At 71.4% G+C, this 55,099-nt stretch carries 57 protein-coding genes, 1 tRNA gene and 1 pseudogene (1 of these 59 cut by a window edge); 34 read left to right on the top strand and 25 right to left on the bottom strand.

From position 1 onward, the window contains the following. Window positions 1-542, bottom strand: the 5' end (the start) of a protein-coding gene (locus tag ACFQUZ_RS29040; protein ID WP_377447894.1) for an NB-ARC domain-containing protein. Its footprint begins 1,069 nt before the window's first position; the window shows 542 of its 1,611 coding nt (coding positions 1-542); it begins with the start codon at window positions 540-542; its stop codon lies beyond the left edge, outside the window. 11 nt (window positions 543-553) lie between these two features. Continuing rightward, window positions 554-1,015: a hypothetical protein gene (locus ACFQUZ_RS29035; protein WP_377447892.1), complete on the bottom strand. Its 462-nt coding sequence runs from the start codon at window positions 1,013-1,015 to the stop codon at window positions 554-556. Between the two features lie 289 nt (window positions 1,016-1,304). Between ACFQUZ_RS29035 and ACFQUZ_RS29030 the strand changes: the two are divergent. The 3 genes and pseudogenes from ACFQUZ_RS29030 to ACFQUZ_RS29020 form a co-directional block, all read left to right on the top strand. After that, window positions 1,305-1,643: pseudogene (locus tag ACFQUZ_RS29030) on the top strand (transposase); the annotation flags it as partial. A 539-nt stretch (window positions 1,644-2,182) separates the two neighbouring features. Further along, a complete protein-coding gene (locus tag ACFQUZ_RS29025) occupies window positions 2,183-2,854 on the top strand; it encodes an HNH endonuclease (protein WP_377447890.1) in 672 nt (223 codons plus the stop codon). Between the two features lie 639 nt (window positions 2,855-3,493). Next, window positions 3,494-3,569, top strand: a tRNA-Arg gene (locus tag ACFQUZ_RS29020). A 227-nt stretch (window positions 3,570-3,796) separates the two neighbouring features. Here the strand turns inward: ACFQUZ_RS29020 and ACFQUZ_RS29015 are convergent. The 3 genes from ACFQUZ_RS29015 to ACFQUZ_RS29005 are packed head-to-tail and all read right to left on the bottom strand — an operon-like array spanning window position 3,797 to window position 5,397. Next, window positions 3,797-4,288, bottom strand: a complete 492-nt coding sequence (locus ACFQUZ_RS29015; protein ID WP_377447888.1) for a hypothetical protein — start codon at window positions 4,286-4,288, stop codon at window positions 3,797-3,799. 33 nt (window positions 4,289-4,321) lie between these two features. After that, window positions 4,322-4,765, bottom strand: coding sequence for a hypothetical protein (locus tag ACFQUZ_RS29010; RefSeq protein ID WP_377447886.1), 444 nt, complete (start codon window positions 4,763-4,765; stop codon window positions 4,322-4,324). After that, a complete protein-coding gene (locus tag ACFQUZ_RS29005) occupies window positions 4,762-5,397 on the bottom strand; it encodes a dihydrofolate reductase family protein (RefSeq protein ID WP_377447884.1) in 636 nt (211 codons plus the stop codon). The genes ACFQUZ_RS29010 and ACFQUZ_RS29005 overlap by 4 nt, the downstream gene beginning before the upstream one ends. A 242-nt stretch (window positions 5,398-5,639) precedes the next feature. On the opposite strand from ACFQUZ_RS29005, the gene ACFQUZ_RS29000 reads away from it, so the two are divergent. The 13 genes from ACFQUZ_RS29000 to ACFQUZ_RS28940 all read left to right on the top strand — a co-directional run bounded on the left by ACFQUZ_RS29000 (window position 5,640) and on the right by ACFQUZ_RS28940 (window position 19,370). Next, window positions 5,640-6,902, top strand: coding sequence for a sensor histidine kinase (locus tag ACFQUZ_RS29000; RefSeq protein ID WP_377447882.1), 1,263 nt, complete (start codon window positions 5,640-5,642; stop codon window positions 6,900-6,902). Further along, entirely contained in the window at window positions 6,890-7,549 is a 660-nt protein-coding gene (locus ACFQUZ_RS28995) for a response regulator (RefSeq protein WP_377447880.1), read from the top strand. Before ACFQUZ_RS29000 ends, ACFQUZ_RS28995 begins: the two co-directional genes overlap by 13 nt. 171 nt (window positions 7,550-7,720) lie before the next feature. Continuing rightward, entirely contained in the window at window positions 7,721-7,861 is a 141-nt protein-coding gene (locus ACFQUZ_RS28990; RefSeq protein WP_377447878.1) for a hypothetical protein, read from the top strand. Next, window positions 7,858-8,613 (top strand): ABC transporter ATP-binding protein, encoded by a 756-nt coding sequence (locus ACFQUZ_RS28985; protein ID WP_377447876.1) that lies wholly within the window; start codon window positions 7,858-7,860, stop codon window positions 8,611-8,613. The genes ACFQUZ_RS28990 and ACFQUZ_RS28985 overlap by 4 nt, the downstream gene beginning before the upstream one ends. Then, on the top strand, window positions 8,607-11,069 hold the full coding sequence (locus ACFQUZ_RS28980) for an ABC transporter permease (RefSeq protein ID WP_377447874.1): 2,463 nt from the start codon (window positions 8,607-8,609) through the stop codon (window positions 11,067-11,069). The genes ACFQUZ_RS28985 and ACFQUZ_RS28980 overlap by 7 nt, the downstream gene beginning before the upstream one ends. A 129-nt stretch (window positions 11,070-11,198) precedes the next feature. Next, window positions 11,199-12,404 (top strand): class I SAM-dependent methyltransferase, encoded by a 1,206-nt coding sequence (locus ACFQUZ_RS28975; protein WP_377447872.1) that lies wholly within the window; start codon window positions 11,199-11,201, stop codon window positions 12,402-12,404. A gap of 180 nt (window positions 12,405-12,584) precedes the next feature. Then, window positions 12,585-13,844, top strand: a complete 1,260-nt coding sequence (locus ACFQUZ_RS28970) for a methyltransferase domain-containing protein (RefSeq protein ID WP_377447871.1) — start codon at window positions 12,585-12,587, stop codon at window positions 13,842-13,844. Further along, window positions 13,841-14,797 (top strand): glycosyltransferase family 2 protein, encoded by a 957-nt coding sequence (locus tag ACFQUZ_RS28965; RefSeq protein ID WP_377447869.1) that lies wholly within the window; start codon window positions 13,841-13,843, stop codon window positions 14,795-14,797. Before ACFQUZ_RS28970 ends, ACFQUZ_RS28965 begins: the two co-directional genes overlap by 4 nt. 45 nt (window positions 14,798-14,842) lie before the next feature. Next, window positions 14,843-15,697 carry a M23 family metallopeptidase gene (locus ACFQUZ_RS28960; RefSeq protein ID WP_377447867.1) on the top strand — a complete coding sequence of 285 codons (855 nt, stop codon included), beginning with the start codon at window positions 14,843-14,845 and terminating at the stop codon, window positions 15,695-15,697. Between the two features lie 95 nt (window positions 15,698-15,792). Next, window positions 15,793-16,824 carry a sodium:calcium antiporter gene (locus ACFQUZ_RS28955; protein WP_377447865.1) on the top strand — a complete coding sequence of 344 codons (1,032 nt, stop codon included), beginning with the start codon at window positions 15,793-15,795 and terminating at the stop codon, window positions 16,822-16,824. Window positions 16,825-16,978: 154 nt separating this feature from the next. After that, window positions 16,979-17,308 (top strand): ArsR/SmtB family transcription factor, encoded by a 330-nt coding sequence (locus tag ACFQUZ_RS28950; protein WP_377447863.1) that lies wholly within the window; start codon window positions 16,979-16,981, stop codon window positions 17,306-17,308. Continuing rightward, window positions 17,308-17,628 carry a hypothetical protein gene (locus ACFQUZ_RS28945; RefSeq protein WP_377447861.1) on the top strand — a complete coding sequence of 107 codons (321 nt, stop codon included), beginning with the start codon at window positions 17,308-17,310 and terminating at the stop codon, window positions 17,626-17,628. Before ACFQUZ_RS28950 ends, ACFQUZ_RS28945 begins: the two co-directional genes overlap by 1 nt. Before the next feature lie 26 nt (window positions 17,629-17,654). Next, window positions 17,655-19,370, top strand: a complete 1,716-nt coding sequence (locus tag ACFQUZ_RS28940) for a serine hydrolase domain-containing protein (RefSeq protein ID WP_377447859.1) — start codon at window positions 17,655-17,657, stop codon at window positions 19,368-19,370. Here ACFQUZ_RS28940 and ACFQUZ_RS28935 read toward each other — a convergent pair. Continuing rightward, the gene (locus ACFQUZ_RS28935; RefSeq protein WP_377447857.1) at window positions 19,346-20,362 is read right to left on the bottom strand and encodes a phosphotransferase; all 1,017 of its coding nucleotides are present in this window, start codon (window positions 20,360-20,362) and stop codon (window positions 19,346-19,348) included. The genes ACFQUZ_RS28940 and ACFQUZ_RS28935 overlap by 25 nt on opposite strands. A 37-nt stretch (window positions 20,363-20,399) precedes the next feature. Beyond that, a complete protein-coding gene (locus ACFQUZ_RS28930) occupies window positions 20,400-21,101 on the bottom strand; it encodes a TetR/AcrR family transcriptional regulator (RefSeq protein ID WP_377447855.1) in 702 nt (233 codons plus the stop codon). Window positions 21,102-21,177: 76 nt separating this feature from the next. On the opposite strand from ACFQUZ_RS28930, the gene ACFQUZ_RS28925 reads away from it, so the two are divergent. Continuing rightward, window positions 21,178-21,807, top strand: coding sequence for a hypothetical protein (locus ACFQUZ_RS28925; protein WP_377447853.1), 630 nt, complete (start codon window positions 21,178-21,180; stop codon window positions 21,805-21,807). A gap of 12 nt (window positions 21,808-21,819) precedes the next feature. On the opposite strand, the gene ACFQUZ_RS28920 is transcribed toward ACFQUZ_RS28925, so the two are convergent. Beyond that, complete coding sequence (locus ACFQUZ_RS28920) at window positions 21,820-23,106, bottom strand: sensor histidine kinase (protein WP_377447851.1); 1,287 nt, start codon at window positions 23,104-23,106, stop codon at window positions 21,820-21,822. Beyond that, a complete protein-coding gene (locus tag ACFQUZ_RS28915; protein ID WP_377447849.1) occupies window positions 23,103-23,759 on the bottom strand; it encodes a response regulator transcription factor in 657 nt (218 codons plus the stop codon). The genes ACFQUZ_RS28920 and ACFQUZ_RS28915 overlap by 4 nt, the downstream gene beginning before the upstream one ends. Window positions 23,760-23,981: 222 nt before the next feature. Between ACFQUZ_RS28915 and ACFQUZ_RS28910 the strand changes: the two genes are divergently transcribed. The 4 genes from ACFQUZ_RS28910 to ACFQUZ_RS28895 all read left to right on the top strand — a co-directional run bounded on the left by ACFQUZ_RS28910 (window position 23,982) and on the right by ACFQUZ_RS28895 (window position 27,733). Continuing rightward, window positions 23,982-24,554 carry a hypothetical protein gene (locus ACFQUZ_RS28910; RefSeq protein WP_377447847.1) on the top strand — a complete coding sequence of 191 codons (573 nt, stop codon included), beginning with the start codon at window positions 23,982-23,984 and terminating at the stop codon, window positions 24,552-24,554. Window positions 24,555-24,643: 89 nt separating this feature from the next. After that, on the top strand, window positions 24,644-25,699 hold the full coding sequence (locus ACFQUZ_RS28905; RefSeq protein WP_377447906.1) for a peptidoglycan-binding protein: 1,056 nt from the start codon (window positions 24,644-24,646) through the stop codon (window positions 25,697-25,699). 76 nt (window positions 25,700-25,775) lie between these two features. Continuing rightward, window positions 25,776-26,486 carry an ABC transporter ATP-binding protein gene (locus tag ACFQUZ_RS28900; RefSeq protein WP_377447904.1) on the top strand — a complete coding sequence of 237 codons (711 nt, stop codon included), beginning with the start codon at window positions 25,776-25,778 and terminating at the stop codon, window positions 26,484-26,486. Continuing rightward, window positions 26,486-27,733 (top strand): ABC transporter permease, encoded by a 1,248-nt coding sequence (locus ACFQUZ_RS28895; RefSeq protein ID WP_377447846.1) that lies wholly within the window; start codon window positions 26,486-26,488, stop codon window positions 27,731-27,733. The genes ACFQUZ_RS28900 and ACFQUZ_RS28895 overlap by 1 nt, the downstream gene beginning before the upstream one ends. Window positions 27,734-27,874: 141 nt before the next feature. On the opposite strand, the gene ACFQUZ_RS28890 is transcribed toward ACFQUZ_RS28895, so the two are convergent. Both ACFQUZ_RS28890 and ACFQUZ_RS28885 read right to left on the bottom strand, forming a co-directional pair. Continuing rightward, window positions 27,875-28,675: an SAM-dependent methyltransferase gene (locus ACFQUZ_RS28890; RefSeq protein ID WP_377447844.1), complete on the bottom strand. Its 801-nt coding sequence runs from the start codon at window positions 28,673-28,675 to the stop codon at window positions 27,875-27,877. A gap of 114 nt (window positions 28,676-28,789) precedes the next feature. Beyond that, complete coding sequence (locus ACFQUZ_RS28885) at window positions 28,790-29,164, bottom strand: winged helix-turn-helix transcriptional regulator (RefSeq protein WP_377447843.1); 375 nt, start codon at window positions 29,162-29,164, stop codon at window positions 28,790-28,792. A gap of 209 nt (window positions 29,165-29,373) precedes the next feature. Between ACFQUZ_RS28885 and ACFQUZ_RS28880 the strand changes: the two genes are divergently transcribed. After that, on the top strand, window positions 29,374-30,048 hold the full coding sequence (locus ACFQUZ_RS28880; RefSeq protein ID WP_377447841.1) for an NAD(P)-dependent oxidoreductase: 675 nt from the start codon (window positions 29,374-29,376) through the stop codon (window positions 30,046-30,048). A 165-nt stretch (window positions 30,049-30,213) separates the two neighbouring features. Here ACFQUZ_RS28880 and ACFQUZ_RS28875 read toward each other — a convergent pair whose 3' ends face one another. Both ACFQUZ_RS28875 and ACFQUZ_RS28870 read right to left on the bottom strand, forming a co-directional pair. After that, window positions 30,214-31,281, bottom strand: a complete 1,068-nt coding sequence (locus tag ACFQUZ_RS28875) for an SDR family oxidoreductase (RefSeq protein WP_377447839.1) — start codon at window positions 31,279-31,281, stop codon at window positions 30,214-30,216. Beyond that, complete coding sequence (locus ACFQUZ_RS28870) at window positions 31,281-32,705, bottom strand: MFS transporter (protein WP_377447837.1); 1,425 nt, start codon at window positions 32,703-32,705, stop codon at window positions 31,281-31,283. Before ACFQUZ_RS28870 ends, ACFQUZ_RS28875 begins: the two co-directional genes overlap by 1 nt. Before the next feature lie 173 nt (window positions 32,706-32,878). Here ACFQUZ_RS28870 and ACFQUZ_RS28865 point away from each other — a divergent pair, with 173 nt between their 5' ends. After that, window positions 32,879-33,898, top strand: a complete 1,020-nt coding sequence (locus tag ACFQUZ_RS28865; RefSeq protein WP_377447835.1) for a helix-turn-helix transcriptional regulator — start codon at window positions 32,879-32,881, stop codon at window positions 33,896-33,898. Here the strand turns inward: ACFQUZ_RS28865 and ACFQUZ_RS28860 are convergent. After that, window positions 33,822-34,616 (bottom strand): MarR family transcriptional regulator, encoded by a 795-nt coding sequence (locus ACFQUZ_RS28860; protein WP_377447833.1) that lies wholly within the window; start codon window positions 34,614-34,616, stop codon window positions 33,822-33,824. The genes ACFQUZ_RS28865 and ACFQUZ_RS28860 overlap by 77 nt on opposite strands. Before the next feature lie 197 nt (window positions 34,617-34,813). On the opposite strand from ACFQUZ_RS28860, the gene ACFQUZ_RS28855 reads away from it, so the two are divergent. From ACFQUZ_RS28855 to ACFQUZ_RS28825, 7 genes are all read left to right on the top strand, one after another. Next, the gene (locus tag ACFQUZ_RS28855) at window positions 34,814-35,767 is read left to right on the top strand and encodes an ATP-binding cassette domain-containing protein (RefSeq protein WP_377447831.1); all 954 of its coding nucleotides are present in this window, start codon (window positions 34,814-34,816) and stop codon (window positions 35,765-35,767) included. Next, window positions 35,764-37,398: an ABC transporter permease gene (locus ACFQUZ_RS28850; RefSeq protein ID WP_377447829.1), complete on the top strand. Its 1,635-nt coding sequence runs from the start codon at window positions 35,764-35,766 to the stop codon at window positions 37,396-37,398. Before ACFQUZ_RS28855 ends, ACFQUZ_RS28850 begins: the two co-directional genes overlap by 4 nt. A 404-nt stretch (window positions 37,399-37,802) precedes the next feature. Then, entirely contained in the window at window positions 37,803-38,375 is a 573-nt protein-coding gene (locus tag ACFQUZ_RS28845) for an RNA polymerase sigma factor (protein WP_377447827.1), read from the top strand. Then, entirely contained in the window at window positions 38,372-38,962 is a 591-nt protein-coding gene (locus tag ACFQUZ_RS28840; RefSeq protein WP_377447825.1) for a hypothetical protein, read from the top strand. Before ACFQUZ_RS28845 ends, ACFQUZ_RS28840 begins: the two co-directional genes overlap by 4 nt. A 97-nt stretch (window positions 38,963-39,059) precedes the next feature. Continuing rightward, entirely contained in the window at window positions 39,060-39,665 is a 606-nt protein-coding gene (locus ACFQUZ_RS28835) for a cysteine hydrolase family protein (RefSeq protein WP_377447823.1), read from the top strand. An 11-nt stretch (window positions 39,666-39,676) separates the two neighbouring features. Next, entirely contained in the window at window positions 39,677-40,609 is a 933-nt protein-coding gene (locus ACFQUZ_RS28830) for a GlxA family transcriptional regulator (protein WP_377447821.1), read from the top strand. A gap of 12 nt (window positions 40,610-40,621) precedes the next feature. Next, window positions 40,622-40,930: an amino acid permease C-terminal domain-containing protein gene (locus ACFQUZ_RS28825; protein ID WP_377447819.1), complete on the top strand. Its 309-nt coding sequence runs from the start codon at window positions 40,622-40,624 to the stop codon at window positions 40,928-40,930. Between the two features lie 50 nt (window positions 40,931-40,980). Here ACFQUZ_RS28825 and ACFQUZ_RS28820 read toward each other — a convergent pair whose 3' ends face one another. The 5 genes from ACFQUZ_RS28820 to ACFQUZ_RS28800 are packed head-to-tail and all read right to left on the bottom strand — an operon-like array spanning window position 40,981 to window position 46,692. Next, on the bottom strand, window positions 40,981-42,000 hold the full coding sequence (locus ACFQUZ_RS28820; RefSeq protein WP_377447817.1) for a glycoside hydrolase family 43 protein: 1,020 nt from the start codon (window positions 41,998-42,000) through the stop codon (window positions 40,981-40,983). Further along, the gene (locus ACFQUZ_RS28815; protein ID WP_377447815.1) at window positions 41,997-42,824 is read right to left on the bottom strand and encodes a carbohydrate ABC transporter permease; all 828 of its coding nucleotides are present in this window, start codon (window positions 42,822-42,824) and stop codon (window positions 41,997-41,999) included. Before ACFQUZ_RS28815 ends, ACFQUZ_RS28820 begins: the two co-directional genes overlap by 4 nt. A gap of 9 nt (window positions 42,825-42,833) precedes the next feature. Further along, window positions 42,834-43,811 carry a carbohydrate ABC transporter permease gene (locus ACFQUZ_RS28810; RefSeq protein ID WP_377447813.1) on the bottom strand — a complete coding sequence of 326 codons (978 nt, stop codon included), beginning with the start codon at window positions 43,809-43,811 and terminating at the stop codon, window positions 42,834-42,836. A gap of 7 nt (window positions 43,812-43,818) precedes the next feature. Further along, on the bottom strand, window positions 43,819-45,141 hold the full coding sequence (locus tag ACFQUZ_RS28805; RefSeq protein WP_377447811.1) for an ABC transporter substrate-binding protein: 1,323 nt from the start codon (window positions 45,139-45,141) through the stop codon (window positions 43,819-43,821). Window positions 45,142-45,180: 39 nt separating this feature from the next. Continuing rightward, entirely contained in the window at window positions 45,181-46,692 is a 1,512-nt protein-coding gene (locus tag ACFQUZ_RS28800) for an alpha-N-arabinofuranosidase (protein ID WP_377447809.1), read from the bottom strand. A gap of 181 nt (window positions 46,693-46,873) precedes the next feature. Between ACFQUZ_RS28800 and ACFQUZ_RS28795 the strand changes: the two genes are divergently transcribed. Beyond that, complete coding sequence (locus ACFQUZ_RS28795) at window positions 46,874-47,935, top strand: LacI family DNA-binding transcriptional regulator (RefSeq protein WP_377447807.1); 1,062 nt, start codon at window positions 46,874-46,876, stop codon at window positions 47,933-47,935. A gap of 404 nt (window positions 47,936-48,339) precedes the next feature. On the opposite strand, the gene ACFQUZ_RS28790 is transcribed toward ACFQUZ_RS28795, so the two are convergent. From ACFQUZ_RS28790 to ACFQUZ_RS28780, 3 genes are all read right to left on the bottom strand, one after another. Continuing rightward, window positions 48,340-49,059: a methyltransferase domain-containing protein gene (locus ACFQUZ_RS28790; RefSeq protein WP_377447805.1), complete on the bottom strand. Its 720-nt coding sequence runs from the start codon at window positions 49,057-49,059 to the stop codon at window positions 48,340-48,342. Window positions 49,060-49,222: 163 nt separating this feature from the next. Beyond that, window positions 49,223-49,531 carry a hypothetical protein gene (locus ACFQUZ_RS28785; protein WP_377447804.1) on the bottom strand — a complete coding sequence of 103 codons (309 nt, stop codon included), beginning with the start codon at window positions 49,529-49,531 and terminating at the stop codon, window positions 49,223-49,225. A 56-nt stretch (window positions 49,532-49,587) separates the two neighbouring features. Then, a complete protein-coding gene (locus ACFQUZ_RS28780; RefSeq protein ID WP_377447802.1) occupies window positions 49,588-51,225 on the bottom strand; it encodes an ABC-F family ATP-binding cassette domain-containing protein in 1,638 nt (545 codons plus the stop codon). A 63-nt stretch (window positions 51,226-51,288) separates the two neighbouring features. Between ACFQUZ_RS28780 and ACFQUZ_RS28775 the strand changes: the two genes are divergently transcribed. The 3 genes from ACFQUZ_RS28775 (at window position 51,289) to ACFQUZ_RS28765 (ending at window position 52,808) form a co-directional block, all read left to right on the top strand. Further along, window positions 51,289-52,044 carry an ROK family protein gene (locus tag ACFQUZ_RS28775; RefSeq protein WP_377447800.1) on the top strand — a complete coding sequence of 252 codons (756 nt, stop codon included), beginning with the start codon at window positions 51,289-51,291 and terminating at the stop codon, window positions 52,042-52,044. Window positions 52,045-52,194: 150 nt separating this feature from the next. Continuing rightward, window positions 52,195-52,557: a tetratricopeptide repeat protein gene (locus tag ACFQUZ_RS28770; protein ID WP_377447799.1), complete on the top strand. Its 363-nt coding sequence runs from the start codon at window positions 52,195-52,197 to the stop codon at window positions 52,555-52,557. After that, window positions 52,554-52,808: a Smr/MutS family protein gene (locus ACFQUZ_RS28765; protein WP_377447797.1), complete on the top strand. Its 255-nt coding sequence runs from the start codon at window positions 52,554-52,556 to the stop codon at window positions 52,806-52,808. Before ACFQUZ_RS28770 ends, ACFQUZ_RS28765 begins: the two co-directional genes overlap by 4 nt. An 11-nt stretch (window positions 52,809-52,819) precedes the next feature. Here ACFQUZ_RS28765 and ACFQUZ_RS28760 read toward each other — a convergent pair whose 3' ends face one another. The 3 genes from ACFQUZ_RS28760 to ACFQUZ_RS28750 form a co-directional block, all read right to left on the bottom strand. Next, window positions 52,820-53,599, bottom strand: a complete 780-nt coding sequence (locus ACFQUZ_RS28760; RefSeq protein WP_377447795.1) for a phytanoyl-CoA dioxygenase family protein — start codon at window positions 53,597-53,599, stop codon at window positions 52,820-52,822. 70 nt (window positions 53,600-53,669) lie between these two features. Then, window positions 53,670-54,317 carry a GNAT family N-acetyltransferase gene (locus ACFQUZ_RS28755; protein ID WP_377447793.1) on the bottom strand — a complete coding sequence of 216 codons (648 nt, stop codon included), beginning with the start codon at window positions 54,315-54,317 and terminating at the stop codon, window positions 53,670-53,672. Further along, entirely contained in the window at window positions 54,311-55,060 is a 750-nt protein-coding gene (locus tag ACFQUZ_RS28750) for a class I SAM-dependent DNA methyltransferase (protein WP_377447902.1), read from the bottom strand. The genes ACFQUZ_RS28755 and ACFQUZ_RS28750 overlap by 7 nt, the downstream gene beginning before the upstream one ends. Between the last annotated feature and the right edge of the window lie 39 nt (window positions 55,061-55,099).

The following is a 55,099-nucleotide window of genomic DNA, read 5'->3' as shown; positions in this document are numbered from 1 at the left end:
ATCCGGCCATCGCTAGGCAACAGCGGATGGACCTGTTCCTCGCTGTCGACGTTGTCGATGACCAGCAGCAGCCGCCGGTCCTGAGTGGTATAGGTGTCAAGGACGCTGCGCCAAAGCAGGGACCGGCCGCTCAAGTCGGCCGGGATGTGCTCACCCGGGATCCCTAGCGCCGACAACCATCCCGCTAGGGCGTCCTCGGCGGATACCCGGCGGTCAGGGTCGTAGCCGAACATGTCAACGAAAAGCACGCCGCCGGGAAACCATCCATCGGCGAGGACCTCGTGGGCGATGTGCAGCACCAGCTCGGTCTTGCCGACCCCGGCCATCCCGGCCACCGCGGACACCAGCTGGACGCCACCGGGACAGTCGGGCCTCAATGCTTCGCGCAGGGCCTCTGCGGCATGCTCGCGCCCGGTGAACACGGGCGAGGCTGGCGGCAGCCCAGTCAAGGCCGGCCGGATCTCGGCTGGCAACGTGACTGAGATATCCCGCCCCATGATCACCGAGCTGAAAAAGAGCCCCCCGGTGATCTTGTTCGACACTCGACCGAATCTCACTTCGCGGTTCCCGAGTCGTTACCCTTAGCCGAGGACGTGGGCGGCGGCAGAGAGACGTCCTCGATGTCACGGCCCATGATTAACGGTTCGTGGAAGGTGCCGCCTCGCACCTCGTTACGCACCTCCGACGGTCCTTGTTCGGGGCGTGCCGCGGCCCCGGTCGATGCGGGGCGGCCCGAGCCGATGCGCCGCACGTCCCGGCCAAGCAGGGCTGTCCCCTTCACCAATGCGTCCGTGACTGTGTTGTGTACCTGATTCGTCGACCCGGACGAGCCACCGCGTGCCTTGACCGCGCTGTACACAGCCAGGGCTAGCCCGGTGGTACCGATAAACATGCTGATCACGCTGGACCAGCGGTCGGCGTCCTCCAGCCCGGCTCGAGCCAGCGCCACGGCTAGCGCGATTAGCCCGACCAACAGACCCACGATCCACCACGGCTTGCCAATGCGCACAATCACCACTGCATTGTGACCGCTGTACTGCCACTGGGTGAGCCTGCGTCTGCGGTGAGCGATTCGTCGGGTGCCCAAATCAGCAGGCCCGGGCACGTCTGGGTCAGGCGGACGAGGATATCGCCGACGACAAGGTGCAGCGGAGCGGTGATGCACGCGAGCGGTGTTCAGCGTGCCGGTGAAGGCGCCGATGTCGGTGAAGTGACCCCCTGAGGCCGGACACCTCCTGACTTGGCAGCCTGCCGAGGAGGAGGAACCGCATGACACCACCGAGTAAGAACCCCAACAGTTCCGGCGCCAGGCCGTGGCACTGGTGCTGGACTCCGGCTGTCCAAACTGCGACGTAGCCAAGGAACTGGGCGTCAATCACGAGATGCTGCTTAACTGGGTCACCAAGGCCAGGCAGGACCGGGCCGGCACGGCCGGTGGCGCGCCGCAGGCGTTAAGCAAGCCACGGCTCGTCGCGCGGAGCCGCCAACGTCACAGAGCTGTGTCTCTAGCACAGGCGGCCGGGCGGGAGGACCGCTGTGGGATCGCTCGCAAGCACTTAAGCACGGGTGGCAGCCTGTTTCGGCTCCGACCGCCACCGGAGCCCGTCTTTGATCACCTCCCTCGATCGTGCGCTGCAACCTAGAAGTGTCGTACCTCGCGGGTACCGTCTCGTCGTGATTCAGTCTGGAGGGGGCGACCATGACAGGTGATCGACCCACGACGACATTGCGGTCCCTGAACGGGAGCCACATGAACGGCGCGGTCCGCTTCTGTGTCGACTGCAGCGGTGAACTTCCGCCGGTCACAGGTCCCGGCCGACATTCTCCACGATGCGGCGACTGCCAGCTCAAACGAAAACGTCAACAGACTCGTCAAGCTCAGCGCCGCAAGCGCGCACCGGAGCGAGAGGCCCGCATCCAGGCTGAACTTGAGCGCCGATGTGTCGACTGTGACGGCGCATTACCGCAGATCCAGGGGCGAGGGAAGCGGCCCGCCCGCTGTACATCGTGCGCCGAGCTTCACAACCGTCAACGGCGCACCGAGTACTCCCGGCAGTACTACGCCGACAACTATCCCCAGCGTCCGGAAATTCACCGGTGCGGCAGCTGCGCTGCCGAATTCCGTTGGAAGGGGCGCGGCGGTAATCCGCCTCAGCACTGCCCCTCGTGCACAACACGCGGCTTGCGAGAGCGTCAGAACGCCAGAAATCGCGCCGCGACGACTGCGCGCAGACCCGTCGTCTTCACCTGTGTCATCTGCGCGGCGGTTACACCGGTACAGCGGCTTGGCGCGTTCCCCATCTGTTGTCGAAACTGCCGGCCAGAGTATGCGCGCCGTGCCGAGCAGGCCCGCCGGGATGCGAATGCGCTGCCGCCGACGGTATGGCGCACAACGTGTCTCGGCTGCGGCAAGACCATCGAGCAGACGGGCCGGAACGGAAACTTTCGGAAGCGTTGCCCGCCCTGCAGCGAACAAGCGTGGAAGCGGCAGACCCGGCAGTGGCTTAAGGAACGGCCGGAGCTACGCCGGATGAAGAATCGCAACAACAAGCGCAACCGTCGCCTCGCGCGCCGAGACCCGGAGTCCGAGAAGTTCACCGACATCGAGATCTACGAGCGCGACGGCTGGACGTGCGGAATCTGTAAGCGACCAGTTGACCGGACCCTGGTCTTTCCGCACCCGATGTCGGTCAGCCTCGACCACGTGACCCCGCTCGCGCGAGGAGGAAAACACCGACGAGACAACGCACAGTGCGCCCACTGGCTGTGTAACTCGCGCAAGACCTACCGCCTCGAATCGGAGATGGACCGAATACGGCGACGGTCCCCGACGATCGTTCGGTTCATCAGCTGAAGACGGCAATGGGTCGCAGATAGGGTCTACCTACCAGATTGGTTCGAAAGAGGGCCGGCTCGGTCTGGACGGCAGGCATGGGAGGAACAGCGGAGGTATGAGGCCTTCAGGGCTCGGTCGACTCTGTTGAGCACCTCTAGGAACTCGTCAGCGCGTCGTTTGGTGTTTGTAGGTGTGTCAGCATCGCTTCGGGCGCACTCACATCGGCATGAGCGGACACTTGGTGGGGGCCGTCGCCGTAGGCATCTGGGTGGGGCGTCGTTTTCACAGGCCGGACGCACCAACCCCATGAACCAAGCGTGCGCCGACGTACTCGGCGGGCCTCGCCTTCGGCGGGGGTGAGGCTGAGAGCTGACACCGCGTCGGTCACTGCCGTCGGCGCCGGCCGACGGGTCCCGGGCTGAGCGAGCACATCATGATCTTCGATGATGTGGGCGGTGTGTGCTCTCCAGCGGATGCCCACCGGGGTGAACCGGTGCCAACGCGGGTCACCGCGGCCGACCGCCGGTCGCAAACCGGGGTTCGTGTGCTCGGCGTGTGCTCCTGGGCTGCGACAACGGGGGTCCGGGGACGTGGGTGAACGGGGGCCACTCCCTGCCACCCCAGGTGAACGCCCAGGTCGCTACACTGGGCCCTCGCGCCCCCGTAGCTCAGGGGATAGAGCATCGGTTTCCTAAACCGTGTGTCGCAGGTTCGAATCCTGCCGGGGGCACCACCAAGATCAGTAGGAACGCTGTCTGATCAGCGGATACGTCTTCCATGTCGGGACTGTGCGGCAGGATGCCGCGAGGAGTTGCCGTTCCGCGAAAGGCGTTCAACGACACAGGCGGGGCAGTCGCCGAAATGTGGGGTGTTCACGGGAGGATGATCACACCAGTAACGGCGGCGCGGCCAGCGGGTTGTACGCGTGGCGGGCGTGAGGTCAGCACCGTTTCGGCGTGGCTAGGCGAGGAGCCGGAAACGGGGCGCCTCTCGGCTCTCGGCGATCGGCACGGAGCAGTGCTGGCAGCTGACGGGGGACGGCCGCACAAAGTTGGTCTGGTCGGAGAACGTGCCCGACTCCATGGACTCTGGGCAGTAGTAGTCCAGGTGGTGACGAACCCAGGGATAACGGGTAAGCACTGTTGCCGCTGCATCGCGTTTCGCGTCATGGAAGGGTGCCCACCAGAAGTCGACGACCGTTCCGAGACGGATCTCGCCGCCCGCTGTGCCCCGGTCGAATGCGGAGATGCGCGCGGCGGCGTAGTGCTTCCCGTCGCGCCCGCTGCCGGAGCAGACGGCTCGCTCCGCACCCTTCTCAAGCAGCGTGGTGCGGCCGGTGCGTTCGCAGATGAAGCAGTCGATGCTCAGTTCCAGCCTGCCGCTCCAGTGGAGGTTGTGGAACGGCGACTCCGGCACGGTGAGGGTTGCCGTGATTTCTAGGGACTGAAGCACTTCGTGATCCTGGCACACGTTTGATGCCGCGGCTCAGATCAGCGCCAACAGCAGCAGGCCCCCGACGATCAGGTCGACGACGGCACACTGTTCGGCCCACCAGCGCGGGACCACGGCGTTCAGTCGGTGATGGATGATGTCCCAGCCGGTGTGGGCCAACCAGCCGAGGCCGAGCAACACCCGCGCGGCGGTGTCGTCGACGAGCAGCGCCCCCACGGTGGCGGCGCCGAAGACGACCACACCGGCGAGTTCCACGGTGAGCCACCGGCCGGTACGGCGGTACGCGCCGCGGAACACACCCCACACCAGATAGATCAGCGCGGCGACGACCAGCCCTCGACTGAATTCGCCTACCACCCCCGTGGCCAGCAGCACCGCAACCACGGCCAGCCCGAGTGCGATCGGCCAGCGGGCCAGCACCCGTGACCACGCGGACGACGACGATGACGCCCCGGAGTGGACGGTGTCCCGGTTCATGCGGCACCCCGTCCGGAAGCGGCTCCCGGGAGAGTCGACCGCGAGTGGACCCGGTAACGCAGGTGCATGACACCCGGCCCGTCCATGGCGCGCAGCAGCTCCAGTTCGACATGGTCGGCCGGCATGTTGTCGAACAGCCGCCGGCCCTGTCCCAGCAGCACCGGCACCAGGTGCAGTTGCATCTCGTCCAGCAGGCCGGCTCGAAGGCATTCCTGGGCCGTCGCGGCACCATGGAGCAGGATGTCGCGGTCGCCGGCGGCAGCCCTGGCCTGCTCGACGCAGGAGGCGATGCCGTCGGTGACGTAGCGGGCGTGTCCCGGCGCGGGTCGCTCGGGCGCGGTACGGGTCAGCACGAAGATCGGTACGCCGTCGTGGTGGTCGCCGCCCCAGCCGCCCGCGTTGTCGAAGGTCCGTCGGCCGGTGATCACCGCGCCGGTGGCCATCAGTTCGTCGAACACCGTGGAGCCGGCGTCGTCGGTCGGCCGGTAGGAAGCGGGGTCACCGTCGCCAGAGTGCAACCAGCCGTGCAGCCGCTCGCCCCCGAGGCCCAGCCCGTGATCGGGTCCGTCGTCCGGGCCGGTGATGAAGCCGTCCAGCGACATCGACATGTACAGCACGACCTTGCTCGTCATTCGGATCCTTTCCGTACGTCGAAGTGACCGACGTCCTGGGGCAGCGGTCACGACCGGCCGACGACAGCGGACCTCGCCGGACTCGCGTGGGCAGGAAACCGGCCAGCGGCTTCAGAATGGTTTCACCCGGTCGCGGCGCTCGCGAGCCACCGCGTTCGTGGAACGTGTCCGGCTAAGCGCTACCGGTCACGGGCGGCGGTCCACCCGGTCTGAGGTCGGCCCGATGGTGCACAGTCGGAGGCGTGGCGACGACAAGCTTCTCGCGGACGGTGTTGCCGGCCGGCCGGGCGGTGGTGGGCCTGCTCACCGATCTGCTCGCCGGCCTGGTCGCCGTCGCCCTGCTGGCCGGTTGGGCGTTGGCGGTCGTGCTCGTGCCGGTGGGCGTCGGTGTCGCACTGCTGCCGGTGCTGTTCACCGTCACCCGACGGTTCACTGGCTGGGAACGCCGGCGGATCGGTCGCAGCCTCGGGCGGTTGGTGCCGCAGCGCTACCGCGAACCACGGTCGACCACCTGGCTGGGCCGGATCCGGGAGCAGGCCACCGACGTGGCGTCCTGGCGCGACCTCGGCTGGTTGGCCATCGCCGCCAGTTGCGGGCTGACCCTGGGGCTCACCGCCGGGTACCTGCTGCTCGGGGCGCTGAACGCCGTCACGGTACCGCTGTGGTGGTGGATTCTGCCGCCGGGGGAACCCGTGACGCCGTTGCCGGGGGTCGCCGTGACCGACTGGTCGACCGCCGTCCTGGTACCGCTGGTTGGGCTGGCCTACCTCGCGGTGCTGTTGTTCGCTCCCGAGGTCACCGTCCGCTACGCGCGCTGGGGCGAACGGGTGCTCGGCCAGGGCCGGTCGGAACATCTCGCCGAACGGGTCGACTACCTGTCCCGTACCCGGGCCGAGATGCTGGAGGCGCACGGTACGGAGCTGCGTCGGATCGAACGGGACCTGCACGACGGGTTGCAGGCCAAACTGGTCAACGCCAACCTGTATCTCGGGTTGCTGGACGGGACGCTGGCAACTGACCACCCGGGTCGCGCCCACGCCGACGCCGCGCGGGCCCAGATTCGGGTAGCCCTGACCGAGTTGCGGGCCGTGGTCCGCAGCATCTATCCGCCGATCCTGTCCGACCGAGGACTGGTCGGTGCGCTGCGCGCGGTGGCCGACGACTGCCCGGTGCCGTGCGAGGTGGACGTCGGTCCGATCGGCGACCTCCCCGGAGCGATCGAGTCGGCCGCGTACTTCGGGGTCACCGAGGCGCTTACCAACGCGGTCCGACACGCCCGGCCAACCCAAGTGCGGATCACGGTGCGCCGCACGCCCGACCTGCTCACCGTACGAGTGGAAGACGACGGAGTCGGCGGTCTGGCGAAACGTCTCGACGACGGCGTGGCCGGCACGGGCATCGCCGGCCTCCGGGCCAGGCTGCGCGCGTTCGGCGGTACGTTCGATCTCGACAGTCCGGTGGGCGGACCGACCGAGGTACGGATGGAGTTGCCGTGCGGGTGGTGATCGCGGAGGACGAACCGCTCCTCCGGGAGGGACTGACGGTGCTCCTGCGGGGACACGGCTTCGACGTGATCGCCGCCGTCGCCGACGTGGACGCGCTCACTGCTGAGATGAGAACCCGTCGGCCGGACGTGCTGGTGACCGACGTACGGTTGCCGCCCGGCTACCGGGACGAAGGGCTGCGCGCGGCGGTCGAAGCCCGCCGCCGGCACCCCGGCCTGCCGGTCCTGGTGCTGTCCTCCTACGTCGAACGCGAGTACGCCCGTGACCTGCTCTCCGACGACGCCGGTGGAGTCGGCTACCTGCTCAAGGACCGGATCGGCGACGTCGCCGGGTTCGTCCGGTCGCTGCGCCGGGTGGCCGACGGCGGAACGGCGATCGACCCGGAGGTGGTCGCCCAGCTCGTCACCCGGCGACGCGACCCGATCGAGGCACTGACCAACCGGGAATACGAGGTGCTCAGCCTGATGGCCGAGGGGCTGGACAACGTCGAGATCGCCGCCCGGCTGGTCGTTACCGAACGAGCCGTTCTCAAGCACGTCGGCAATGTGTTCACCAAGCTTGGCCTGACCCCCGATGGTTCGGGGCACCGCCGGGTCCGGGCGGTGCTCGCCTACCTGCGCGGCGCCGAGCACCACCGAACGGACTAGAACCGGACTACAACCTCCACCGCCGGCCGGGTGTGGCGGGCTCCGAGGGCGCGGGGTGTCGAGAACTCCACCCCCGATCCACCCCTCGACGTCACTGTGTTCCCGCGACGCCGTTCCTAGCGTTTGTCACGTCCCGTGAGCACGGGACACGAAGACGACGGGAGGTGGCCCGTGGCGGGTCGGCGCGAACGGGATGAACGGAACGCGGATCCCGGGGAATGGACGCCCCGACGGGAGCGGCGGCTGTGGCCGTGGGTCCTGCTGGTGGTGATCGCGGTGGGCGTCGTCGTCAACGTGGCCCTGACGGTATGACCGGGAGCGGTGCGGAAACGGTAGCGGCGCTGCGGCTGGTCGGGGTGTCCCGGCGCTACGGCCGGGGCCGGGGCGAGGTTCGGGCGCTCGACGCGATCGACCTGGACGTCCAGCCCGGCAGCTTCGTGGCCGTGATGGGGCCGTCCGGGTCCGGCAAGAGCACCCTGTTGCAGTGCGCGGCCGGCCTGGACGAGGTGAGCGCGGGGACGGTCCAGGTCGGACGGGTCACCGTCACCGGTCTGGACGAGAGCCAACGGGCTATGTTCCGCCGGGATCGGGTGGGCTTCGTCTTCCAGTCGTACAACCTGATCGACGGGCTCACCGCGTACCAGAACATCGAGGCCCCGGTCCGGCTGGCCGGCCGGCGGGCCGACCCGGCGGCCGTCCGGGCGCTGGCCTCCCGCGTCGGCGTGCTCGACCAGTTGGCGCGCCGGCCCCGCGAGATGTCCGGGGGCCAGCGGCAGCGGGTGGCACTGGCCCGGGCACTCATCACCCGACCCGACGTCATCTTCGGCGACGAGCCCACCGGCGCTCTCGACACCGGGTCCGCCCGGCAGGTGCTGGACCTGATTCGGGATCTGGTCAGGCACGAGCGGCGGACGGTGGTGATGGTGACGCACGACCCGGTGGCCGCGGCACACGCCGATCGGGTGGTGTTCCTGGCCGACGGACGGCTGCGGGGCGACGAGCACCAACCGACTGTGGACGGCGTGCTGCGGACGATGATCCGGTTGGAGGAGGGCCGGTGCTGACGTTCGTCCGGGCCCTGCGCCGGCACGGCGGCAACACCGCGACGCTTGTCACGCTCGTCGCGACGTCGGCCCTGCTCGCCCTGTGCGGTGCCCTGCTCGCCGGCGGTGTCACCGACCGGGTGCCGGCGCAGCGGTACGCCGCGGCCCAGGTCGTCGTCGGCGGCACCGACACGGCGACCGTACGCCGGGAAGGCCGGGCCAGGGATGTCGATCTGCCCGGCCCGCGACCGCTCGTCCCGGAGGACCTGGACGCCGTACGGTCCCGGGTCGGTCCCTCGGCCACGGTGGTGGCGGACATCGCCGTCCCGACAGCGGTCGGCGCGACCGGGCGGTGGCGACCGGTCACCGCACACGGCTGGTCCTCCCACGTCCTCGGCCCGCTCCGGTTGGTCTCCGGTGCCCCGCCGGCGAAGCCGGACGAGGTGGTCATCGACGAGTCGCTCGAGATCCCGTCCGGCGGCCGAATCCAGGTGCTCACCCCCGACGGGCCGCGTGACCTCGCGGTCGTCGGCACCGTCGCGCTGTCGGACCGGGCGGCGCCGCGGGTGCCCGCCGTCTACCTGATCGACGCCGCCGTCGAGCCGTTGGCGCGACGCGGCTCGGCGGTCCACTACGCGGCGATCGGCGTCGTGCTCGGCCCCGATCGGGCGCCCGACGAGGTCGCCGACGAACTGCGCGGCGTGCTTCCCCGCGAGCGCGTCCGGGTGGAAACCGGCGCGGCCCGCAGCCGGGTGGAGTTTCCCGACATCGCCGGGGCCCGCACCGACCTCCAGTCGCTGTCCGGCTCGCTGATTGCCATCGTCGTACTGGTCACGTTGGTCGTCGTCGGGTCCACGGTCGCCCTGGCGCTGGCCAGGCGGCGTGCCGACCTCGCGGTGTTGCGGGCCATCGGGGCGACGCCACGGCAGACGGTTCGGTTGGTGGTGACCGAGACGGCCACCGTCGGCCTGTTCGGTGGCCTGCTCGGGCTCGTCCCGGCGGCCCTCCTCATTCCGCTGGCGGGCGGACTGATGCGGTCGGTCGGGCTGCTGCCGGACGGGTTTCCGCTCACCCTGGGACTCCTCCCGGCGGTGGCGGCGGTCGCACTGACCACGCTGATCGCCGCGGCGACCGGTTGGGGAGCCGGCCGACGGACCGCCGCGATGAGCCCTGTCGTGGCGCTGCGCACCGCCGCCGTGAGCGACGACGCCCGGTCGGGTCGCGGCACCCCGCTGGTCGGAGCCCTGTTGAGCCTGGTCGGCCTGGGCGCGGGCGTGCTGCCGCTGTTCGTCGACGGCATCGTCGGGGTGGCGGTTGCCGGCGGCGGTGGGCTGCTGCTCGCGGCCGGTGCCGCGCTGCTGTGCCGGCCGATCGTCGGGATGCTGGTCCGGCCGGTGGCTTGGCGGTTGATGCGGTCCACGGCACCGCACCGCTGGCTCGCTGGGGCCGGCATGGTCGGCCAGACCACCAGGATGGCCGCCGGTGTCGCTCCGATGGTGCTGATGATTGGGATCTCGTTGGCCCAGGTGCTGCTGCCGGCGTCGCTCGCCGGGGCGGCCGGTCGGCAGGCGGCGGCCGGCCTGCGCGTCGACGATGCGGTCACCGCCGTTCACGGGTTGCCCGCGACCGCGGGGTCCGTGCCGGTCGCCCGTCAGGCGGTGGTCGGCGTGACCACGGTCCTGGACGGACCGGAGACCTTCCCGTACGTGGCCACCGGGTGGCGCGGACCCGCGGCCCCGGTCTTCGACCTCGCGTTGCGGCCCGGGTCGGCCTGGGACCCCAGCCGCGCGTTGGATGCGGACGAGGCGGTGCTCGGCGATCTGGCCGCTGCGACGCTCGGTGTGGGCGTCGGACAACGGGTGGAGTTGGTGCTGGCCGACGGCGCCGTGGTGACGCGCCGGGTCGTCGGCGTCTACGAGCGTGGGCTCGGGCTCGGTGACGTGCTGCTCGACTACGACACCCTCGTCATGCACCGTACGGTGGGTGACTCGGCCGGGGACAGTGCCGACCTGCTGCTCGCGCTCCGCTCGGACCGCACGGCCTGGGGCGAGAGGGTGCCGGCGGCGGATGCGTTCGGCGCCGGCGGGTCGGCGGTCGACGCTGGCATCGCGGCGAGCACCATTCCACTGTTCGGGCTGTTCGCCTTCATCGCCGTCGCGGTGGCGAACAGCCTGCTGCTGTCCGTCACCGGGCGGGCGGACACGTTCGCGGCGCTGCGCCGGATCGGGGCCGACCGGGGCCAGCTGACCAGGTCGCTGACGGTTGAAGCGGTCACCACCGTCGCCGTGGCGGTGCTGCTCGGCACGGCGACGGTGGTCGTGCCGATGGCCACCGTCGCGTACCGGCTCTCGGGAACGCCGTGGCCCTCGGTCCCGGCCTGGTTCTACCTGACCGTCGTCGGGTCGGTGTCCGTCGTCGCGATGGCCGCGGTGTTGTTGCCAGGTCGGTTGGTCGTCCGGCAGGGGCTCGACGGTTGAGCGGCGGCCTCGGACGGTCGCGACGGCCCACCCGTCGTACGGTCGGTGACCGAATCCCGTCACAATCCGTAGCCAGCCGGTGTCACCTCGATACGCTGCGCATCCTGCCTGTTGCCTGCGGAGTGGTCCATGGACAAGCCGACGGGTCCAACCGAACGTCCCTGCGACGCGTGCGGCGCGGCGGCGCTCGTCGCCTTCAGCGAGGTGGGTGACCTGCCGATCGAGACGGGTCGCCACTTCGCCAGCGAGGCGCGGGCGATGGCCTCGCCGGTCGGTCGGGTCGTGCTCGGCCGGTGCCCCCGCTGCGCGTACGTGCGCAACCTGGCCTTCGAGGCGACGCTTGTCGACCCGGCGGCGCCGACGGACATGAACCTCTACCACTCGCCGACGTTCCGGCGGTTCTGCTCCGGGCTCATCGTGGACCTGGTCGACCGGCTGCCCGTACGCGGTGCCCGGGTGCTCGAGGTCGGCTGTGCCCAGGGCGAGTTCCTCAAGGAGTTGTGCGCGGTGGCGGGCTGCACGGGCATCGGCTACGACGCCAGTTACGCCGGGCCGGAGGGCCCGGATCCCAGCGGGGCCGAGCTGCGGGCCGGTCCGGCTCCGCTCGACGGCAACCTGCCGCCGTACGACGTCCTGGTCTCCCGGTTCGCGTTGGAGCACGTCGACGACCCGTTGTCGTTCCTCTCGTCGCTGCGCCGGCAGGCGGGCGACCGGCCGGTGGTGGCCCACGTGCAGGTGCCCGACGCGGGGTACGACCTCGCCACCGCCGGATGGGAGGTGATCTACCCGCATGTCTCCTATTTCAACGTGAGTGCCCTCTGCGCGATCGCGGAACGAGCCGGCTGGCGGGTCACCGGCACCGGCGCCGTCTTTTCCGGGCTGATCCGCTACGTCGAGCTGTCATCGGCGCCCGGAGCGGCGCGCGAAACCGACGACCTCGGCACGCCGCTCGACCTGGGCCTCGACGCGGCGCGGGACGCCCAACTCGCCGCGCTGCGCGGGTTCGACGCCCGGCACCACCGGATGCGCCGCCACTGGGCGGAGACGATCAGCCGGCTGGCCGACGAGGGCGCCAAGCCGGTGCTGTGGGGGGCCGGCTCGCGAGGTGTGCAGCTGCTGACGTTCGCCGACCCGAAGCGGCGGCTCACCGCGGTGGTCGACGTCAACCCGGCCAAGTGGGGCCGCTTCCTGCCGGTGACGGGGCACCGGGTGGACCCGCCGGACAGCCTGCCCCGGGACGTGCGTGCTGTGGTCATCACCAACCCGGTCTACCGAGCGGAGATCGCCCGGTCGCTGCGCGACCTCGGCATCACCGCCGAGATTCTGGCCGCCTGAGGCGAGCGGGACCCCCGATGGGCGCCGACGCAGCCCGCCAGTGTCGGACTTCTTGCTGTGTACGCCCTGGTCAGGGTGCACGCTGGTGCCCGGCGGACTCGGCGGCACCCACCCCTGGCGGCGCAGCCAACCGGTCGAGACCGATCCTTACCGCGTCGCGCCTGATGGGGGTTGCCGTCCATGCGTTGTCCCGCCTGCGATTCACCGGATCTCGCCCCCGTCGCCGATCTCGGCCCGGTCCCCGCGTTGTGTGGGGTGACCTGGGCACGCCGCGACGAGGCGGTCTCCTCCCCGGCCGGTCCGATGGTGCTGCGGCACTGTCCGGCGTGCGCGCACGTCGTCAACGTCGCCTTCCGGCCGGGTCTGCTCGAATACGACGGGACCTACGACAACAACCTGCATCATTCGCCGACCTTCCGGGAGTACGTCCGAGGCCTCGCGCGACGGTTGGACGCCGACCACCGGCTCGCCGGGCGTACGGTGCTCGAACTCGGCTGCGGCAAGGGTGACTTCCTGCGGGAACTCGCCGCCGTCTCCGGATGCCGCGGAGTCGGCTACGACGCCAGCTTCGAGGGCGACGTCGGGGCGGACGACGACCTGACGTTCGTCCGCGGGTTCCTCCCGCTGGACGGGACCCACCCCACCGACCTGGCACCCGACTTCCTGGTCACCCGGCACGTGCTCGAACACCTCGAAGACCCGTACGCCTTCCTGGTGGGGTTGCGTGGACTGGCCGACGACCGGCCGGTGCGGGGCTACTTCGAGGTGCCCAACGCCAGCTACGACTTCGCCACGGCGGGCTGGGACTGCATCTATCCGCACGTGTCCTATTTCAACGCCGAGTCGCTGCGGCGGATGGTCGAGCGGGCCGGGTTCCAGGTGACCCGCGTGTCGACAAGCTTCTCCGACATCTTTCTGTCCGTCGAGGTGGCCGCCAACCCGTCCGAGCCGGTGGGGACGGTCGCCGTCGACGCCGGGGTGGTCCGGCGGCAACTGGCCAAGCTCGGCGACTTCGCCGTCCGGTACGCGGAGACGGTGTCGACCTGGCGGTCGACGATCGCGCGGCTGTCGGCGGAGGGCGCGAACCCGGTGCTGTGGGGGGCGGGGGCCCGCGGCGTGGCGTTCCTGTCCGCCGTCGACGGGCCGACCGCCGGCTCAGCCGTCGATGGGCAAGCCGTCAACCGGTCGGGCGCCGGCTCAGGCGTCGACAGGCCGGGCGTCACACCGCGCGTCGATCACGCCCGGCTGTCCGGCGTGATCGACCTGAACCCCAACAAGTGGGGGCGGTACCTGCCTGTGACGGGACACCGGATCAGCGCTCCCGACGAGATCGTCGCGATGAAGTGCAGGTGCGTGATCATCACGAATCCGGCGTACCGCGACGAGATCGGGGAGCGGCTGCGCCGGATGGGTGTCGACGCCGACATCCTCGTGGCGTGACGGGAGGGCTGGCGATGACGACGCGCAACTCCGCGCCGCGGGTCTCGATCGGGCTTCCGGTCTACAACGCCGAGCGCTACCTCGCCGACGCCTTCGAGGCGCTGTTGGCGCAGGACTATCGCGACCTGGAGATCATCGTGTGTGACAACCGGTCGACGGACGGGACCTGGGCGATCTGCCGGTCCTTCGCCGAGCGCGACGGCCGGGTGTGCCTGCACCGCAACGAGGAGAACCGCGGCGCGGCCTACAACTACAACCGGGTCGTCGAGTTGGCGCGCGGCGAACTCTTCCGCTGGGCGGCGTACGACGACCTGTGCGCGCCGACCCTCGTCAGCCGGTGCGTCGAAGCGCTCGACGCCAGCGCCGGCCGCGCCGTCCTGACGTACCCGAAGACGATCCTCATCGACGGGGCCGGCGCGGAGGTCGGGCCCTATTCCGACCGCCTCGACCTGCGCGACGCGCTGGCCTGGTGGCGCGTCGGCCGGGTCGCCGGGCGGTTCAACCTCTGCAACGCGCTGTTCGGTGTGCTGCCGATCGCTCGGCTGCGGCGTACCGGCCTCATCCGGCCGTACCCGTCGTCCGATGTCACGCTGCTCGCCGAACTGGCGGCGCTCGGCGAGTTCCACGAGGTGCCCGAGGCGCTCTTCTACCGTCGCATCCACGAGCAGTCGAGCCGCCAGGGCACCGACTCCGAACGCGGCTCCCTGGCGGGTGTGGCGGCGTGGTTCGACCCGCGACGCACCGGCCCCGTGCGCGCGCCGCGCCTCCAACTCACCGCGCGGACGGCCACCGCGCTGCTCGGCAACGGCAGCCACCTGCCCGCGGTGACGCGGGTGGCCTGCGCTACCAGCTTCGCCACCTCGTTCGGCATTCGCCGGGTCCGCGTGCTCGCCGGACAGGCCCGCCGCAACCTTCGCCGATCGCGTCGGGCGGACGGCGCGGACCGGGCCTGACCAGCCAGGTTGCCGTCTGATACGTAATTACGTAACCTCGTAGTCATGGTGTTGTTGAGGCGCATGGCGTACCGGCTGACCCTCGGCGGGGTGGTGGTCCTCGCCGCCGTGATCCTGCTGGACTGGCTCGGGCCCGACGGGCTGGACGGACCGCTCCTCGGCGTGCTCCGGCTCGCCGCTCCGGTCGCCATCCTGCTCGGGGTCGCGCTCAACTTCCTGCCCGGCGGCGACGTGACCGGCCCCGCCCGGGCGGTCCATCCTCCGGTGACCGGCCGGTGGATGGCCCTCAACAGCCCGGCCACCAAGGTGCCGAGCCACGGCACCCGCGCCTACGGGCAGACGTACGCGATCGACCTGGTGTACGCTCCCGCGGACCGGGACCGGCCGATCTTCGGCACCGGGCCGGGCATGCGGCCGGCCACCGACTACCCGGCGTTCGGTGAGCCGGTGCTGGCGATGGTGTCCGGGACGGTGGTGCGGGTCCGCGACGGCGCCCGCGACCACCGCAGCCGCAGCCGGATGTGGTCGCTGCTCTACCTGTTGATCGAGGGTTCGTTGCGCGAGTTCGGCGGCGCCGGCCGGGTGATCGGCAACCACGTGGTCATCGACGCGGGCGACGGCTGCTTTGCCCTGGTGGCCCACCTCCAACGGGGGTCGACGATGGTCCGGGAGGGCGACCGGGTGCAGGCCGGTCAGCCGATCGGCCGGTGCGGTAACTCCGGCAACACCACCGAGCCGCATGTGCACGCGCAGTTGATGGACCGCGCCAGTGCCTCGACCGCCCGCGGGCTGCCGATGTCGTTCGCTGACATCAGCATCGACGACGGACCGGCGGAGACCGGCCTGCCGGCGAACCAGCGGCACCTGACCGCGCTACCCGCCGTCGACCGGCCGAGCTGACGGGAGGGGCCCGTCGTCACGGGCCCTCCCGGTTCGCCGCTCGGCCGGGGCATCAGCGCCCGCTTTACGGGAATCCCGGCCCGATGTGGGAGGCCGTGACTGCCCTGCCCTGGCCGTTGCCCGGGAGCATCGCGGTGTTCCTGTGCGCGGGGGTGGTCACCGTGGTCGGCAGCGTCCGGCTGGTCGCGCTCGGCGACACGCTGGCCGATCGGACGGGCTGGGGCGAGGCGTTCTTCGGGGCGGTCTTCTTCGGCCTCGCCACGTCACTGTCCGGCATCGTGATGACGGCCGTCACCGCCGCCACCAGCCAGCCTCAGCTTGGTTACAGCAACGCGGTGGGCGGCATCGCCGCGCAGACCACCGCCGTGGCGGTCGCCGACGCGTTCCATCGCCGGGTCAACCTGGAACACGCCGCCGCGTCGCTGTCCAACGTGCTGTTCGGCTGCCTGCTCATCGCGCTTCTCGCGCTGGCCCTGCTGGGTTCGTTCGCGCCGGACGGCGTGCTCGGCGGCCTGCACCCCGTTTCGTACCTGATGATCGGCTGCTATCTCGGCGGCCTGCACCTGGTGCGCCGGGCCGGCACCCGGCCGCTCTGGCGAGCGGTGGCGACCGCCGAGACCCTGCCCGACGTCCCGAATGAGCACGGGCCGCTCGACCGGCACGGACAGGCATGGCTGTGGAGCCGGTTCGCGGCGGTCGGCCTGCTCGTCGCCGCCGGCGGCTGGCTCATCGCGCTGGCCGCCGAAAGCCTCCTCACGGTCACCGGGCTGACCGCCGGCTTCGTCGGGGCGGTCCTGATGGGGGCGGTCAACGCGTTGCCGGAAACTGTGGCGGCCGTGGCGGCGGTCCGGCGCGGCGCCGCCACCCTTGCCGTGGCCGCCGTGCTCGGCGGAAACAGCCTGGACGCGCTCAACCTGGTGGTCGGCGATGTGGCGTACCGGGGCGGTTCGATCTTCCACGCCGCCGGGCCGCAGCAGCTCTTCGTCACCGCGACCGCGCTGTTCATGACCACGGTGCTGGTCGGCGGCCTGCTGGTCCGGCAGGTGGCGGGCTGGGGCCGGCTGGGGTTCGAGGGCGTCATCCTCTTCGGCAGTTACGTCGTGATGCTGATCGTGCTGGCCACCTGACCGGCCGATACCGCTGCCGTCAAAGGCCACCACCCAGGCGTCGGGACCTCCGCGAGATCCACTCGGCTGGCCTGCGGTTGACGACCCGAGCCGGTGTCAGTATCTTCTGACAGGGGGGTGTCAGAAGATACTGACACCGAAGAGGGGCGGGGGCATGGACGGGACGGCGCCGACCGGCGACGAGCTGCTCAGGGTGCTCGCCGCACTGGCCAGCCCGCACCGGCTGCGCATCGTCGCCGCGCTGGCCGAGGGGCGGGCGTACGTCAGCGAGTTGGCCCGGCGGTTGGAGATGAACCGGCCGCTGCTCTACATGCACCTGCAGAAGCTGGAGGCGGCCGGGCTGGTCAGCGGCACCTTGGAGACGGCCCCGGACGGCAGCTCCGTCAAGTGGTTCGAGATCACCCCGTTCGCGGTGGAGCTGACCCCCCGCGCGGTCGCCGCGGCCGTGTCGACCCTCGACGTATCCAGGAAGGACGAGAAGTGATGACCACAGCCGCCGATGGAACGGGCACCACGACGGTCGCGATGATCACCTGGACGGTGATGATCGTCGCCCTGGTGGCGTTGGTGCTGTTCGTGATGCTCGGCTTCTACCGGGCCCGCTACTCCGCCGACCGAGAGGCGCGGTACCGCGCGCTGGCCGAGGAGGTGGGCGCCGCGCAGACGCGCACCGCCGAGAGTGCCCTCGTCACCGCCGACGAACTGATCGCGCTGCGCACCGAGTTGCAGGCCAACCGGGCGGAACTCGCTCAGGTGACGAAGCGCCTGACCGAGCTGGAACGGCTGCTCAGCCAGATCGGCTGAGCGGACCACAAGGGGGGACACGTCAGATGCACCGCTTGACCCGATCCGGAGCGGCCCTCGCGGCCGTCACCGCGATCCTGCTGACCGCCGCGCCGGCCGCCGCCGGCACGCCGCCGTCGCGGGCACCGTCGCAGGCCGCCCCGGCCGCCGCCGGCGGGCCGCGCTCGCATGCCGCGCCGGCCGTCGGTGCACCCGACACCGCCGACCTTCCGGCGTACCTGCGGGACCGCCAGGCGCGCGACAACATTCCGGGACTCGCGGTGGCCGTGGTGCACGGCGACCAGGTCATCCGCTCGTACGCCGAGGGGGAGACCGGTGACGGCGAGGCCGTCACCGCGACGACCCCGTTCCTGATCGGCTCGGTCAGCAAGCCGATCACCGCCACCGCTGTGCTGGGCCTGGTCGAGGACGGGCTGATCGGCCTGGACGACCCGGTGCGCCGGCACCTGCCCGACTTCCGGACGACCGACGAGCCGGCAAGCGACCGGGTCACCGTTCGTCACCTGCTCACCCACACCAGCGGGTTGCCCGACGTCGCCGGCACGAGACACACCGACCGGTTCGACAACGAGCCTGGCGGCCTGGACCGGGCGCTACAGAGCCTGGCCGAGGTGCGGCCCATCGCCGCACCGGGCGAGGCCCACGAATACAGCAGCGGAAACTACATCGTGCTCGGCGCGCTTGTCGAGGCGGTGACCGGCCGGACCTTCGCCGAGCAGCTCCGGCGTACCGTGGTCGAGCCCCTGGACATGCGGCACACCGCCACGACCGCGGCGGAGGCCGAGCGGGTCGGGGTGCCGGCCGGGCACCGGACCTACCTGGGCCGGCCGCAGCGGTTCGACTCGCCGTACGACACGTCGGGTGTCCCGTACGGATACGTCGCCGCCAGCGTCACCGACCTGAGCCACTTCGCGACCGCCCAGCTCAACGGAGGCCGGTACGGGACGAGTCAGCTCGTCGAGCCGGAGACGGTGGAGCGGATGCACCGCGGGACGGCCGCCATCTCCTCGGGCGGCGCCTACGGGCTGGGCTGGCGGGACACCACGCTCGACCAGACCGGAGCGCGGATCGTCTGGCACGGCGGTGCCCTTCCCGGTTACTTCGCCCACCTGCTGGTCGTGCCCGACGCCGACCTGGCGGTGGTCGTCCTGGCCAACCGCTACTCCCTCGCCGACGACGGACCGCTGACCTCCATCGGCTTCGACGTCGTCCGGATGCTGACCGGCGGCAGCGCCGAACCGGCCGCCGCCGACCCGATGCTGACCTGGCTGGCGCCCGCGTTGCTGGCCGTCGCCGGCGTGCTCGCGTTGGCCCTGATCGGCACGGTGGTTCGCGGCGTCCGCCGGCTACGCGCCGGGCCGCGCGGTGCCGTCACGACGGGCCGGTCCGGGCGCCGCGCGGTCATCGCCACCGCGGGCTGGGTCCTCGGGTACGGGTTGCTCGCCGGGGCGGTGAGCTGGGGCCTACCCAGCCTGTTCGGCGGCCGTGGGTTGGACTTCTTCGCGTTCTGGATGCCGGACGTCCGGCACGCCGTGATCGCCGTTGTCGCGCTGGCCGTGTCGAACGCGCTCGTCCGCGTCGGTCTCACCGTCGCCACGGTCCGCGCGGGCCGCGCCACGGTTTCCGGGCGGGCGGGCTCCACGCCGGATGCCGCATCCCGGCGGGTTGGGGGCGCTCCGACCGCATCCCGAGTCGACCACGAAGGCGCGCGCCAGGATCAGTCCGAGCCGGTCTCCAGATAGCCGGTCAGGTAGCCGAAGGACGCGGTGATGTCCTCGCCCCGGCCGTGCGGTCGGCGCAACTCGTCGACATAGGCCGCGATGTCGGCCAGCTTCCACCACAGTGCGTAGAGATCGAGCCCGGCCGGGGTGAGGAGGCGGCCGGTGTCCCGGTGGTACCGGGCGAGCGTCTCGTCGGTGTCGCCGGCCGGCTCCTCGCCCACAAGGCGCGCGAACGCGTCCGTGCACATCCACAGGTCCCGCTCCGCGGGCGCGATCAGCACCGTTTCCCAGTCGATCAGCCGCACCCCGGCCGAGGTTCGCAGGAGGTTGCCGGGGTGCGGCTCGCCGTGTGTGACCACCCAGTCCGCCGCGCCGGCGCGTACCTGCTCGACCAGCCGGTCGAAGTCGGCGAGCAACCGCTCCACGTGCCCGCCGTGCACGGCGAGCAACGCGCGGGTCGGCTCGGCGTACGGCCCGCCGGTCCACTCCTGGTCAAGGCCCCGCAGCGCCTCGTCGAGGCGGTCCCGCCCCGGCAGCGTCAGGTCGGCGCGCGGCGCGGTCTCCGCCACGATCGGGGTGGCCCGGTGCAGTTCGGCCAGCAGGTCCACCACCTCGGCCCGGTCATCGGGCCGGTGCGGCCCGAACTGCCCGGTGGAACCGTCGAGCAGCGGAAAGACCGAGAGGGCGTACCGCGACGAGAGCCGCGACACCGTCGCGCCGGCCCGGGTCCGCACCGGCGCGACGACGAAGTCGAGTCCGGCGTCCTCGCGCAACGCCAGCGTGGTGCCGAAAGCTCGGGCGAGTCGGTCGAAGGTCTCGTCCCGGGCTGCCTCACGGACGCCGAGATCGTCGACCTTGACGAACCAGGGCCGTCCGCCCGGTTCGACCGCCCGCCAGTGGTAGCTGCCGAAGCCGACCGGCAGGTACGCGACCGACCGGGTCTCGATCGCCCATCCCTCGGCCAGCGCCGCCGTCAGTTCGACGTCGGTGAGCTTCGCCGGTCTGTCCCGCATGGGCCGTGATTCTGCCGTAGCCGGTTCCCGGTCACGATTATTTTTCGGCGGGGCCGAGCACCAGGTCGAGCTGGGCGTCGAGCGCGGCGAGCGCGGCGTCGGGGGTGCAATGGTCACCGAGCAGATACAGGCTGAGGCCCTCGACGGCGGACATCAGGGCGATCGCGGCCGTGCCTGGATCGGCTCCGTGCGGCCGTCCGCCCGCTGGTCCCGGGCCGCCGGTCGGTGTGCCCTTCGTCGGTCCTGGCCCGTCCGTCGGTCCTGGCCCGGCCGGTGGTTGTGCCTCGGCCGCCCACGCCGCGCCGATCAGGCCGGCGATGAAGCCGAACATCGCCTGGTTGTCCTCGCGCAGCGGCGCCGCTGCGTCGGGGCGGACAGCCGTATAGGCGAGGAAGGCCAGGGTCACCCGCCCGTCCGCCCGGCTCTGCTCGTCCACCGGCAGCATCTGGGTGAACATCGTCCGGAGCAGGGTCCGGGGTGCCGGCTCCGGGCCGAGGCGGTCGAGGGCGGCGCTCATCCGGGCGCCGTAGCGCTCCCGCATGGCGTCGAGCACGAAGGACATCATCTGGTCCTTGGTACGGAAGTAGTGCTGCACCATCCCGGCGGTGACGCCGGCCTCGGCGGCCACGTGACGCAGGCTCACCGCCTCCAGGCCCTGCCGCGCCGCGACCCGCATGAGCGCGTCGGCGATCGCGGTACGCCGCTGCTGATGGTCGACCCGCTTCGGCATGACTCCCATGTTTTCACATTGCAGTCGCATTGACACGTGCCCACCGGCCCTTTACATTACAGTCGCAATGTGAAGGAGGTGGCGGGTGACGCTTGTCAGGCGTGTGATCGCGTACGAGTTGGGCATGTGGCGCAGCCTGTTCCGGTGGGTCCTGCGCCGACCGGCGGCGGAGCCCGGCGCCGAGACCTTCTCCTACACGGGTGTGGTGGCGCCGATGCTGTGGGCCTTCATCGTGCTGTCCACCGTGGAGATCCCCATCCTCGATCTGATCCTCAAGCACACCCTGGGCTGGCCGTCACTGCGGAAGGTCGCGGCCGCCCTCGGGGCGTACGGGGTGCTCTGGATGCTCGGACTGTGGGCCAGCATGAAGGTGCACCCGCACGTCGTCGGCGACACCGGAATTCGGATCCGCGGCGGGGTCACAGTCGACCTGACCCTCGACTGGGAGGCGGTCACCGACGTACGGCACCGCTACCGCTCGCTGCCGTCGAGCCGTACGGTCCAGATCGAGCACGAGGACGGACGGGCCATCCTGAGCGTGGGCGCCGGCGGTCAGACCAGCGTGGACGTGGTTCTGCGGGAACCGACAGTCATCCCGCTGCCCAAGGGGCCCAGCGAGCCGGTCACCGAGGTGCGGTGCTACGCCGACGACCCGCACGCCTTCCTCGCCGCCGCCCACGCCAGGAAGGGCCCCCTGCTGTCGCCTCCGGTGTAGGTGGGGCGGGGATCACGGCGCGGCTGGCGGGGACCATGGCGCGGTCGGCGGGAACCACTGCGGCGAACCGGGCACCGGGGCCAGTGGAAGGCTGACGGTGACGATCAGTCCACCGCCGGCCCGCGGGTGGGCAGTGACGGATCCGCCGTGCGCCCGGGCAACCGCCCGCACGATCGACAACCCCAACCCGAAGCCGCGCCCGGTGGTGCCACCGGACGAACTCGGCCCGGACGAACTGACCCCGGCCGGTCCGCCCCGGCCGGCCACCCGATCCTGCCGCAGCCGGCGGAACGGCTGGAAGATCGCCTCCACCTCGTACCCGGGAACTGTCGGGCCGGTGTTGATCACCACCAGGGTGGCCCGGTCTTGCCGTATCCCGGTCCAGACCGAGAGCCAGCCGCCCTCCGAGACGTTGTGCCGGACAGCATTCTCCAGCAGGTTCTGCACCAGCCGCTCCAGCAACAGCGGATCACCCACCGTCGGTGCGGCTGCCAGTTCCCGGCGTACCGACAGCCCGGTACCGGCGACGGCCTGGTCGGAGACGTGACCGGCCACGTCAGCCAGGTCCACCAGACTGCGGTCGGCTACCTGGTTCTCTGAGTCGGCCAGCGTGAGCAGGCCGTCGATCAATCGCTCGTGCCGCTCGTTGACGGTGAGCAGCGCCTCGCCGAGCCGCCGCACCTCCGCCGGGGCGTCCGGGCGGGTGATCGCCAGTTCGACAAGCGACCGGTTGATCGCCAGCGGCGTACGTAGCTCGTGCGAGGCGTTGGCCACGAACCGGCGTTGGCCGTCGAAGGACCGGTCCAGCCGTTCCAGCATCACGTCGAACGTGTCCGCGAGTTCCTTCACCTCGTCACCGGGGCCCCGCAGCGCGATCCGCTCGTGCAGGCCGGCGCCGGCGTTGTCCGCCGCCGCGATGCGTCGGGCTGTCCCGGTGATCTGGTGCAGCGGCTGCAACGCCCGGCCGGCGATCAGCCAGCCGAACGCGATCGCCACGATGGAGACCAGGGCCAGCGCGATGCCTCCCTGGGTGAGCAGCGACTCCAGCGCGTTGCGGCGGGCGTCGTCCTGCACCTTGATGACGAACTCGCGCACCGCCTCCGGGTTCTGCTCGGCCAACCGTCGGATCTGGATCCGGCCGAGGCTGGGGTCCGGATTGCTGCTGTGCGGCAGCCCGAGGACCCGGGGCATTCGCTGATCCACCAGGACGTAGGTGATGCCGAGCAGGAACATTCCGGCGAGGAGGAAGAGGCCGCCGTAGACGAGGGTCAGCCGGGCCCGGATGGTCAGTCGTTTCACCGGATCTGATACCCCACTCCCGGTACGGTCTCGATCACCTGCGGGTCGCCGAGCTTCCGGCGCAGCTTCATCACCGTCACCCGCACGACGTTCGTGAACGGGTCGATGTTCTCGTCCCAGGCCCGTTCCAACAGTTCCTCGGCCGAGACGACGGAGCCGTCGGCGCGCATCAGCTCGAAAAGTACGGCGAACTCCTTGCGGGACAGCGCCACGAACCGACCGTCCCGGGTGACCTCCCGCCGCCCGGGGTCGACCACGATACCGCCGCGGGCCAGCTCCGGCGGGGTCGCCGGCCGGGCCCGCCGGCCCAGCGCGTGCACCCGGGCGGAGAGCTCGGCCAGTGCGAACGGTTTGGTCAGGTAGTCGTCGGCGCCGAGGGAGAGCCCGGCCACCCGTTCCCGGATCGCGGCGGCGGCGGTCAGCATCAGCACCCGGGTCTGCCCGCCGCCGTCGACGATCGCCCGGCAGACGTCGTCGCCGGGTACCACCGGCAGGTCGCGGTCCAGCACCACGATGTCGTACTCGTTGACGCCCAGCCGTTCCAGCGCCATGTCCCCGTCGTACGCCACGTCCACCGCGAACGCCTCCCGGCGCAGCCATTCCGCGATGGCGTCAGCCAGCAGGCTCTCGTCCTCGACCACCAACACTCGCACCGGTCCATCCTGACTCGGGCTCGGATAACGGCGCCGTTAACGCCCGCACCGGATTCGTCGATGCCCGCGCGGCCGTCGATGACCGTGCCGTTGCGGGCGAACGGTTACGCCCCGGATACCGGCCACGCGGTCGACTTGTCCGTGCCGGGTGGCGTGTGCCGCCCGCCCACCGGCTGTCTCGTGCCATCCCCGGGACAGAAGACATGGAATGGAGCGACGACCATGCGTAGACGTCTGGCGGGCGCGCTGCTCGCCATCCCCTTGGCGCTCACCGTCGGCCTGGCCGGTTGCGGCGGGGATGACGGGGGCGACGGGATCGCCACCGCCGGCAACGGCGGCAACGGCGGCGCGGCTGCCTCCCCTTCCGCCTCGGCCAGCGGCGGGCCGGTCGACGCCGAGGAACGGCGCCTCCAGTTCGCCCGGTGCATGCGGGAGAACGGGGTCGAGATGCCGGACCCAGGCCCGGACAACGAGGGCGGGCGGCTGTTGCGGTTCGGTGCGGGGGTCGATCCGAAGAAGGTGGAGACGGCCATGGAACAGTGCCGCCAGTACCTGCCCAACGGCGGGGAGCGGCCCCAACTCAGTCCGGAGGAGCAGGAGAAACTGCGGGAGTACGCCAAGTGCATGCGGGACAACGGGGTGACCGGCTTCCCCGATCCGAGCGCCGACGGCGGCATCCGGATCGACCGGAACACACTGAAGATCAACCCGGACGACCCGACGTTCAAGGCCGCGCAGGAGAAGTGCCGCGACCTTCGACCGCAGTTCCGTCAGGGCGGCGGTGGTGGCCGGTGACCGCCACCGTGGAGAATTCGCCGACGGGTCCGCCCGGGAGCCCGTCGGCAGCCGGACGGCAGCGGCGCCGTCGCCGGCCACGGACCGGTGTGCTGGTCGGCACGGTCGCCGCCGTGGTGGCGGTCGGCGCGGGCGTCGCGGCGGCCGTCGGGTTCGGCGGGCGGGACCCGGGTACGGCCGCCGCCAGCAGCCGGCCCCCGGCGACCGCCACGGTGACCAGGCAGACCCTTGTCGACTCGGAGAGTGTCTCCGGCGAGTTGGGCTACGGCACGTCGCGGGCAGCCACCGCCCGAGGGCAGGGCGGGACGGTCACCTGGCTCGCCGGCACCGGCAGCGTGGTGAAGCGGGGCAAACCGCTCTACGCCATCGACACGGAGAAGGTGGTGCTGCTCTACGGCAGCCTGCCGGCGTACCGGACGCTCCGCTCCGGCGACGAGGGCACCGACGTCAAGCAGTTGGAGCAGAACCTCGCCGCGCTCGGCTACGACGGCTTCACCGTCGACGACGAGTACACCGACGCGACCGCCGACGCGGTGGAGCAGTGGCAGGAGGACCTGGGACTGGACCAGACCGGCCGGGTCGAGCCGGGCCAGATCGTGTACGCCGCCGGCGAGGTCCGGATCGAGGGGCACGAGGCGTCGGTCGGTGATCTGGTCCAGCCGGGCGGCTCGCTGCTCACCTACACCGGCATCGCCCGGCAGGTGGTGGTGGAGTTGGACGTGGACGACCAGCGGTTGGCGCGCAAGGGTGGCAAGGTCGACCTGAGCATGCCCGACGGGAAGGACGTCAAGGGCACGATCAGCCTGGTCGAGACCGTGGTGACCACCCCAACCGCGAACGGCGGGGCCGAGTCGGAGCCGGAGACCACCATCGAGGTGACGGTGACCGTGGACGACCCGAAGACGTTGGCGGGTTTCGACAAGGCCTCGGTCGATGTGGCGTTCACCGCCTCCGAGCGGGCCGACGTGCTGACCGTGCCGGTGGCCGCGCTGCTCGTCCTCGCCGAGGGCGGCTACGGCCTGGAGGTCGTGGAGGGCTCGGCCACCCGGATCATCGCGGTGCGGACGGGTCTCTTCGCCTCCGGCCGGGTGGAGGTCTCCGGCCCGGATGTCACCGAGGGCATGACGGTGGGGATCCCGAAATGACGGCCTTCCACCTGATCGCGGCGGGAGTTGCCACGTGATCGCCGCACCGTTCGGAGCGGGCGTCGAGGCGACGCCCGTGGTCGAGCTGTCCGGGGTCACCAAGACCTACTCCGGCGGGGTGACCGCGCTCGCCGGGGTCAGCCTCACCATCGGGTACGGCGAGCTGGTGGCGATCGTCGGCCCGTCCGGCTCGGGAAAGTCCACAATGCTGCACCTGATCGGCACCCTCGACCGGCCCTCGTCCGGGCGGGTCGGCATCGACGGGTACGAGGTGGCGATGCTGAACGACCGGGAGCTGTCGGCGTTGCGGGCGGCCCGGATCGGTTTCGTGTTCCAGCAGTTCCACCTGGCGGCTGGCGTGCCGGTGCTGGACAACGTCGCTGACGGGCTGCTCTACGCGGGCGTACCCCGAACTGATCGGCGCCGGCGGGCGGCGGCCGCGCTGGCCCGGGTCGGCCTGGACCATCGGCTGGACCACCGGCCGCATGAACTCTCCGGCGGGGAGCGGCAGCGGGTGGCGATCGCCCGGGCGGTGGCCGGCGAGCCGGCGCTGCTGCTGGCCGACGAGCCGACCGGCAACCTGGACACCGCCTCCGGGGCGGGGGTGATGAGCCTGCTGCGGGAACTGCACGCGTCGGGTACCACGGTGGTGGTGATCACCCATGATCTGGAGATCGCCGCCTCGCTGCCCAGGCAGGTGCGGATGCGCGACGGCCGGATCGTCGCGGACGACACCAGCACCACTGATGTCAGCTTCCCCCGCCCGACACTGGAGGTGAGCCGGTGATGGGCAGATCCCTCCGGTCCCGGACCGCCGCTGCTACCTCCGGCGGTCGGCCCCGGCTCGCACCGGCCCGGATGCGGCTGGCCGACGTGCTGCGGGTGGGCGGCGTCGGGCTGCGTACCCGGCCGTTGCGGGCGTTCCTCTCCGCGCTCGGCATCGCCATCGGCATCGCCGCGATGGTGGCGGTGGTCGGCATCTCGTCGTCGTCCCGGGCCGGGCTCGACCGCACCCTGGACGCGCTCGGCACCAACCTGCTCACGGTGTCGCCGGGGAACAACCTCTTCGGCGAGGCGGCCCAGTTGCCGGTGGAGTCGGTCGCGATGGTCGGTCGGATCGGGCCGGTGGAGCAGGTGTCGGCGACCGGGCTGGTGGACGGCGCGGCCGTGTACCGGTCGGACAAGATCCCGGAGGCGGAGACGGGTGGGCTGGCGACGCGGGCGGCGTACCTCGACCTGTTGGACACGGTCGGTGCGGAGGTGACAAGCGGCACCTGGCTGAACGCGGCCACCGCCCGCTACCCGGCGGTGGTGCTCGGCGAGACCGCCGCCCGGCGGCTGGGTCTCGGCGCCGCCGGTCCCCAGACCCAGGTGCTGATCGGTGGGCGCTGGTTCACGGTGATCGGCATCCTGGCGCCGGTGGCGCTTGCCCCGGAACTGGACACCTCCGCCCTGGTCGGCTGGGAGGCCGCGGCCACGTACCTGGACTTCGACGGGCATCCGACGACGGTCTACACCCGGTCGGCGGAGAAGTCCGTGGCGGCGGTCCAGGGGGTGCTGGGCGCGACGGCCAACCCGGAGTCACCGAACGAGGTGGAGGTGTCCCGGCCCTCCGACGCGCTCGCCGCGGCGCAGGCCACCGACGAGGCGTTCACCGGGCTGCTGCTCGGCCTGGGTGCGGTGGCGCTGCTGGTCGGCGGGGTCGGGGTGGCGAACACCATGGTGATCTCGGTGCTGGAACGGCGGCCGGAGATCGGGTTGCGCCGCTCGCTGGGCGCCACCCGGGGCCAGGTGCGCAACCAGTTCCTCGCCGAGTCGCTGCTGCTCTCCGCGTTGGGTGGGATAGGCGGGGTGGTCCTCGGCATCGCCGTCACGTCCGGGTACGCGTTCAGCCAGGAGTGGCCGACCGTGGTGCCCGCCTGGGCGATGGGCGGCGGGATCGGCGCCACGCTGGTGATCGGCGGGTTCGCGGGTCTCTACCCGGCGCTGCGGGCCGCCCGGCTGGCCCCGACCGAGGCGCTCAGCACCCCATGAGCCCGTTCCGTCCCGTCCTGGCAGGTCGCCGGTGCCAGCCGGCGTCCTCGCCAGGACGGCGAACGGCTGTCTCGCGGTCCGGTACGCCCGGATCGAACTGCGGCACACCGGGTCTGGGCTGCCCAACCCGCGCCTGACTGTCTATCGGACCTTCCGGCCCACGCCGCCGAAGGCGTCCACCGGGGTCGGCGCGCCGGCGTCCGGATCCGGTCGCCACAGCGGGCAGGAGACCACTCCCGGCTCGACCACGTCCAACCCGTCGAAGAAACGCGCGATCTGCTCGGGCGAGCGCAGATTGTACGGAACCGCCCCGCTGTCGTTGTATTCCTGCTGAGCCGCCTCGACGCCCTCACCGGCGACCACCTTGGTGCCGTCGTTGAGGGACAGGAAACTGCCGGCGGGCAGCGCGTCCAGCAGCCGCCGCACGATCGACCGGGCCTCGTCGTCATCGGCGACGTGACCGAGCACCCCGGACAGGATCAGGCCGACCGGCCGGTCGAAGTCGAGGGTCTTCGCCGCGGCCGACAGAATCTCCTCGGGATCGTGCAGGTCGGCGTGCAGGTAGTCGGTGTCGCCCTCGGTCGTGCCGACCAGCAGGGCGCGGGCGTGCGCCAGCACCAGCGGATCATTGTCCACATAGACCACCCGGCACTCGGGTGCTTCCCGCTGGGCGACCTCGTGGGTGTTGTCGGCCGTGGGCAGGCCGGTGCCGACATCGAGGAACTGCCGGATCCCGGCCTCCCTCGCCAGGTATCGCACGCTGCGGGTGAGGAACTGGCGGGATGCCCGCGCCACCAGCACCACGTCGGGAAAAACCTGGCGGTACTGGTCGCCCGCGGCCCGGTCGACGGCGAAGTTGTCCTTGCCGCCGAGCCAGTAGTTCCAGATTCGAGCCGAATGCGGGACGCTGGTATCGATATTCGACGGTATGCCGTCGGCCACGTTGCTCAGTCCTTCCGGGACAGTACGGCGGCCGCAGGCCTTGTCGGCAAAGGAATCCGGCCATCAGGGGCCGCCCAGTCTACGCCGTCCGGTGTCGCCGTACGGTCCGGCCGATCAACCCCGGACGGCACGTTCGGCATATGCCTGCCGGGCGCTGCGCAGGTCCGCCAGGTACCTCCGGTTCCACGCGCAGCCGGCGGCGATCGGTTCGAGCAGGGACCGGCCGAGCGCGGTCAACTCGTACTCCACCCGAGGCGGGATCTGCGCGTACTCGGTGCGGCTGAGGAGGCCGTCACGTTCCATGGCGCGCAGCGACTCGGTCAGCACCTTGGGCGTGATGCCGCGCAACGGGCGCTGGAGTTCGGAGAACCGGCGCGGCCCGTCGCGCAGGCAGTAGACGATCTTGACGGTCCACTTGTCGCCCACGCGAATCGGTGACGGGACGGTCTCACACTCCGTGAACATGTCGGGATCCAGCGGCTGCCGCATGCCCTAGACGGTACGGATTCACGGCCCGCCCGGCCAGGCCGGTGACCGCGCCGAGAACCGGTCGCCGCGCCGCAGACCGGACACCGCGCCGAGGACCGGTCGACCGGCGGTAGCGGTCACTATCGTTGCGGAAACCGTGGGCTCCCCGGTTAGCGTCCGCTGCGTCGCACCGGCGATCGGCGCCGGCACTGGGGGATCGGAGCATCATCATGAGCAGGATCGTCGTCTTCGGGGCCGGCGGCCGGGCCGGTCGCGCCACGGTGGCCGAGGCGGTCGCCCGGGGCCACCGGGTCACCGCCGTCGTCCGCGACCCGAACCGGTACGCGGATCTGGCCGACGCCGGTGCGGGCGACCCCGACGGCGCCGGTGACCGCCTGACGCTCGTGGCCGGGGATGTCACCCGGGCGGACAGCGTGGCGGCGGTCGCCGCCGGGCACGACGTCGCGATCAACGCCGCCGCCCGGCTCGACGTGCCGGCCGACGAGTTCTACGGCGCGGCCACCCGGGCCCTGCTCGCCGGCCTGCCCGAGGCCGGCGTCGGTCGGCTGGTGGCGGTCGGCATCGGCACCGTCCTGGAAACCGCGCCGGGCGTGCGGGTGATGGACGCCCCCGAGTTTCCGGCCGAGGCACGCGCGTTCTCGGCGGGCCACGCGGCGGAACTCGACCTGCTGCGGGCCGCGGACACCCCGGTCGACTGGGTGGTGCTCGCCCCGCCGCCGGTCGTGCTCGACGCCGAGGCTCCGCGCACCGGCCGGTACGTCGCCGGCGGGACGGCGGTACTGCCGACCGGCTCCTTCTCGTACGCCGACCTCGCGGTGGCCCTGGTCGACGAGGCCACCACCCCGAAGCACCACCGCGCGCTTATCGCCCTCGGATCGGCCTGACCCCGACCACCATGCGCATCGGGATGGAGAACGGCGGCCCCGCCGACCATCGATGTGCCGGGCATCCCGCTCGGCACGGCCGTGGTCACCGGCCGCCGGCCCGCCCGAGCCGGGCCCACCCGACCCGGCCGATTGGGCGGGCCCGGAACAGGGTGGCATCCGAGATCATGGCACGTACCGCCGCTCCCGGAGCCGGGTGAGCTGACGGACCATGCTGTCGTGGCTGTCCACGCAGTCACCGAAGCCGGCCTGACGGATCTTGATGGTGCTCTGCACCATGTCGAAGCCGGCGTTCCAGATGCCGTCGGCGAACCCCCAGGAGGCGATCCGGTGGTACGGCACTGGCCGTAGCCGATGCCGCTCGACCAGCCGGTTCCAGGCCGCTTCGTGGCCGGCCATGTGTTCGCGCAGCGACATGGGCTGCGGGGGCGCGGTGGGCATGTCGAACACCTCGGCGATGTCCGACCAGAGCTGTTCCCAGCGAAACAGGTCGCCGTTTGTGACGTTGAAGACCTCGTTCTCCGCCGCCGGGCTGGTCAGGGCCCAGTCCACCGCCGCCGCCAGCAGATCCGCGTCGGTGAACTGGTGCAGGGCCGTCCAGGCCGCCGGGGAGCCGGGGAAGCGCAGCGGCACCCCGGCCTCCCGGGACAGCGCAGCGAAGACCGCGACGCAGGTCAGCAGATTCATCGGGGAATCCAGGGCGAACCCGAGGACGGCGTCCGGGCGTAGCACGGTCCAGTCGAAGCCGTCGACGGCCGCTCGCGCGGCGAGCAGGTCCTCCTGGTCGTTGTAGAAGATCGGGCCGAGCAGTCGCGGGTGTGTCTCCTTGGCCGGCGTGCGGTACGGCCCGAGATGCTCGCCGTACGACTTGCCGCCACCGATCAGCACCACCCGCCGCAGCGGCGCACCCGCCGCGCGCAACCCGTCCAGGGTGTGCCGCAGCATCGCCAGGTTTGGCGCCGTGGTCTCGGCCATCGTGGGCCGTTCGGTATAACCGGCGTACACCAGGTGGGTCACCCCGTCGAGTCCGGCGAGGGCGGCCCGGCTCCGGTCACCGTCGAGCAGGTCCACCGTGAGGTGCTGGTCCGGTGTCGCGCGGCCGTCGACCTCGACGGGCACGACTCGGCGGGAGGCGGTGGTCAACCGCCAGTCGCTGGCTGGATCGCCGAGCCGCTCGGCGACCGCCGAACCCACCACGCCGTACGGTCCGATCAGCAGGACGTGGCCGGTCATCAGGCCGCCACCCCTTCCGGCTGGATGGTCGCGACCGGCGCGGGCCGGCCCGGCAGGAAGGCCGCCAGCAGGATCGCGATGGCCACGCAGGCCGCGGCGTTCACCGCCAGCGCCGTCGTTACTCCATTCAGGACAGTCTCGGCCGGGTTACCCGAGACAGCGGACATCCGGGCGGTGACCACCGCCGACATGATGGGAATCCCCATGGTGATGCCCACCTGCTGGCTCATCGTGGTGAGCCCGGTGGCGAGGCCCTGTTCGGTGTCCGGGAGCCCGGACGTCGCGGTGACCATGAAACCGACGATGACGACCAGGTTGGCGACGCCACCGACGAACGTGGCGACCAGCAGCGGCACCAACCAGGTCCGGTGCTCGCCCAGGAAGACCAGGGGCACGGTCGCCGCCGCCTGCACCAGGAAGCCGGTGACCAGCGTGGTCCGGTTGCCCAGTGCCGCGATCACCCGGGGGCCGAGGATGCCGCCCACGACGGTACCGGCGCCGAGCACGGCGAACGACAGCCCGGCGGCCAGCGGTGCGAAACCGAGCACCTCCTGGAGGTAGATGGTCAGCAGGAAGACCACCGACGTCTCGGTGGCGAAGGCGAGCAAGCCGGCCAGGTTGCCCCAGCCGACGCCGCGCCGGCGCAGCACCCGCACCGGCACCAGCGGCGCCGCCGCCCGGCGTTCGATCAACCAGAACCCGACCAGCAGCAGCGCGCCGAGTCCGAGCGAGCCGGTGGCGTGCGGACTCGTCCAACCGCGTTCGCCGGCCTGCGTCAACCCGTACACCACGGACAGCAGCGCCAGGGTGACGGTCACCGCGCCGGGCACGTCGAGCCGGGCCCGGTCCGGGCGCCGGCCCTCGGCCAGCACCACGGGCGCGACGGCGAGCACCGCCGCCGCGACGACGACGTTTATGAAGAACGCCCACCGCCAGCTCAGCAGGTCGGTGAGGACGCCGCCGAGAATGGCGCCGGTGGTGAAGCCGGCGGCCATCAGGGCGCCGTTCAGGCCGAGTGCGCGGTCCCGGACCGGCCCCTCGGGGAAGGAGGTGGTCAGCAGCGACAACGCCGCGGGGGTGACGGCCGCGGTGGCCAGGCCCTGGGCGACCCGGGCGGCGAGCAGCAGCCACGGTACGTCCGCGAGACCACCGACCAGCGACGCGACGCCGAGCAGGGCAATACCGGCCAGGAACAGCCGGCGCCGTCCGAACAGGTCGGCGAACCGGCCGAAGAGCAGGGTGAAGCCAGCCGCGCAGAGGGCGAACGAGGTGGCGATCCACTGCAGGTCACCAAGGCCGAGGCCGACGTCCGCGCCGATCGCCGGCAGCGCCACGTTGAGGATGGAGAAGTCGACCGCCAGGGTGAAGCTGGCGGTGAGCAGCACGGCCAGGACCAGCCGGTCCCGGCCCGTGATGGCAGTCATGGGCTTCCTTCCCGAGATGTCCGGCGACACGCCGCGTGCCGCCGGTACGACCATCGGGCGGCGCCGGCCGGGCAACCAGACCACGGTCAATCGGGCCTTCGGCAGCCCACCACCGCCATGCCTGGCACCGCCAGGGTCAGGCAGCGACACCGATCGCGCGGAACAATGGGCTGGTGACCAGCGAAGCCAGCGCGGGAGCCCTCGGTGAGTTCCTGCGCACCCGCCGCGCCCGCGTCCGCCCCGAGGACGCCGGCATCGTCTCGTACGGGACCCGCCGGGTGCCCGGGTTGCGGCGGGAGGAGTTGGCCCAGCTCGCCGGGGTCAGCGCCACCTACTACACCCGCCTGGAGCAGGGGCAGAGCCGCAACGCGTCGGAAGCGGTGATCGAGGCGATCGCCCGGGCCCTCGGCCTGGACGACGCCGAGCGGGCGCACCTGCGTGACCTGGCCCGACCGGTGCGGACCGCCAGGCGCCGTCCGGCCCGGCCGGACACCGCGAGACCCGGGACGGTCCAGTTGATCGGTGCGATGACGGAGGTGCCTGCTGTGGTCCTCGGCCGGCGCAACGAGGTGCTCGCCTGGAACGCCCTCGGCCACGCGCTGCTCGCCGGACACGTCGACCGGGACGCGCCGACCCGTCCGGTGGACCGGCCGAACCTGATCCGGATGCTGTTCCTCGACCCGCACACCCGGGAGCTGTACGCCCGGTGGGACGAGGAGGCCGAGCACGTGGTCGCCTCGCTGCGCCTGGTCGCCGGCCGGCATCGGGACGACCGCGAGCTGGCCGAGCTGGTCGGCGAGTTGATCCTCAAGAGCGACGAGTTCGCCGCGCTGTGGTCCCGGCACGTGGTGCGGGACTGCCTGTCCGGGCGGAAGCTGTTCCGGCACCCGGAGGTCGGCGAGCTGGAGCTGGACTACGAGGTGTTGCACCTGCCCGACGGCACGGGCCACCGGCTGCTGACGTACACGGCGGTGCCGGACACGGCCGACGCGATGGCCCTGCGGCTGCTGGCCCACCACGCCGCGCAGCGCGGGCCCGTGCCTTCGGCCGGCTCCGACTCGTCCGCCGGGCGGTCCGGCCCGGCCGCGCGGTCCGGCGCCGCCGTGCCGCCCCGACTCAGGCCGGGTCGGGATCTCCGGACCGGCGACGCTGCTCGTCCAGCACGCGCCACCAGTGCTCGGCCGACCGCCTGAGATCCCGAGCCATCATCCCGAAGAAAAGGCCCATCTCGGCGAGTCGCGCGCCCGCCGGGGTTTCCGCGCCCATCACCTTGGCGCCCTCCTCGGCGGCCGCCGCCCACCGGCGGTGCGACTGGAACGCGTGCTCCCAGGCACGGTAGTGCACGTCATCACCGACCAGGTACCGCTCGCGCCGGGACCGCTGGTCCCGTTCCCGGGTGACGAGTCCGATCTGCTCCAGGTAGCGAACCGCCTTGGAGACCGATGCCGGGCTGACATGGAGGTGCCGGACCAGCTCGGTAGCGGTCCGGCCGCCGTCATCGGCGAGCAGTAGCGCGCCGAGCACCCGGGCGATCGTCGGCGGCAGGCCGGTCTCGACCATCATCGCCACGTACCGGTCTTCGAAGTCGTGGACCGCGGCGAGGTCCCGGCCGTAGGCGTCGCCAGCCTCCGGCGGAGCGGGACGTGGCCCCGGACGCCGCCGGGCGCGTTGCCCGGCCGCCCGGTGGGCCGCGCCGGCCCGGTAGCCGTCCCGTCCGCCGTTGCGGCTGACCTCGCGGGTCACCGTGGAAGTGGGCCGGCCCAGGCGCCGGGCTATCTCGGCGTAGCCGAGTCCTTCGGTCAGGCCGGCCGCGATCCGCTCGCGATCCTGGTGATCCAGCCGGTGTCCCGGCATCGTCCGTACCTCCGTCGTGGCCCGCCCGCCGGGTCCGCACCGCAAGTGTGCGTTCATTCTCAACTCATTGCAACGCGTCAGGCGCTCAGTTCGGTGCGTTCGCGGGCAGGGCCGTTGCAATTCCCGATTATGTATGACTTAGCAGAGCGAAAGTTCATCGACGCCGTTGCTCAGGACGGGGAAAGCAACGTAGCTTTCTAGTTGAGGAAACAATGACGGCCGGCCGGCCGCTCCCACCCTGGAGGATCGCGACGATGAGCGAGTCCATCCGCATCGAAGGACTGGTCAAGACGTTCGGTCAGACCCGCGCCCTGGACGGTCTCGACCTGGTCGTCCGCACCGGAGAGGTGCACGGCTTCCTCGGCCCCAACGGAGCCGGAAAGTCCACCACCATCCGGGTCCTGCTCGGACTGCTGCGGGCCGACGCCGGCACCGTCCGGCTGCTCGACGGCGATCCGTGGCGGGACGCCACGGCCCTGCACCGCCGGCTGGCGTACGTGCCCGGCGACGTCACCCTCTGGCCCAACCTGTCCGGGGGTGAGGTCATCGACCTGCTCGGCCGGTTGCGCGGTGGACTGGACAAGCGCCGCCGGGAGGAGCTGCTGGACCGGTTCGATCTGGACCCGCGCAAGAAGGGGCGCGCCTATTCCAAGGGGAACCGCCAGAAGGTGGCGCTGGTCGCCGCCCTGGCGTCCGATGTGGAGCTGCTGATACTGGACGAGCCGACGTCCGGGCTGGACCCGTTGATGGAGGACGTGTTCCGCCAGGTCGTGACCGAGGAACGGGACCGCGACGGGCGCACCGTACTGCTCTCCAGCCATATCCTGTCCGAGGTGGAGGCCCTGTGCGACCGGGTCACCATCATCCGGGACGGCCGGGCCGTGGAGAGTGGGACGCTCACCGACCTGCGCCACCTCACCCGTACCACGGTCGAGGCGGAGCTGGCCGGGCCGGCGGAGGGACTGGCCGACCTGCCCGGCGTGCATGACCTGCGCAGCGAGCGCGGCCGGGTGCGCTTCGACGTCGACGCGCCGGCGCTGGACGCGGCTTTGCGCCACCTGACCCGGGTCGGCGTGCGAAGCCTCACCAGCCAGCCGCCGACCCTTGAGGAGCTGTTCCTGCGGCACTACGACCGCGGCCGCGAGTCGGCCGACGCCCGGACCGGGGGCAACGGCACCGCCGACCGCCGGTTGGAGTCGAAGCGATGACGACCAACGCGGCGACCGGCGCAGCGATGACCACCCTGATCGGAACCCGCCACCTGATCCGGCTCATCCTGCGGCGGGACCGGCTGCTGTTGCCGCTGTGGGTGGTGCCGCTCGGTCTGCTGCCCATGACATACGCGAGGTCGTTCCAGGAACTGTTCCCGACCGCCGCCGAGCGGCAGCAGTACGCGACCACCGGCGGCACCAACGCCGGCCTGGTTTCCCTGTACGGCCCGCTGACCGGCCCCAGCCTCGGTGAACTGGTCGTCTGGCGGGGCGGCTTCCTGCCCATCATCGTCGCGCTGGCCAGCCTGCTGACGGTCATCCGGCACACCCGGGTGGAGGAGGAGACCGGTCGCCGGGAACTGCTCGGCGCTACCGTCCTCGGCCGGCACGCCGGGCTGGCCGCGGCGCTGGTCACCACGTTCGCGGCCAACCTGCTGCTGGGCGCGCTGGTGGCGGTGACCCTCGCGGGCAGCCTGCCGGTCGCCGGCTCGATCGCCGCCGGAACGCAACTGGTGGTCGCCGGCTGGACCTTCGCGGCCATCGGCGGGCTGGCCGCCCAGCTCACCACCGGCGCCGGAGCCGCCCGCGGCATCGCGCTCGGCGCGCTCGGCGGTGTCTTCCTGCTCCGCGCCGTCGGCGACATCAGCGGACTGTCCGACGGCCCGTTCTCCTGGGCCTCCTGGCTGTCCCCGATCGGATGGGCACACCGGATCGAACCGTACGCCGGGGACCACTGGTGGGTGCTCGGCCCGGCCGGTGCGGTCACGGCGCTTGTCGTCGCGGCAGCCGTCGTGCTGTCCGCGCGCCGCGACCTCGGCGCCGGTCTGCTGCCCGACCGGCTCGGCCCGGCGACCGCGGCGGCCGGTTTCCGGACGCCGCTCGCCCTGGCCTGGCGGCTGCACCGCGGATCGCTGGCCGGCTGGCTGGTCGGGTTCGTGCTGCTCGGCGTCGTGTTCGGCGGGCTCGCGGACAGCGTCGGTGACATGGTGGGTGACAACCAGGACCTGGCGGACATCTTCCTCCGGATGGGTGGTCGGTCCGCGCTTGTCGACGCGTACCTCGTCGGCATCATGCAGATCCTCGGCCTGCTCGCCGCCGCCTACGGCATCCAGGCCGCCCTGCGGATGCGCGCCGAGGAGGTCGGCATGCGGGCCGAGCCGGTGCTCACCGCTGGGGTGGGCCGGCTGCGCTGGGCCGGCAGCCACCTGGTGTTCGCCGCGTTGGGACCGGCCGGGGCGCTGCTCGGCGCCGGGGCGGCGACCGGCCTCGTCCACGGGCTGAACGCCGGTGACATCGGTGGCGAGCTGCCGCGGGTCATCGGTGCCGCCGCAGTACAGCTGCCTGCGGTGTGGGTGCTGACGGCGATCGCGGTGGCCCTCACCGGGCTGTTGCCCCGGCTCGTCGGCGCGTCCTGGGCCGGCCTCGCGGTCTGCCTGCTGCTCACCCTCGTCGGCGCGGCGATGCGGCTCGACCAGTGGCTGCTGGACGTCTCGCCCTTCACCCACCTGCCCAAGATGCCGGGCGGCGCGGTCGCGGTGGCCCCACTCGTCTGGCTGGCCATGGTGGCGGCCGGGCTCGCCACCGGCGGCCTGACCGGCCTGCGGCGCCGCGACATCCCGGTGACGTGACGGCCCTGGCGTCGCCCGGCCGGACGCCCACCGCGCCAACCGAGTGCGACAGCCGTGGATCCGTCCCCCTACCGCCGCCATCGGGTCGGGTCGGTGTAACACCCGGCGCGACGGTGGCGCTCTGCATGGTGAGGTCGGTGGCCGAACCCGGCGGTGCCTTGTCCCATGGCGCCTGGTCATCGATCCAGGGCCGGCGCGGAACCCGGTTCCGCGCCGGCCGCCCTGTCCCCTCCCCGACAGGTGGCCCGGTCCGTCCGGTGGAGCTGACCGGACGGACCGGCAGGGCCGGCGTGGGAGGCCGGAGCGGGGATAGCCTGGTCCCGGCTGGCACCCCATGTGGCAGGGTGCGCGGGACTCGGATGTCACAGCACCGCCGTCGCCGGCCATGACCTGATGTGGGAACCATGGTGCGAGGCACCGACCGACAGCTCTGGTCCGCGGCGACAGCGGGAAACCGGGACGCCTTCGGCGCCCTGTTCGACCGGCACGTCCAGGCCGTGCACCGACACTGCTTCCGGCTGACCGCGTCCTGGGCGGCGGCCGAGGACGCCACACAGTCGACATTCCTGCTCGCCTGGCGGAAGCGTGGACAGGCCCGGCTGGTGGACGATTCCCTGTTGCCGTGGCTGCTCGCCGTGGCCACCAACGTTGTCCGGGACCAGCAGCGCTCGCTCGCCCGGTGGTGGAAGGCGCTGCTGCGGGCGCCCGTCGATGGCCCCACCGGCGACGTCGGCGAGGACGTGGCCGGCCGGATCGACAGCGAACGACGCATGCGGTCCGTGCTGCGGGCCGTCCGCCGACTACCAGCAGGTGAACGAGCCGCGCTGACGCTCTGCGTCTGGTCGGGTGTTCCGTATCCGGACGCCGCGGTCGTCCTCGGCATCAGCGAGGACGCCGTGCGGGCCCGGGTCAGCCGTGCCCGACGCCGCCTGGTGCGGCTGCTCGATGACCGGAACCTGCCGGTGGAGGAACGATGACCTGTCCAGAGCAACTCCCGCCCGGTTACGATCTGTCCGCCGAGGCCACCCGGCGGATGCGCGAACGCGTCCTCGCCGGCGTCACCGACAACGGTGCGGTGGGCCGTGCGCGGCGGGTCCCCTGGCTGCCACCTGTCGCTGTCGCCGGGGCTGTCCTGCTCGTCGCGGGCGGCCTCGGTGCGTACCAGATCGTCGGCCACCGGCCACCGGCCACCGGCCCGGCAACCACGACCGAGGCGGTCGTCGCCGACTGCGGAACGTTCGCCCTCGACCAGGGCGAGCGGCTCCCGGCCGGCGCTGTCTCGTGCTTCGTCGACGCCGCCGGGACCGGTCGGCCGGCCCGGCTGACGGTCAGCACGCCGACCGCCGAGGGGGATCCGATCACGGAGTCGTACGCGGCGGACGCGGCCGGGCGGATAACGGTGGTTATCGACACCCGGCGGGACCGGTACGGCTCACCCGGTGTCTCGCGCCGCACCTGTACCGGGCCGGCGGCCGGCGGTGACCACGCTCCCGACGCACTCACCGGCTTCAGCCCCTGGCTGGCTTTCGACTCCTGCTCCGAACCGACCGTCAGCGCGGACTGACGGCAACGTTGGTCCGTTCTCCACGGTGACCGGATCGGTCCGCCCCGGTGCCCGATCGTGGCTGGTCGGGACCGGTCCGACCGGCCACGATGGTGGCATGACCGCAGCTCTCGTCGTGATTGACGTCCAGGAGTCCTTCCGTCAACGGGCCAACTGGGCCGTCACCTCCAATCCCGGAATCGTGGACCAGGTCAATCGGCTTGTCGACGCCGCCCGGGACCGCGGCGACCTGGTCGTCTGGGTGCTGCATTCCGAGCCGGGCACCGGTGGCGTGTTCGACCCGGCCCGGGGCTTCGTCCGGCTGATGGACGGGTTGACGCCCGCCGACGGCGAGCAGATTCTCACCAAGTACGCCCACAATGCCTTCACCACCACGAACCTCCAGCAGATCCTCACCACTCGGGGCATCCGGGAGGTGACCGTCTGCGGAATCCGGACCGAGCAGTGCTGCGAAACCACCGCCCGGGTGGCCTTCGACTACGGCTACGACGTCACGTTCGTCACCGACGCCACCGCCACGACGCCGATCGAGCACTGGGCCGCCCCGCCCGGCCGGCCGCTCGCGGAGATCCTGGCCGACCCGCGGACGTTGGGCACCGACGACATCATCGCCCGCACCGAGTACGCGCTGGCCGGCCGGTTCGCGACCATCCGTACCGTGGCCGAGGTGACCGGCGCGGTGCCGGCGGCGACGCGCGGCTGATCGGATCGCGCGTGACCCGGGTGGTCTTCCTGCTGCTGCCTCGGCTGCACCTGCTCGACCTGGCCGGTCCGGCGCAGGTCTTCTCCACCGCGGCCGACGAGGGTCTCGACTACCGGCTGCACTACGTGGCCGAGCGGGCCGAGGTGATGACCGCCCAGGGGCTGCCGGTGCGCGCCTCGGTCGACTGGCCCGCCCTGGACCCGGCCGACCTCGTGGTCGTGCCGGGCTGGCAGGCTCCGCACCTGCTCGGAACCGGGCCGATGACCGCCGCCACCGGCCGCCGGCTGGCCGGGCACCACGCGGCCGGCGGCATTGTGGCAAGCGTCTGCTCCGGCGCGGACGCGTTGGGCCGGGCCGGCCTGTTGGACGGGCGGCGCTGCACCACCCACCACGAGATGCAGGACGAACTGACCCGCCGATATCCGGCGACCACGGTGCTGCGCGACCGGCTGTACGTCGTCGACGAGCGGGTCATCACGTCGGCCGGCATCGCCAGCGGGATCGATCTCGCGCTGCACCTGCTGGCGGTCCGGCACGGCCCGGCGTTGGCGGCCCGGGTGGCGCGCGCCATGGTGGTGTACGCCCGGCGCAACGGGCACGAGTCGCAACACAGCGCCATGCTGCGCCACCGCGCGCACCTCAGCGACGTGGTGCACCGCGTGCAGGACGCGATCGACGAACGGTTCGCCGACCCGCTGCCGCTGGCCGATCTGGCGGCGCTGGCCGGGGTCAGTGAGCGCACGCTGACCCGGCTGTTCGGCACTACCACCGGGCTCACCCCGCTGCGCTACCAGCAACTGCTCCGCGTCGAGCGGGCCGAGCATCTGATCGGTCACGGCGCCACGGTGGAGACCGCCGCCCGGGCGGTCGGTTTCGCCGATGCCCGGATGCTGCGCCGGCTTCGTGCCCGTCCGGGTGGATCGTCACCCATGGATGTGCACTAGGTCTCGCCTCTGGTGACGCTGAGTCGGATCGGGTTCGCCATCGGCCGGGACGGCTTGATCCCGCGCGGCATCGCCAAGGTGCACCCGCGCTGGGGCCGCCCGTTCAAGGTGCCGTTTTCCCCGGTGTTGCCGATCGTCTCGGCGCTGGCCTGCCTGTACCTGATGACCAACCTGTCGGTGGAGACCTGGCTGCGGTTCCTGGCCTGGCTGCTGCTCGGCGCGCTGATCTACGTCGGCTACGGCCGCCGGAAGAACCGGCTGGCCCGGCGGGAGAGCGAGGAGCACCGCGACGACAACGTCGAGCCGGCCGCCGCTGGCTGAGAGCGGGAAAGCAGGGGCCCTCTCGTCGGTGCGGGGCCCCTGCTTCCGGCTCACGGCCGGGGTTGCGGATCCTTGCTCGGCGGGCGCACCTGCGGCTTGCCGTCCACCCAGGTCACCTCGCTCAACCAGAGTTGCCGGCCCGGCTCGACCGCGCCCTCCGCACCCGGCGGCCAGGCGTGGTACAGCAGCCAGGTGCGGCCGTCCTTCTCCACCATCGAGCCGTGGCCCGGACCGGAGGCCGCGTCGGTGGACTTGAGGATCGGGTTCTCCGTCGCCTTGGTGCACGGCCCGGTGGGTGACTCGCAGACCGCGTACCCCTCCGCGTAGCTGAAGTTGTGGTAGGCGTTCGCGGCGAAGAACAGGTGGAGCTTGCCCTCCCGGCGCCAGAAGAACGGCCCCTCGACCAGCTCACCCTCCCACTGCTCGGTCTGCTTGAGCAGCTTGGCCGGCTCACCCGTCAACGTCAACCCGTCCGGGGTGAGCCGCTGCGACCACAGCCAGGTGTCGTCGCCGACCGCGTTTCCGTCGTTCTTCCACAGCAGCCACAGGCTGCCGTCGGTGTCCCGGAACGGGCTGGCGTCGATGGCCCCGCCGATGTCGGCCTGGCAGATCAGCGGCTCGGTGGAGTCGTCGGTGTACGGGCCCTGCGGCGCGGTCGCCACCGCGCGGCCGATGCACTGCGGCCCACCCTGCCGGGCGGCCGTGTAGTAGAGCGCGTACCGGCCGGTCTCCAGTTCGATCACCTCGGGGGCCCAGGTCTTGCCGGTCTGGGCCCACGCGCCGAGGGTGGGCAGCGCGTCCCCGGCCGGCGTCCAACTCACCAGGTCGGGAGAGGTGAGCACCGGGACGTTCTGTGCCTCGGCGTTGGTGTGGAACAGGTACCACGTGTCGCCGACCCGGATGGCCTGCGGATCCGGGCTGTCCTTGGCGTACACCGGATTGGTGAACATCGACGGGTCGTTCTCCCCTGCGGCTGGCGGATCGGGTTCGGCGGACGAGCCGGACGACGAGCATCCGGCCAGCAGGACGGCGGCCAGCATCGTCGGCAGCAGGGCGGCGCGTCGGCTCATCCCTTCAACCCGCTCCGCGAGACGCCGGTGATGATGTGCCGCTGGGCCAGGACGAACAGGATCAGCGCCGGGACGCTGGCCAGCATGGCGCCGGCCATGATAACCGGGAAGTCGGTGTTGTACGCGCCCTGCAACAGTCCCAGGCCGGACGGCAGCGTCAACCGATCCGGGCTGAACAGGACGAACACCGGCCAGAGGAAGTCGTTCCAGTTCGTCAGGAACGACAGCACGGCCAGGGTGGCCAGCGCCGGTCGGGACAGCGGCAGCACCACCCGGACGAACACCTGCCACTGGTTGGCGCCGTCGAGCACCGCCGCCTCCTCCAACTCCCGGGGCAGCGAGAGGAAGAACTGCCGCAGGAAGAACACCCCGAACGCGCTCGCCGCGCCGGGCACCACGACGACCAGCAGGGTATCCAGCCAGTTGAGTTCGTCGGCGATGAGGAACGACGGGACGATGAGGGTGGCCGGCGGCACGAACAGCGTGCCGACGATCACCGCGAACGCCACGCTCCGGCCGCGGAACCGCAGCCGGGCCAGTGCGTACGCGGCCATCGAGGCGGTGACCAGCACCAGCGCCGCGTGCAGCGTGGCGGCGACCATGCTGTTGAGGAACCACCGCAGGACCGGGTTGGCTGATCCGGCGCTGAAGATCTGCTGGTATCCGTGGGTGGAGAGCGGGTCCGGCAGCACCGTGGGCGGGATCCGCTGGGCGTCCGGATACGACTTCAACGAGGTGATAAGCATCCACAGCAACGGGACGATGAACACCGCGGCCAACGCCACGAGCACGGCGTAGCGCAGGACCTGGGGCAGCGTACGCATGATGGCTCCTCAGTCTCCCCGGTAGCGGAAGATGCGGAAGTTGGCGACGCTGACCACGGCCAGCATCAGGGTGAGCATGATGCTCATCGCCGCGGCCCGGCCGGCGTCGTTCTGGCCGATGCCCTGCTCGACGATGTACCAGACGACACTGCGCGTCTCGTTGCCCGGCGCACCCTGTGTGATCAGGTACGACTGTCCGAACAGTCCGGCCGACGCGATGATCGTGGTGATCAGCACGAACAGCAGCACCGGGCGCAGCCCGGGCAGGGTCACGTGCCGGAACTTGTCCCACGTCGAGGCGCCGTCCATGGTCGCCGCCTCGTACAGCTCGCCCGGGATGTCCTGCAGTCCGGCGAGGTAGATGACCGCATTGAAGCCGGAGGTCCACCAGACCGTCACGCCGATCATCGACACCCAGGCCCACGGCGTGGCGGTCACCCACGGGGTGGCGTCCGGCAGGCCGACCGCCCCGAGGACCGCGTTGACCAGCCCCAGGTTCGCGTCCAGAAGAAAGCGCCAGAGCAGGCCGATCACCGCGACGCCGAGGACGTACGGGGCGAAGTAGACGGCCCGGAAGAAGGTCCGACCGGGGAACGACCGGTTGAGCAGCAGGGCCAGTCCCAGCGGGATCAGCATGAGCAGCGGCACCGTGCCGACCGTGAAGATCAGCGTGGCCCGGACGCTCTGCCACCAGTCGCCGTACACCAGTGAGTCGGAGCTGAACAGCTCCTGGTAGTTGTCCAGCCCCACCCACGGCTTGTTGGGCAGCTGGAAGTCCCACTGGTGCAGGCTGAGCCACACCCCGAGCACGACCGGGAGGAGGCCGAAGACACCGAACAGCACCAGGTACGGCGCCAGGAACAGGTACGGGGTGGCGCCACCCGCCCAACCGCCGCCGGCGCCGGGGCCGCGTCGCGGACGGCGCGCCGGGGCGCCCGTGGGCGGCGCGTCGGACGGCGCCGCCCCCGCCTCGATGACGTCGGCCATCGCCGGATCAGCTCCCGTACTTCTTGCGGTTGTCCTCGAGCAGCTTGTCGGCCTTGGCGGCGCCGTCGTCGAGCGCCTGCTTGACCGGCTTCTTGCCGAGCACCGCCTCGTTGAACGAGTCGTAGAAGATGGTGATCACGTCCCCGATGCCCGGCTTGGACGGCGGGAACGCCGCGTACTCCAGTTCGGGGGCAAGCGTCGAGATGTTCTTCAGCTCCGCGAACTTGGCGTCCTCGCGGACCGCCTTGCGGGCCGGCACCTGACCGCCCGCCGCCCAGTCCAGCGAGTGCTCGCTGAGCCAGTTGATGAACACCTTGGCGCCGGCGACCTTGTTCGGGTCGTCCCGCCGCTGCTTGACGATCGTGAAGTTGTGCGAGTTTGCCCAGACCGCCTTCTGGCTGCCGATCTGCGGCACCTCCGCCACGCCCCACTGGAGTTCGGGGCTCTTGCCGGCGTCGTTGATCTGCCAGATGCCGTTGAAGTTGAAGGCGTTCTTGCCGGCCTTGAAGGCCAGCCAGTCGGCGTCCTGCCCGACGTTGCCCGGCGAGTGGCCCTGCTTGACCATGTCGACAAGCCAGGTGCACGCCTCGACGGCCGGGTCGGCGTTGAACGTCGCCTTCGCCCCCGCCTCGTCGAACAGCGACCCGCCGAACTGATGGATCATGGTGTACGCGGTCATGCCGCCGGTGAACGGGAACGGGCTGACCCAGAAGCCCTGGATGCCTGCCCCCTTGAGCGCGGTCAGGGCGGCGGTGAACTCGTCCTTCGTGGTCGGCGGCTGCTCCGGATCCAGCCCGGCCTGCTGCAACAGGGCCTTGTTGTAGTAGAAACCCATCGGGTGCATGTCCAGCGGGATGCCGTACCGCTTCTCGTTGTAGGTGCCGCCCTGCCAGACGGTCGGGGCGAAGTCGGCCTCGGTCAGTCCCAGCGCGGACGCCACGTCGTCCAACGGCATGATGAGATTGCGGGCCGCGAAGGTGGCCATCTGGTCCATGTGCATGACCGCGATGTCCGGACCGCTGCCACTGGAGACGGCACCGGGCAGCTTCGCGTAGTAGTCCTCCCAGCGGTACGTCGCCGTGGTGACCGCGATGTTCTCGTGCTCGCCGTTGAACTGGTCGACAAGCTTCTTGAAGATGTCACCGTCGCCGCCGGTGAAGCCGTTCCACAGCTTCAGGTCGACCTTGGGGCCGGTGTAGTCCTTCCCGCCGTTGCCGGTGGCGGTGGGCTCGTCGTCACTGCCGCAACCGGCCAACGACAGCGCGGTGGCTGTCCCGAGGCCGACGCCCAGCCCGAGCAGGCGACGCCGGCTCATCTGATTGTGGATCATGCGACTTCTCCTTGGGGGATGGAGTGGAGGTATACCTGATCAGCGGCGATTGGCGAAACGGAGCAGGTTCCAGGACCGGGCCGGCAGCCGGATCTGGCAGCGACCGCCGTCGACGGCCGGTCGGTCCAGCTCGCGGGGAATCACCCGGTCTGGGGCGTCGGCGCTGTTCACCGCGCCCGGGTCGGTGGCCGCCGCCAGCGTGACGTGCTGGACGCCGGCGGCGGCCGGCAGCGACCGCAGGTCGAGATCGAGTGCCAGGTCTCCGGCGCCCCGGTTGACCGCGAAAACGGCCAACTCGCCCGCCTCCTCGTCGTACACGGCGACGGTGTCGAGGGCCGGGACGGAGCCGTACCGGGCGGTGTCGTACTCCGGGCCGATCGGCTCGGTACGCAGCACGGTGCCCCGGGCGTACCGCGCGGTCAGCGCGAACGGGTGGAAGATGCTCTGCCGCCACGCCGGGCCGCCGGTGTGCGTCCGGATCGGGGCGATCACGTTGGCGAGCTGGGCCTGGCAGGCCACCCCGACCCGGTCGGCGTGCCGGAGCAAAGTGATCAGCAGGTCGCCGACCACCACCGCGTCGACCGCGGTGAAGTCGTCCTCGATCAACGCGGGCGCCTCGACCCAGCCGCGCCGGTCCAGGTCGGCCTGCAGCCGCGACTGGTACCAGACGTTCCACTCGTCGAACGAGAGCTTGAGCTTGCGCCGCTGGCGCAGCTTGGCCGCGACGTGGTCGGCGGTCGCCACCACCGAGTCGATGAACGCGTCCATATCCACGCCCGAGGCGAGGATGCTGTCCACGTCGCCGTCGGAGGGGTCGTAGTAGTTGTGCAGGGAGATGTAGTCGACGTGCTCGTAGGTGTGTTCGAGGACGCGCGCCTCCCAGTCGCCGAAGGTGGGCATACCTGAGTTGGAACTGCCGCAGGCCACCAGGCTGACCGACGGGTCGATCATCTTCATCGCCCTCGCCGTCTCGGCGGCGAGCCGGCCGTACTCGTCGGCGGTCTTGTGCCCGACCTGCCACGGGCCGTCCAGCTCGTTGCCGAGGCACCACAGCCGCACGCCGTACGGCTCCTCGGCGCCGTGCTTGCGGCGCAGGTCCGACAGCTGGGTGCCGCCCGGGTGGTTGGCGTATTCCAGCAGGTCGCACGCCTCCTGCACGCCACGGGTGCCGAGGTTCACGGCCATCATCGGCTCGACCTCGGCGGCCCGTGCCCAGACCATGAACTCGTCCAGGCCGAAGGCGTTGGTCTCGATGGTCTTCCAGGCCAGGTCGAGCCGGCGGGGCCGGTCGCCGGCCGGGCCAACGCCGTCCTCCCAGCGGTAGCCGGAGACGAAGTTGCCGCCGGGGTAGCGGACCATGCTGACTCCCAGCTCCCGGGTCAGGTCGAGCACGTCGGTGCGCAACCCGCGGTCGTCGGCCGCCGGGTGGCCGGGCTCGAAGATGCCGCCGTACACGCAGCGGCCCATGTGCTCGACGAACGACCCGAACAGTCGTCGGTCGGCCGGGCCGACGCGGAACGCCGGATCGATCGTGACCGAAGCCGTCTGCACCAGAACCGCCCTTCGTCGTACGTCAGGTCCGCCGCCGGGCGGCGCCGCCAGGGCGGCCGATGGCGACATTGCCACGTGATCGGCCTCACCTGCCGTTCACCGTTTCTACAACGTTGTAGTCAACGTTGTAAAGGGGTCGTTACGCGATAGAGTCCTGGCAGACTGAGCGGGGAGGCGTCCGGTGCGGCACAGACTGAAGGACGTGGCGGTACGGGCCGGTGTGTCGGTGAAGACCGTGTCCAACGTCGTGAACGGCTATCAGCACGTCCGGCCCGACACCCGGGCCCGGGTCGAGGAGGCGATCGCCGAACTCAACTACCGGCCCAACCTGTCCGCCCGCAGCCTGCGCAAGGGACGCAGCGGGGTGATCGCCCTCGCCGTACCGGAACTGGACCTGCCCTACTTCGCCGAGTTGGCCCGGCACGTGGTCGAGGCGGCGGCGGAGCGGGGCTGGACGGTGCTGATCGACCAGACCGGCGGCTCGCGCGAGCAGGAACGGATGGTTGCCGCCGGCATCCGGGACCACCTGATCGACGGGTTGATCTTCAGCCCGCTCGCGCTCACCGGCACGGATCTGGTCGACGGGGCCGACGGGACGCCCATGGTGCTGCTCGGCGAGCGGATCGACCACGGCCCGGCCGACCACGTGGCGATCGACAACGTGGCGGCGGCCCGCGAGATCACCACACACCTGATCGGCCTGGGCCGCCGGCGGATCGCCGCCATCGGCGCCCAGCGCACCCCGAAGGGGGCCAGCGCCCGGCTCCGGCTCGGCGGCTACACCGCCGCGCTGACCGCCGCCGGCATCGACGTCGACGAGCACCTGGTCGCCCCCGCGGCGGCCTGGCACCGCGCCGACGGCGCCGCCGCCATGCGGGCCCTGCTCGACTCCGGGGTACGCCCCGACGCGGTGTTCTGCTTCAACGACACCCTCGCCCTCGGCGCCCTGCGGACGCTGCACGAGGCGGGACTGCGGGTGCCCGACGACGTCGCCGTGGCCGGCTTCGACGACATCGAGGACGGGCGGTTCGCCATCCCGACGTTGACCACCGTGGCGCCCGACAAGGCGCAGATCGCGCGGCTCGCCGTCGACCTGCTGGCCGGCCGGCTGGACGGTGCCACGGTCCCGGGGGGTGCCGCCGTGCCGGGGGGCGTCGCCGTGCCCGGTACGGCTTGGGCTCCCCGAGAACTCTCCGCCGGCTACCGGCTCGCAATCCGGGAGAGCACCGCCGGCCGGAGCTGACCCGGCCCGGCCCCACCTTCCGGCTGCCGCCCTACCCCTCCTGGGTCGATCATGAAATTGACCCCATCCCGCCCCCGGTGTGTCGCGATGCCAACCTCATGATCGAGCCGGGTCAGGGCGAGATGGTGTCAGTTGGAGCGTTGATGGGTCGATGATCCACACGAGATGCGGCATGTCGGGGGTTGGGTGCGCGGCCATCCACCGACATGCCGCACACCGAGTCGATCTGGGGCGGCGGCGCGGTCGCGGGCGTCACGGTGGGCCCGGACGAGCAACCCCCGCACGGCGAGTCTGGGCGCAGTCGATCATGGAGGGCCACCCCCTGGTCGCAGCATGGGGAGGGCTACCCGCCTCCTGAGCTACCGGAGGATCCGCCAGCCGCGCCTGACTGCGGGGTCGGGCGGTCAGTCGAAGAAGCGGGCCAGGTGGCCGGGCGGGGGATCGGGGTCGCCGTCGGGTAGCGGGGTGAGATCCGCGAAAATCGACGCGCCGTCACAGCCGGCGTGTAGCGGATACCAGCGCGGCGCCCCCGAGCGCCCGCAGATCCCTTTGATCGTCTGCACGTCGAGCAGCCGGACATGGGTCGGGTCCGCCACCGCGTTGACATGTCCCCACCACGGGCTCATCACGTGCAACGTGCCACCCGGGCGGAGCACCCGGTGACACTCGTCGACAAGCGGCAGGAAGTCGATCAGGTGTTCCAGGATGTGCACCGTGAAGATCACGTCTACCGAGTCGGCGCGTACCGGAAGCGAGTCGGACAGGTCGGCGACGCAGTCCACGCCGTGCGCCGCGCGCAGGTCGAAGCCGAGGTTGTCCGGCCACTGCTTCGCGCCGCCGCAGCCGAGGTCGAGCACCACCGGATCGCGCCCACCCACGCTGATCCGGGACCAGACGGCGAGCACCCCGTCGAGGCGCCCGACGAGCTGGCGCACCAACCGGTGCTGACCATGGTCGGCAACCGTTCCCCTCAGGTGCGCCACTCCCCGGTCGAAATGCGCCTCGACCGCCACGTCACGCAACCGGTCGTCGTGCTTGACCAGATCGGCGTACGCCGCCGCGAGAAACTCGTCGACGGCCCTCAGCCGGTCGGCGGGGATCGCGGTCCGGGCCAGCGCGACCATGGGTCACCTCCGTGTCCCGCCTACCCCGATCGGCCGCGACTAGTCCGGCGCACCAGGACGCGACTAGTCCGGCGCACCAGGAGAGCCCTTCTCCCGTAACGCTGCGTCGGTCACGCGCCGCCGGTAACCAGCCGCGCGTTGGTGGCGGGCCGGCTCCCCGCGTTCAGCGGGCGCGCGACATCCGGCCGGAGCGACCAATCCGGGGCCGCGGCGCGGGTGCCTGCACCATCCGCTTGAGGTGATAGCGGTGCAACTCGTTCGGGTGATCCAGGGAATGGTCCTCGGTCATCGTGACCAGTTCCCACCCCTGCGCGCCGAGCCGGTTGAGATGGGCGACAGCCGTGTCCGCGTACGGCGTCATGTCGACCATCGAGCCGTCGGGGGCGTACCAGGCGAACGTGACCTCCCAGCCGGCCTCCGTGGGGCTGGCCAACCGCCGCCGTACGAACAGCGAATATTCAAAGGCGACCATGGAGGTCATTGTGCCGCCCGAGGGCGTCGACACGACAGCCCCACGCGGGGACAGCCTCAACGATCGGTGACCCGCCCGGCGGACACCTCGATGTGCCGGTTCGTGCGGACGGTGTCCAGCATCCGCCGGTCGTGGGTGACCAGCAGCAGCGTCCCCGGGTACGAGTCGAGCGCCGACTCCAGTTGCTCGATGGCCGGCAGGTCGAGGTGGTTCGTCGGCTCGTCGAGCACCAACAGGTTCACCCCGCGCGCCTGGAGCAGCGCGAGCGCGGCCCGGGTCCGTTCCCCCGGGGACAGCGTCACCGCCGACCGCAGCACGTGCGCCGCCCGCAGCCCGAACTTGGCCAGCAGCGTCCGCACCTGCGCCGGCACCAGATCGGGTACGGCGGCGCCGAAGGCGTCCAGCAGCGGCTGGTCGCCGAGGAACAGCTGTCGCGCCTGGTCCACCTCGCCCACCACCACGCCCGGACCCAGCGACGCGTGACCGGCCGCCAGCGGAAGCCTGCCCAGCAGCGCCCCGAGCAGGGTGGACTTGCCCGAACCGTTGGCCCCCGTGATCGCCACCCGGTCCGCCCAGTCGATCTGAAGATCCACCGGCCCCAGCGTGAAATCGCCCCGACGGACGACCGCCGCGCGCAGCGCGGCCACCACCGCACCCGCCCGCGGCGCCGCGGCGATCTCCATCCGCAGCTCCCACTCCTTGCGCGGCTCCTCGACCACCTCCAGCCGCTCGATCAGCCGGTCGGTCTGCCGCGCCTTCGCGGCCTGCTTCTCACTGCTCTCACCCCGGAAATGCTTGACGTGCTTGTCGTTGTCGGTGGCCTTGCGGCGGGCGTTCTTCACGCCCTTCTCCATCCAGGCCCGCTGCGTCCGCGCCCGCGCCTCCAGCTCACCCCGGGTCTGCGCGTACTCCTCGTACTCCTCCCGGGCGTGCCGGCGGGCCACCTCCCGCTCCTCCAGGTAGGCCGCGTAACCGCCGCCGTACAACCGGACCTGCTGCTGGACCAGGTCGAGTTCGAGCACCGCGGTGACCGTCCGGGTGAGGAACTCCCGGTCGTGGCTGACCACCACGGTGCCCCGGCGCAACCCCCTGACGAACCCCTCCAGCCGGTCCAGGCCCGCCAGGTCCAGGTCATTCGTCGGCTCGTCGAGCAGCACGATGTCGTACCTGCTGAGCAGCAACGACGCCAGGCCGGCGCGGGCCGCCTGGCCGCCGGACAGGGTGGTCATCGGCTGGTCGAGATCCACCGCCAGGCCCAACTCCGCGGCCACCTGCTCGGCCCGTTCCGCGAGGTCGGCGCCGCCCAGCGCGAGCCACCGCTCCAGCGAGTCGGCGTACGCGTCGTCCGCGCCGGGCGTGCCGGCGGTCAACGCCTCGGTCGCCGCGTCCAGGGCGGCCTGCGTGGCGGTGACCCCGGTGCGTCGGCCGAGGAAGGCGCGGACCGTCTCGTCGGGCCGGCGGTCCGGCTCCTGCGGCAGGTGCCCGACGGTGGCGGATGGCGGATTGAGCTGCACCGAACCCTGCTCCGGGACGGCCAGCCCGGCGAGGATGCGCAGCAACGTCGACTTGCCGGCACCGTTCGCGCCGACCAGGCCGATCACGTCGTCCGGACCGACCACGAGGTCGAGCCCGGCGAACAGCGGCCGGTCGCCGTGCCCGGCGGCGAGTCCCTTGGCGATCATCGTGGCGGTCATCAGGATTCGATCGTAGAGCCGGTGGTCGCGCGCCCGCGCGGGGGTTTCGGCAGACTGAACGGCGTGGAAACGACGTTGACGATCGACTGTGGCGGGGGCGGGATCAAGGGATCCGTGCTGGATGCCGGTGGGACGATGCGGGCCCGACCGATCCGCGTGCCCACCCCGTACCCGCTTCCCCCGGAACTGTTCGTCAAGACCCTGGTCGACCTCGCCGGCCGGCTGCCGACCGCCGACCGGGTGACCGTGGGCATGCCCGGCATGCTGCGGCACGGCGTGGTGGTGGCGACACCGCACTACGTGACCCGCTCCGGTCCGCGTACCCGGGTGGATCCGGACCTGGTGGCTGAATGGTCCGGATTCGACGCGCGCGTGGCGATCGCCGACGCGCTCGGCATGCCGGCCCTGGTCCTCAACGACGCCGAGGTGCACGGCGCCGGGGTGGTGGCCGGCACCGGCTGTGAACTGATGTTGACCCTCGGCACCGGCCTGGGCTCCGCCCTGTTCGACGGCGGCCGGCTGGCACCACATCTGGAGCTGTCCCAGGCCCCGGTGCGGTGGGGGATGACCTACGACACCTACATCGGCGAACACGAACGGCGCCGGCTGGGGGACAGTTTCTGGTCCCGCCGGGTACGCGGGGTGGTGGACGGCCTGCGGCCGGTCTTCCTGTGGGACCGGCTCTACCTGGGCGGCGGCAACTCGCGGCTGATCCGCCCCGAGCAACTCGCCCGGATGGGCGACGACGTGGTGGTGGTGCCGAACGACGCGGGCATCCTGGGCGGGGTGCGAGCCTGGGCCATGGCCGAGGGCCCGTGACCCGTGCCGCCCGGTCGGCGGCGACTGTGCGTGGCGGCCGGTCCCTGGCGCCGGTCCGTGGGGCCGGTCCGTTGAGGGCCGGGACTAATTCGCGGTACCGCCGTTGTTGTGGCAGCGTCTGGTGACAGCGAGCACGAGGAGGCGAGCGGGATGGATCTCCTGGAGGAGTACCGACGGGCGACGCTGTTCTTCGAATCGGGGGACCCGACCGGAGCCGCCCGGTTGTTGGAGCCGATCGTCGAGGCCGAACCGGACAACGCCGCCGTACGGCAGTTGCTGGCCCGCTCGTACTTCCAGTCGGCGCAGCTCGGCCGGGCCGAGGCGCAACTGCGGGAGCTGGTCGACCGCAACCCGAGCGACCACTACGCCCACCATGTGCTGGGCCGTACCCTGGAGCGGGCCGGTCGGGCCCGGGAGGCGCTGCGGCACCTGCGGATCGCCTTCGCGATGTATTCCGACAACGACGATTACCGGGTCGCGTTGCGCCGGGTGGAGGGCACCGTGGGCCGATGAAGCTCAAGCTCGACCTGCACGACATCTTCAACCGTGGGCAGGACATCGACCGGGCGCTGCGCGGGATCATCGACGAGGCGGTGGCCAAGAAGGCCACCCTCGTCGAGATCATCCCGGGCAAGGGGTCCGGTCAGCTCAAGAAGCGGGTGCTGCGGTTCCTCGACCAGAAGGACGTCAAGCAGCTCTACCACCGGGTGGAGAAGGACTCGAAGAACTTCGGTCGACTGTTCGTACATTTCCGCTGGAAGTAACGGCCATACCGTCAGTCGATGGGCACCGGTTCGGCATTCCCGTCGTATCGAGGTAGCAGCGGGTGCAGCCGCGCGTCGATGTTCCGGTCATTCCACCACCCAGGGCCAGGCAGGCAGGGATTGGTGACGATGCGCGCCCTGATGTTCTCCGGGAGGCTCTCGAAGGCGGGCGCCACCGCGATGGTGAGACAGGTGCGCCAGTGCCCGCTCCGATTGGGATGGGTCGCGTGCAGCAGGCGGCGGTCGGCGATGATCAGATCACCGGCACGGACGGCCACATCGACCTCGTCGGGCCGGGTGGCCGCCGACGCCGGCCCTCCGGTGTGCCGGGCGGCGTGCATGGCGTCATCAGACAGATGGGAGCGGGGTACGACGCGAAGGCAGCCGTTGGTCGGCGAGGTGTCATGCAGATAGGCGAGCATGAACAGTTCGGTCGGTGCCGGTTCCGGTGCCGGGTAGTACACGTCGCAGTGCCAGGGCAGCGCGCCCGAACCAGGCGGCTTGGTCGACACGTAGAAGCTGTGCAGCTTCGGGCGCTGCCAGCCGAGGTCGGCCAGGATTCGCCATGGTGCCGGCGAGGTCAGGGCTTCGACCGTTAGCTCGTCCGTGAGATCCATCGGCAGAAACGCACCGGTCTCCGCCCGGCGATCGAAGGTCAGGTCGGACTCGTCGAACGCACCGAACCGGATCTGTAACCGGCTCAGCAGGTCGGCGTCAAGGGCTCCGGGAGCTATGCAGAACCCCGTCTCGTGAAGCTGCCTCGACCACTCTCGCCGGTCGTCATCCGCCACGGATGTTCAACCTACCCGGGCCGGGTCGAGGTGATCGGAACTGGACGTGCGCGCCGGCTGGCCGGAGTCGCTACGAGCCCAGGCCGAACATCGAACGGCAGACGGCCATCCCGTCGACCCGGGCGGCCGGCCCCTGCCGCTCGGCCCACCGCTCCCGGGTCAGCCGGAGACGATCCGACACGAGGGCCTCGTCGCCGCGGGCGTCGACCGATATGCCATCAGGTTCGTACCCGAGCTTGCGGGACACGCCCTGCGAGGCGTGGTTGTCCTGGAACACCTCGGTGCGGGCGGCCCGGGCGCCGAGATGGTCGAAGGCCAGCGTCAGCAGGCCGATGCGGGCCTCCGTCCCGTACCCCTTGCCCTGGTGTTCCAGGCCGAGCCACGACGACGTCATGACCTCCCGGACGACGGGAAAGTCGTTGGCCCGGAGGGTCACCGAGCCGAGCGGCTCACCGTCGCGGAAGACCCCGAGGCCCAACCGCCAGTCCGTGACGCTCCAGTCGGCGAGCGCGCTCCAGTGGCCGCGCAGCACCCGATCGGCCCGGTCGCTCGGACTGCCCTCGGTCCAGGGAGTGAGGAACGGCCGTTCCTCCGGACGGTGTACGCCGGCACCCGCGAGGCGGGCGAGGGCGGCCAGCTCCTCCTCGCGGGGCAGCCGCAGCTCCAGTCGTTCGGTGGTGATGGCGAGGCCGAACAGCGGCCAGAGGTCGGTCAGCACGAAGCCGCATCATGCCGTCCGGCCGACGGCGGCGCCAACCGGTTTCCCGCTCTCCGGCGGGCGAAGAGGAACGCCCCCTGGGTGTACTCGTCGGCATTGTGGACCAGCTCACCTTCGACGAGGAACCCGGCGTCGCGGAGCCAGCCCGCCACCCGGTGCGGCGGGCGGCGGTGGACGTGTACCCGCATCGGATGGCCGCCGTAGCCCTCCGTCCTCAACCGGTCCTCGTCACCGACGTGGAAGCCGACGAGCAGCGGCCCGCCGGGCCGGAGCACCCGATGGAAGTGCCCGAAGACCGTGGGAACCTCGTCGTCGGGGATGTGGATGAGGGAGAACCAGGCGAGCAGACCGGCGACCGAGGAGTCGGTGAGGTCGAGGTCGGTCATCGATCCCACCTCGAACCGCAGCCCCGGGTGGTCCCGCCGGGCGATGTCGATCATCGCGGGGGACAGGTCGACGCCGAACGTGTCGAGGCCGAGCTGGCGCAGGTGGCCGGTGAGCCGCCCGGGTCCGCAGCCGATGTCAGCAACCGGCCCACCGCCGCCGGCCCGGACCAGTTCCGCGAACAGTCCGAGGATGCCCCGCTGGAACGGCTCGCCGGCCAGCGCGTCCCGGAACATGTCGGCGTAGCTCCCCGCCACCGCGTCGTACGACGTCCGCGTGTCGCCAAGCCAGTCGGAAGCGGTCACCGAGGCACAGTAACCCGTGATCGTGGATTCCTGAGGCCCCTCCAGGGGCACCATCAATCCACGATCGCCGGGGGCGGGGGCGGGGGACCGGGG

Origin of the sequence: Plantactinospora sp. GCM10030261, assembly GCF_042666615.1 — a bacterium.
Lineage (GTDB): Bacteria > Actinomycetota > Actinomycetes > Mycobacteriales > Micromonosporaceae > KBS50.
Note: the sequence above shows the minus strand (reverse complement) of the source record. Positions and strands in the feature narration are given on the sequence as shown.

What these genes read in the sequence shown, in the direction of transcription:
- ACFQUZ_RS28885 (WP_377447843.1), bottom strand. Translation starts at nt 29,164, where the DNA reads ATGCGGCAGCCGCTGGATCCCGACATGTTCACGGAGTGTGAGACCGTC.
- ACFQUZ_RS28790 (WP_377447805.1), bottom strand. Translation starts at nt 49,059, where the DNA reads ATGGTCGCGCTGGCCCGGACCGCGATCCCCGCCGACCGGCTGAGGGCC.
- ACFQUZ_RS28975 (WP_377447872.1), top strand. Translation starts at nt 11,199, where the DNA reads ATGGACAAGCCGACGGGTCCAACCGAACGTCCCTGCGACGCGTGCGGC.
- ACFQUZ_RS28960 (WP_377447867.1), top strand. Translation starts at nt 14,843, where the DNA reads ATGGTGTTGTTGAGGCGCATGGCGTACCGGCTGACCCTCGGCGGGGTG.
- ACFQUZ_RS28970 (WP_377447871.1), top strand. Translation starts at nt 12,585, where the DNA reads ATGCGTTGTCCCGCCTGCGATTCACCGGATCTCGCCCCCGTCGCCGAT.
- ACFQUZ_RS28845 (WP_377447827.1), top strand. Translation starts at nt 37,803, where the DNA reads ATGGTGCGAGGCACCGACCGACAGCTCTGGTCCGCGGCGACAGCGGGA.
- ACFQUZ_RS28870 (WP_377447837.1), bottom strand. Translation starts at nt 32,705, where the DNA reads ATGACTGCCATCACGGGCCGGGACCGGCTGGTCCTGGCCGTGCTGCTC.
- ACFQUZ_RS28810 (WP_377447813.1), bottom strand. Translation starts at nt 43,811, where the DNA reads ATGGCCGACGTCATCGAGGCGGGGGCGGCGCCGTCCGACGCGCCGCCC.
- ACFQUZ_RS28780 (WP_377447802.1), bottom strand. Translation starts at nt 51,225, where the DNA reads ATGACCGCCACGATGATCGCCAAGGGACTCGCCGCCGGGCACGGCGAC.
- ACFQUZ_RS28855 (WP_377447831.1), top strand. Translation starts at nt 34,814, where the DNA reads ATGAGCGAGTCCATCCGCATCGAAGGACTGGTCAAGACGTTCGGTCAG.
- ACFQUZ_RS28940 (WP_377447859.1), top strand. Translation starts at nt 17,655, where the DNA reads ATGCACCGCTTGACCCGATCCGGAGCGGCCCTCGCGGCCGTCACCGCG.
- ACFQUZ_RS28835 (WP_377447823.1), top strand. Translation starts at nt 39,060, where the DNA reads ATGACCGCAGCTCTCGTCGTGATTGACGTCCAGGAGTCCTTCCGTCAA.
- ACFQUZ_RS28930 (WP_377447855.1), bottom strand. Translation starts at nt 21,101, where the DNA reads ATGGGAGTCATGCCGAAGCGGGTCGACCATCAGCAGCGGCGTACCGCG.
- ACFQUZ_RS28750 (WP_377447902.1), bottom strand. Translation starts at nt 55,060, where the DNA reads ATGGTGCCCCTGGAGGGGCCTCAGGAATCCACGATCACGGGTTACTGT.
- ACFQUZ_RS28910 (WP_377447847.1), top strand. Translation starts at nt 23,982, where the DNA reads ATGCGTAGACGTCTGGCGGGCGCGCTGCTCGCCATCCCCTTGGCGCTC.
- ACFQUZ_RS28840 (WP_377447825.1), top strand. Translation starts at nt 38,372, where the DNA reads ATGACCTGTCCAGAGCAACTCCCGCCCGGTTACGATCTGTCCGCCGAG.
- ACFQUZ_RS28765 (WP_377447797.1), top strand. Translation starts at nt 52,554, where the DNA reads ATGAAGCTCAAGCTCGACCTGCACGACATCTTCAACCGTGGGCAGGAC.
- ACFQUZ_RS28770 (WP_377447799.1), top strand. Translation starts at nt 52,195, where the DNA reads ATGGATCTCCTGGAGGAGTACCGACGGGCGACGCTGTTCTTCGAATCG.
- ACFQUZ_RS28875 (WP_377447839.1), bottom strand. Translation starts at nt 31,281, where the DNA reads ATGACCGGCCACGTCCTGCTGATCGGACCGTACGGCGTGGTGGGTTCG.
- ACFQUZ_RS29005 (WP_377447884.1), bottom strand. Translation starts at nt 5,397, where the DNA reads ATGACGAGCAAGGTCGTGCTGTACATGTCGATGTCGCTGGACGGCTTC.
- ACFQUZ_RS28820 (WP_377447817.1), bottom strand. Translation starts at nt 42,000, where the DNA reads ATGAGCCGACGCGCCGCCCTGCTGCCGACGATGCTGGCCGCCGTCCTG.
- ACFQUZ_RS28785 (WP_377447804.1), bottom strand. Translation starts at nt 49,531, where the DNA reads ATGGTCGCCTTTGAATATTCGCTGTTCGTACGGCGGCGGTTGGCCAGC.
- ACFQUZ_RS28985 (WP_377447876.1), top strand. Translation starts at nt 7,858, where the DNA reads ATGACCGGGAGCGGTGCGGAAACGGTAGCGGCGCTGCGGCTGGTCGGG.
- ACFQUZ_RS28880 (WP_377447841.1), top strand. Translation starts at nt 29,374, where the DNA reads ATGAGCAGGATCGTCGTCTTCGGGGCCGGCGGCCGGGCCGGTCGCGCC.
- ACFQUZ_RS28895 (WP_377447846.1), top strand. Translation starts at nt 26,486, where the DNA reads ATGGGCAGATCCCTCCGGTCCCGGACCGCCGCTGCTACCTCCGGCGGT.
- ACFQUZ_RS28935 (WP_377447857.1), bottom strand. Translation starts at nt 20,362, where the DNA reads ATGCGGGACAGACCGGCGAAGCTCACCGACGTCGAACTGACGGCGGCG.
- ACFQUZ_RS28850 (WP_377447829.1), top strand. Translation starts at nt 35,764, where the DNA reads ATGACGACCAACGCGGCGACCGGCGCAGCGATGACCACCCTGATCGGA.
- ACFQUZ_RS29010 (WP_377447886.1), bottom strand. Translation starts at nt 4,765, where the DNA reads ATGAACCGGGACACCGTCCACTCCGGGGCGTCATCGTCGTCGTCCGCG.
- ACFQUZ_RS28860 (WP_377447833.1), bottom strand. Translation starts at nt 34,616, where the DNA reads ATGAACGCACACTTGCGGTGCGGACCCGGCGGGCGGGCCACGACGGAG.
- ACFQUZ_RS28805 (WP_377447811.1), bottom strand. Translation starts at nt 45,141, where the DNA reads ATGATCCACAATCAGATGAGCCGGCGTCGCCTGCTCGGGCTGGGCGTC.
- ACFQUZ_RS28815 (WP_377447815.1), bottom strand. Translation starts at nt 42,824, where the DNA reads ATGCGTACGCTGCCCCAGGTCCTGCGCTACGCCGTGCTCGTGGCGTTG.
- ACFQUZ_RS28950 (WP_377447863.1), top strand. Translation starts at nt 16,979, where the DNA reads ATGGACGGGACGGCGCCGACCGGCGACGAGCTGCTCAGGGTGCTCGCC.
- ACFQUZ_RS28945 (WP_377447861.1), top strand. Translation starts at nt 17,308, where the DNA reads ATGACCACAGCCGCCGATGGAACGGGCACCACGACGGTCGCGATGATC.